Source organism: Ruegeria sp. CDSB117, assembly GCF_059611005.1.
In genome coordinates this window covers 115,344-172,257 of sequence record NZ_JBXWOS010000005.1, presented here as the reverse complement: position 1 = coordinate 172,257, position 56,914 = coordinate 115,344, and the positions used below count along the sequence as shown (strand labels likewise).

Annotated in this window: 53 protein-coding genes and 1 riboswitch (2 of these 54 only partly in view); of the genes, 15 read left to right on the top strand and 38 right to left on the bottom strand. The window is 55.9% G+C overall.

The genetic code is table 11. The annotated features are described in order from the left end of the window. Positions 1-1,119, bottom strand: the 5' portion of a protein-coding gene (locus tag AC2FJC_RS08275) for a feruloyl-CoA synthase (RefSeq protein WP_496739119.1). 726 nt of this gene lie to the left of the window's left edge; the window shows 1,119 of its 1,845 coding nt (coding positions 1-1,119); its start codon is at positions 1,117-1,119; the stop codon falls past the left edge of the window. A 208-nt stretch (positions 1,120-1,327) separates the two neighbouring features. Between AC2FJC_RS08275 and AC2FJC_RS08270 the strand changes: the two genes are divergently transcribed. Further along, positions 1,328-2,089, top strand: coding sequence for an SDR family NAD(P)-dependent oxidoreductase (locus AC2FJC_RS08270; protein WP_496739118.1), 762 nt, complete (start codon positions 1,328-1,330; stop codon positions 2,087-2,089). Positions 2,090-2,098: 9 nt separating this feature from the next. After that, complete coding sequence (locus AC2FJC_RS08265) at positions 2,099-2,869, top strand: crotonase/enoyl-CoA hydratase family protein (RefSeq protein WP_496739117.1); 771 nt, start codon at positions 2,099-2,101, stop codon at positions 2,867-2,869. Positions 2,870-2,945: 76 nt separating this feature from the next. On the opposite strand, the gene AC2FJC_RS08260 is transcribed toward AC2FJC_RS08265, so the two are convergent. Together AC2FJC_RS08260 and fdxA are read right to left on the bottom strand one after the other, a co-directional pair. Beyond that, positions 2,946-3,752, bottom strand: a complete 807-nt coding sequence (locus tag AC2FJC_RS08260; protein ID WP_496739116.1) for a ferredoxin--NADP reductase — start codon at positions 3,750-3,752, stop codon at positions 2,946-2,948. Positions 3,753-3,761: 9 nt separating this feature from the next. Then, the gene (gene fdxA / locus AC2FJC_RS08255) at positions 3,762-4,091 is read right to left on the bottom strand and encodes a ferredoxin FdxA (protein WP_496739115.1); all 330 of its coding nucleotides are present in this window, start codon (positions 4,089-4,091) and stop codon (positions 3,762-3,764) included. 269 nt (positions 4,092-4,360) lie between these two features. On the opposite strand from fdxA, the gene AC2FJC_RS08250 reads away from it, so the two are divergent. Beyond that, complete coding sequence (locus tag AC2FJC_RS08250; protein ID WP_496739114.1) at positions 4,361-5,473, top strand: CaiB/BaiF CoA transferase family protein; 1,113 nt, start codon at positions 4,361-4,363, stop codon at positions 5,471-5,473. Here the strand turns inward: AC2FJC_RS08250 and AC2FJC_RS08245 are convergent. The 11 genes from AC2FJC_RS08245 to AC2FJC_RS08195 all read right to left on the bottom strand — a co-directional run bounded on the left by AC2FJC_RS08245 (position 5,468) and on the right by AC2FJC_RS08195 (position 17,726). Then, on the bottom strand, positions 5,468-5,893 hold the full coding sequence (locus tag AC2FJC_RS08245) for a MarR family winged helix-turn-helix transcriptional regulator (protein ID WP_108859585.1): 426 nt from the start codon (positions 5,891-5,893) through the stop codon (positions 5,468-5,470). The genes AC2FJC_RS08250 and AC2FJC_RS08245 overlap by 6 nt on opposite strands. A gap of 72 nt (positions 5,894-5,965) precedes the next feature. Then, complete coding sequence (locus AC2FJC_RS08240; RefSeq protein ID WP_496739113.1) at positions 5,966-6,667, bottom strand: ABC transporter ATP-binding protein; 702 nt, start codon at positions 6,665-6,667, stop codon at positions 5,966-5,968. Beyond that, complete coding sequence (locus AC2FJC_RS08235; protein WP_496739112.1) at positions 6,660-7,433, bottom strand: ABC transporter ATP-binding protein; 774 nt, start codon at positions 7,431-7,433, stop codon at positions 6,660-6,662. The genes AC2FJC_RS08240 and AC2FJC_RS08235 overlap by 8 nt, the downstream gene beginning before the upstream one ends. Continuing rightward, complete coding sequence (locus AC2FJC_RS08230) at positions 7,430-9,274, bottom strand: ABC transporter permease (RefSeq protein WP_282119305.1); 1,845 nt, start codon at positions 9,272-9,274, stop codon at positions 7,430-7,432. Before AC2FJC_RS08230 ends, AC2FJC_RS08235 begins: the two co-directional genes overlap by 4 nt. Positions 9,275-9,341: 67 nt before the next feature. Further along, on the bottom strand, positions 9,342-10,556 hold the full coding sequence (locus AC2FJC_RS08225) for an ABC transporter substrate-binding protein (protein ID WP_282119306.1): 1,215 nt from the start codon (positions 10,554-10,556) through the stop codon (positions 9,342-9,344). An 88-nt stretch (positions 10,557-10,644) separates the two neighbouring features. Next, the gene (locus AC2FJC_RS08220) at positions 10,645-11,226 is read right to left on the bottom strand and encodes an amino acid synthesis family protein (protein WP_496724844.1); all 582 of its coding nucleotides are present in this window, start codon (positions 11,224-11,226) and stop codon (positions 10,645-10,647) included. Continuing rightward, positions 11,223-11,804: an amino acid synthesis family protein gene (locus AC2FJC_RS08215; protein ID WP_496739111.1), complete on the bottom strand. Its 582-nt coding sequence runs from the start codon at positions 11,802-11,804 to the stop codon at positions 11,223-11,225. Before AC2FJC_RS08215 ends, AC2FJC_RS08220 begins: the two co-directional genes overlap by 4 nt. Further along, the gene (locus tag AC2FJC_RS08210; RefSeq protein ID WP_496739110.1) at positions 11,797-12,660 is read right to left on the bottom strand and encodes a UPF0280 family protein; all 864 of its coding nucleotides are present in this window, start codon (positions 12,658-12,660) and stop codon (positions 11,797-11,799) included. Before AC2FJC_RS08210 ends, AC2FJC_RS08215 begins: the two co-directional genes overlap by 8 nt. 6 nt (positions 12,661-12,666) lie before the next feature. After that, positions 12,667-14,160 carry a 6-hydroxynicotinate reductase gene (locus AC2FJC_RS08205; RefSeq protein WP_496739109.1) on the bottom strand — a complete coding sequence of 498 codons (1,494 nt, stop codon included), beginning with the start codon at positions 14,158-14,160 and terminating at the stop codon, positions 12,667-12,669. Then, a complete protein-coding gene (locus AC2FJC_RS08200) occupies positions 14,150-16,900 on the bottom strand; it encodes a molybdopterin-dependent oxidoreductase (protein WP_496739108.1) in 2,751 nt (916 codons plus the stop codon). Before AC2FJC_RS08200 ends, AC2FJC_RS08205 begins: the two co-directional genes overlap by 11 nt. Further along, positions 16,893-17,726: an FAD binding domain-containing protein gene (locus tag AC2FJC_RS08195; RefSeq protein WP_496739107.1), complete on the bottom strand. Its 834-nt coding sequence runs from the start codon at positions 17,724-17,726 to the stop codon at positions 16,893-16,895. The genes AC2FJC_RS08200 and AC2FJC_RS08195 overlap by 8 nt, the downstream gene beginning before the upstream one ends. A gap of 379 nt (positions 17,727-18,105) precedes the next feature. Here AC2FJC_RS08195 and AC2FJC_RS08190 point away from each other — a divergent pair, with 379 nt between their 5' ends. The 5 genes from AC2FJC_RS08190 to AC2FJC_RS08170 all read left to right on the top strand — a co-directional run bounded on the left by AC2FJC_RS08190 (position 18,106) and on the right by AC2FJC_RS08170 (position 23,133). Further along, positions 18,106-19,350: a branched-chain amino acid ABC transporter substrate-binding protein gene (locus tag AC2FJC_RS08190; RefSeq protein ID WP_496739106.1), complete on the top strand. Its 1,245-nt coding sequence runs from the start codon at positions 18,106-18,108 to the stop codon at positions 19,348-19,350. An 81-nt stretch (positions 19,351-19,431) separates the two neighbouring features. After that, a complete protein-coding gene (locus AC2FJC_RS08185; RefSeq protein WP_496724831.1) occupies positions 19,432-20,388 on the top strand; it encodes a branched-chain amino acid ABC transporter permease in 957 nt (318 codons plus the stop codon). Further along, complete coding sequence (locus AC2FJC_RS08180; RefSeq protein ID WP_496739105.1) at positions 20,385-21,671, top strand: branched-chain amino acid ABC transporter permease; 1,287 nt, start codon at positions 20,385-20,387, stop codon at positions 21,669-21,671. The genes AC2FJC_RS08185 and AC2FJC_RS08180 overlap by 4 nt, the downstream gene beginning before the upstream one ends. Further along, entirely contained in the window at positions 21,668-22,432 is a 765-nt protein-coding gene (locus AC2FJC_RS08175) for an ABC transporter ATP-binding protein (protein WP_496739104.1), read from the top strand. Before AC2FJC_RS08180 ends, AC2FJC_RS08175 begins: the two co-directional genes overlap by 4 nt. Continuing rightward, the gene (locus AC2FJC_RS08170; RefSeq protein ID WP_496724825.1) at positions 22,432-23,133 is read left to right on the top strand and encodes an ABC transporter ATP-binding protein; all 702 of its coding nucleotides are present in this window, start codon (positions 22,432-22,434) and stop codon (positions 23,131-23,133) included. Before AC2FJC_RS08175 ends, AC2FJC_RS08170 begins: the two co-directional genes overlap by 1 nt. Positions 23,134-23,244: 111 nt before the next feature. Here the strand turns inward: AC2FJC_RS08170 and AC2FJC_RS08165 are convergent, their stop codons facing one another. Next, a complete protein-coding gene (locus AC2FJC_RS08165) occupies positions 23,245-24,684 on the bottom strand; it encodes a coniferyl aldehyde dehydrogenase (protein WP_496739103.1) in 1,440 nt (479 codons plus the stop codon). A gap of 186 nt (positions 24,685-24,870) precedes the next feature. Here AC2FJC_RS08165 and AC2FJC_RS08160 point away from each other — a divergent pair, with 186 nt between their 5' ends. Beyond that, the gene (locus AC2FJC_RS08160; protein WP_109311127.1) at positions 24,871-25,368 is read left to right on the top strand and encodes a flavin reductase family protein; all 498 of its coding nucleotides are present in this window, start codon (positions 24,871-24,873) and stop codon (positions 25,366-25,368) included. A 120-nt stretch (positions 25,369-25,488) separates the two neighbouring features. Next, on the top strand, positions 25,489-27,039 hold the full coding sequence (locus AC2FJC_RS08155) for a class I adenylate-forming enzyme family protein (protein WP_496739102.1): 1,551 nt from the start codon (positions 25,489-25,491) through the stop codon (positions 27,037-27,039). Positions 27,040-27,213: 174 nt separating this feature from the next. Here AC2FJC_RS08155 and AC2FJC_RS08150 read toward each other — a convergent pair whose 3' ends face one another. Further along, entirely contained in the window at positions 27,214-28,401 is a 1,188-nt protein-coding gene (locus tag AC2FJC_RS08150) for an aromatic ring-hydroxylating oxygenase subunit alpha (RefSeq protein ID WP_496721474.1), read from the bottom strand. Positions 28,402-28,594: 193 nt separating this feature from the next. On the opposite strand from AC2FJC_RS08150, the gene AC2FJC_RS08145 reads away from it, so the two are divergent. Next, complete coding sequence (locus AC2FJC_RS08145) at positions 28,595-29,173, top strand: TetR/AcrR family transcriptional regulator (protein WP_496739101.1); 579 nt, start codon at positions 28,595-28,597, stop codon at positions 29,171-29,173. A 28-nt stretch (positions 29,174-29,201) separates the two neighbouring features. On the opposite strand, the gene AC2FJC_RS08140 is transcribed toward AC2FJC_RS08145, so the two are convergent. Continuing rightward, complete coding sequence (locus AC2FJC_RS08140) at positions 29,202-30,113, bottom strand: LysR family transcriptional regulator (protein ID WP_496739100.1); 912 nt, start codon at positions 30,111-30,113, stop codon at positions 29,202-29,204. A 108-nt stretch (positions 30,114-30,221) separates the two neighbouring features. Then, a complete protein-coding gene (locus AC2FJC_RS08135; RefSeq protein WP_496739099.1) occupies positions 30,222-31,400 on the bottom strand; it encodes a patatin-like phospholipase family protein in 1,179 nt (392 codons plus the stop codon). Positions 31,401-31,726: 326 nt separating this feature from the next. Between AC2FJC_RS08135 and AC2FJC_RS08130 the strand changes: the two genes are divergently transcribed. The 3 genes from AC2FJC_RS08130 to AC2FJC_RS08120 all read left to right on the top strand — a co-directional run bounded on the left by AC2FJC_RS08130 (position 31,727) and on the right by AC2FJC_RS08120 (position 34,895). Continuing rightward, complete coding sequence (locus tag AC2FJC_RS08130) at positions 31,727-32,878, top strand: aromatic ring-hydroxylating oxygenase subunit alpha (RefSeq protein ID WP_496739098.1); 1,152 nt, start codon at positions 31,727-31,729, stop codon at positions 32,876-32,878. Beyond that, entirely contained in the window at positions 32,875-33,750 is an 876-nt protein-coding gene (locus AC2FJC_RS08125) for an ABC transporter six-transmembrane domain-containing protein (protein WP_496739097.1), read from the top strand. The genes AC2FJC_RS08130 and AC2FJC_RS08125 overlap by 4 nt, the downstream gene beginning before the upstream one ends. An 83-nt stretch (positions 33,751-33,833) precedes the next feature. Then, entirely contained in the window at positions 33,834-34,895 is a 1,062-nt protein-coding gene (locus AC2FJC_RS08120; RefSeq protein ID WP_496739096.1) for a 2Fe-2S iron-sulfur cluster-binding protein, read from the top strand. Positions 34,896-34,921: 26 nt separating this feature from the next. Here the strand turns inward: AC2FJC_RS08120 and AC2FJC_RS08115 are convergent, their stop codons facing one another. The 7 genes from AC2FJC_RS08115 to AC2FJC_RS08085 all read right to left on the bottom strand — a co-directional run bounded on the left by AC2FJC_RS08115 (position 34,922) and on the right by AC2FJC_RS08085 (position 42,621). Next, complete coding sequence (locus tag AC2FJC_RS08115; protein ID WP_496739095.1) at positions 34,922-35,458, bottom strand: TetR/AcrR family transcriptional regulator; 537 nt, start codon at positions 35,456-35,458, stop codon at positions 34,922-34,924. 252 nt (positions 35,459-35,710) lie between these two features. Continuing rightward, entirely contained in the window at positions 35,711-37,093 is a 1,383-nt protein-coding gene (locus tag AC2FJC_RS08110) for a DUF1501 domain-containing protein (RefSeq protein ID WP_496739094.1), read from the bottom strand. Between the two features lie 4 nt (positions 37,094-37,097). Beyond that, a complete protein-coding gene (locus AC2FJC_RS08105; RefSeq protein ID WP_496739093.1) occupies positions 37,098-38,870 on the bottom strand; it encodes a DUF1800 family protein in 1,773 nt (590 codons plus the stop codon). A 166-nt stretch (positions 38,871-39,036) separates the two neighbouring features. After that, positions 39,037-39,468 carry a DUF2141 domain-containing protein gene (locus AC2FJC_RS08100; protein ID WP_282119331.1) on the bottom strand — a complete coding sequence of 144 codons (432 nt, stop codon included), beginning with the start codon at positions 39,466-39,468 and terminating at the stop codon, positions 39,037-39,039. Between the two features lie 18 nt (positions 39,469-39,486). Next, positions 39,487-39,759, bottom strand: a complete 273-nt coding sequence (locus tag AC2FJC_RS08095) for a hypothetical protein (protein WP_496734766.1) — start codon at positions 39,757-39,759, stop codon at positions 39,487-39,489. 170 nt (positions 39,760-39,929) lie between these two features. Then, entirely contained in the window at positions 39,930-41,348 is a 1,419-nt protein-coding gene (locus AC2FJC_RS08090) for an MFS transporter (RefSeq protein WP_496739092.1), read from the bottom strand. A 208-nt stretch (positions 41,349-41,556) separates the two neighbouring features. After that, positions 41,557-42,621, bottom strand: a complete 1,065-nt coding sequence (locus tag AC2FJC_RS08085) for an outer membrane protein transport protein (RefSeq protein WP_496739091.1) — start codon at positions 42,619-42,621, stop codon at positions 41,557-41,559. A gap of 747 nt (positions 42,622-43,368) precedes the next feature. Here AC2FJC_RS08085 and AC2FJC_RS08080 point away from each other — a divergent pair. Then, complete coding sequence (locus AC2FJC_RS08080; RefSeq protein ID WP_496739090.1) at positions 43,369-43,977, top strand: TetR/AcrR family transcriptional regulator; 609 nt, start codon at positions 43,369-43,371, stop codon at positions 43,975-43,977. A gap of 318 nt (positions 43,978-44,295) precedes the next feature. On the opposite strand, the gene AC2FJC_RS08075 is transcribed toward AC2FJC_RS08080, so the two are convergent. The 13 genes from AC2FJC_RS08075 to AC2FJC_RS08015 form a co-directional block, all read right to left on the bottom strand. Further along, a complete protein-coding gene (locus tag AC2FJC_RS08075) occupies positions 44,296-46,683 on the bottom strand; it encodes a fatty acid cis/trans isomerase (RefSeq protein WP_496739089.1) in 2,388 nt (795 codons plus the stop codon). A 193-nt stretch (positions 46,684-46,876) separates the two neighbouring features. Further along, positions 46,877-47,134: a hypothetical protein gene (locus AC2FJC_RS08070; protein WP_108859619.1), complete on the bottom strand. Its 258-nt coding sequence runs from the start codon at positions 47,132-47,134 to the stop codon at positions 46,877-46,879. Between the two features lie 14 nt (positions 47,135-47,148). After that, on the bottom strand, positions 47,149-47,850 hold the full coding sequence (locus AC2FJC_RS08065; protein WP_058272027.1) for a NapC/NirT family cytochrome c: 702 nt from the start codon (positions 47,848-47,850) through the stop codon (positions 47,149-47,151). Positions 47,851-47,879: 29 nt separating this feature from the next. Further along, the gene (locus AC2FJC_RS08060; protein ID WP_058272026.1) at positions 47,880-48,317 is read right to left on the bottom strand and encodes a nitrate reductase cytochrome c-type subunit; all 438 of its coding nucleotides are present in this window, start codon (positions 48,315-48,317) and stop codon (positions 47,880-47,882) included. Positions 48,318-48,329: 12 nt separating this feature from the next. Then, complete coding sequence (gene napH / locus AC2FJC_RS08055) at positions 48,330-49,247, bottom strand: quinol dehydrogenase ferredoxin subunit NapH (RefSeq protein WP_496739088.1); 918 nt, start codon at positions 49,245-49,247, stop codon at positions 48,330-48,332. Then, entirely contained in the window at positions 49,244-50,062 is an 819-nt protein-coding gene (gene napG, locus AC2FJC_RS08050) for a ferredoxin-type protein NapG (protein ID WP_496739087.1), read from the bottom strand. The genes napH and napG overlap by 4 nt, the downstream gene beginning before the upstream one ends. A 27-nt stretch (positions 50,063-50,089) precedes the next feature. Beyond that, positions 50,090-52,582 (bottom strand): nitrate reductase catalytic subunit NapA, encoded by a 2,493-nt coding sequence (gene napA, locus AC2FJC_RS08045; RefSeq protein ID WP_496739086.1) that lies wholly within the window; start codon positions 52,580-52,582, stop codon positions 50,090-50,092. Further along, entirely contained in the window at positions 52,579-52,872 is a 294-nt protein-coding gene (locus AC2FJC_RS08040) for a chaperone NapD (protein WP_108859623.1), read from the bottom strand. The genes napA and AC2FJC_RS08040 overlap by 4 nt, the downstream gene beginning before the upstream one ends. Continuing rightward, a complete protein-coding gene (locus tag AC2FJC_RS08035) occupies positions 52,869-53,384 on the bottom strand; it encodes a ferredoxin-type protein NapF (RefSeq protein ID WP_496739084.1) in 516 nt (171 codons plus the stop codon). Before AC2FJC_RS08035 ends, AC2FJC_RS08040 begins: the two co-directional genes overlap by 4 nt. 149 nt (positions 53,385-53,533) lie before the next feature. Continuing rightward, entirely contained in the window at positions 53,534-54,547 is a 1,014-nt protein-coding gene (locus tag AC2FJC_RS08030; RefSeq protein ID WP_496739083.1) for a FecCD family ABC transporter permease, read from the bottom strand. Between the two features lies 1 nt (position 54,548). After that, positions 54,549-55,499 carry an ABC transporter substrate-binding protein gene (locus AC2FJC_RS08025; protein WP_496739082.1) on the bottom strand — a complete coding sequence of 317 codons (951 nt, stop codon included), beginning with the start codon at positions 55,497-55,499 and terminating at the stop codon, positions 54,549-54,551. 10 nt (positions 55,500-55,509) lie between these two features. Then, complete coding sequence (locus AC2FJC_RS08020; RefSeq protein WP_496739081.1) at positions 55,510-56,295, bottom strand: ABC transporter ATP-binding protein; 786 nt, start codon at positions 56,293-56,295, stop codon at positions 55,510-55,512. After that, positions 56,292-56,648, bottom strand: a complete 357-nt coding sequence (locus AC2FJC_RS08015) for a DUF1636 family protein (protein WP_496739080.1) — start codon at positions 56,646-56,648, stop codon at positions 56,292-56,294. Before AC2FJC_RS08015 ends, AC2FJC_RS08020 begins: the two co-directional genes overlap by 4 nt. Before the next feature lie 101 nt (positions 56,649-56,749). Continuing rightward, a riboswitch (cobalamin riboswitch) is annotated at positions 56,750-56,914 on the bottom strand (it continues 41 nt past the right edge of the window).

Sequence of the window (56,914 nt, the reverse complement as noted above, 5' to 3'; positions counted from 1 at the left end):
CCAAGCGCTTACAAACGGGATTTTCTCACCCCGTTCCTGCACGCCCAATTGTTCCAGACCTTCCCAAAGATGGTCGGGTAGCCCCGCACCAGAGAAAAAGATCAGATCAAGCCGCTTGAAAAAAGCGTTGCGAAAGGCTGCGTCCTCGCGCAGGACCGGCAAAAGCATGTCAAAACCGCGCGGGACGTTGAAGAACAGAGTGGGCGATACGTCGCGCACGTTGCGAATTGTCTTTTCGATTTCACCCGGCACGGGTTTGCCATCATCGACATAGAAGCTGCCGCCGTTGCGCAGCATCATGTTGAAGTTGAAATTGCCGCCGAACGTATGGTTCCAGGGAAGCCAATCAACCACAACAGGTGGTGCGCTTTCCAGAAACGGCCAAATCTGCACCACGGCTTCTTGAGTGGCCAACATCATGCGCTGCGTTACGATGACGCCCTTGGGCAACCCGGTTGAGCCAGAGGTGAACAGAATCTTGGCCAGCGTGTCATGGTCAATCGTGGCCCGCGCTTGGGCAACCGGTACGTCAGCTGTGGCTTCCAGGGCGTGTTCAAAGGTCAGTGCGCCATTGTCCGACAGCTGTTCGATGCCTTCCGAGGCGAGAAACTCAAAAGCATGGGCAAAGCCCTTGGCATCATCGGCGTAGGCCATGCCGGGATTTGTGGTCCGGACGATATGGCGCAGCTTGGCCAGCGACTCGTCGAACAGAGAGTAAGGGACAGAAACCGGCACCACAGGAATGCCCACATGCATAGCAGCCAGCATCAGCAGACCGTGCCGGACCGAATTGCCTGACAGAATCAAAAGCGGGCGATCTCTACCCAGTCCCTTGTTCAGAAGAAACGCAGCCAGTGAGCGGGTTTGCGTCAAAGCCTCGGAATAGGTGACGCTGATCCATTCACAGTCTGGCCCACGTTCGGCCAGAAACAGGCGATCGGGTGCTTCTTCCGCCCAGCGTTCCAGATATTCAGAAACGCACTGTACATCCATATTCAGCAGGTATGGGCTGCGCAAAACAAAGGCGCCATCGCTTAGGTCTTCTCGCAACACCTTTGAAGGCGCGAATTTTTGGATAGGCACTATACCGTCTTCACTTTGCCGGGCTGAAATGCTCATCTTTCCTCTCCCTGTCATCTGGTCGCCATGGATGCGACATGATGCATATTTTGAAAATCAGGCTATCCAAAAAATTGTTAGTATGCAAATGTATTATTGATCGTTCACTAAGTTCTGATTTAACGGGTATGATGCATCAGGAAATCGCGCAAGACCGAAGCCTGATTTCGTTGCGTCATGGCGTACGGGGCACACAGGGAGACATGGAATGAGAATCGAAAACGCATCCGCAATTGTGACTGGCGGTGCTTCGGGGTTGGGGTTTGCGACGGCCGAATATCTTGCATCATACGGGGCGAAAGTGGCCCTGTTCGACTTGCCCGGTGACAAGCTGGACGAGGCCGCAAAGCAGATGGGGGCAATTGCTGCGCCTTGCGACGTCACCAAAGAGGCCCAGGTTGCTGCGGCGCTGGACACGGCAACTGCGGCCAATGGTTTGCCCCGTGTTGTCGTCAATTGCGCCGGCGTAACGCATGGCGAGCGGATCGTAGGGCGCAATGGCCCGGCGGCGCTGGACGGGTTCGCCAGAACGGTTCAGATCAACCTGATCGGCACCTTTAATGTCATGCGCCTGGCGGCTGAGCGGATCATGCAAAATGAACCGCTTGTGGATAACGAGCGGGGGATTATCATCAACACCGCGTCGGCGGCGGCCTTTGAGGGGCAGATCGGGCAGGCGGCTTATTCTGCCTCGAAAGGTGGGGTGGCCAGTCTGACCTTGCCTGCGGCGCGGGAGTTTGCGCGCTCGGGCGTTCGGGTCATGGCGATTGCACCGGGTATCTTCTCGACCCCGATGATGGATTTGCTGCCGCAGGAGATTCAGGACAGTCTGGGTGCCAAGGTTCCCTTTCCGTCGCGCCTTGGGCAGCCGGCTGAATTTGCGCGCTTGGCAGGGCACATGATCGAAAACACCATGCTGAACGGTGAATGCGTGCGTCTGGACGGCGCGATCCGTCTGGAACCCAAGTAAGGCTTTGCAATGGAATATACACATATCACCCCAGAGACAGACGGCCCGGTTGGTATCCTGACGCTGGACCGACCTGCCAAGTTCAATGCGATCAATCACGGGCTGCTGTTAGAGATCGAGCATTATTTTGACACCCTTCCCGATGAGATCGGCGCAGTTGTGATCCGCAGTTCCGGTCAGCATTTCTGTGCCGGGCTAGACCTGTTGGAACATTCGATGCGCGACGCCGCAGGGGCGATGCATGAATGTCGCCTATGGCACCGGATTTTCGACAAAATCGAATACGGACGGGTTCCGGTCGTCGCCGCAATGAACGGTGGTGTTCTGGGCGGTGGGATGGAGCTGGCTATGACCGCCCATATTCGGGTCTCGCAGCAGGATACGTTCTATGAGCTGCCCGAAGGACGCCGCGCGATCTTTGTCGGCGGCGGCGCAACGGTACGTGTTGGCCGGATTATTGGGGCCAGCCGGATGATGGAGATGATGCTGACCGGCCGCCGCTATGGCTCGGACGAAGGGTTGCAACTGGGGCTGGCGCACTATGTTGAGCCGGACGGAACCGTGTTCGACAAAGCGATGGATCTGGCCCGGCGCGTGACCGAGAATGCGCCGCTGTCAAACTACATGATGATGCAGGCGATCACGCGCATCAATGACATGTCGGCCAGTGATGGCTTCTTTACCGAAAGCCTGGCTGCGGCGATTGCCCAATCCTCACCCGAAGCGCGGGCTGGGATGGAGGCGTTTCTGAACAAGACAGGAAAGCGGGACAATCAGTAAGTCCCGAGACACGCGGGATCTGGTGTGAGAGCGTTTCACCAGATCCCGGTGTAGGGCGGGGCAGAGCCCCGGTTGGTCAATCGACAAAGGCGCGTTCGACCACAAAAGTTGCAGGTTTGTTGTTGGCGCCCTCTTCCAGACCGAACCCTTCCAACGCGCCCTTGGTATCCTGCAGCATCGCCATCGAGCCGCAGATCATTCCGCGATCTGTTTCAGGTGAGATTGGCGGCACGTCCAAATCATTGAACACTTTGCCCGATGCCATAAGATCGGTGATCCGACCTTTGAACGGATAGTCCTCACGCGTGAGGGTGCAATAATGCCGCAAATTCTGTGCCATCTCGCCAACCAGCGGATCGGATTTGAGCTCCGCGACCAGATCCTTGCCATAGTCCAGTTCACCCTGTTCCCGGCAGGTATGGGTCAGGATCACTTCGTCGAATTTCTCATAGGTTTCTGGGTCGCGGATCAGCGATGCAAAAGGCGCGATGCCGGTGCCGGTCGAGAACATCCAAAGCCGTTTGCCCGGCAATAGCGCGTCATTGACCAATGTGCCGGTGGGCTTTTTGCGCATCAAAACCGTGTCGCCTTCGCGGATTTTTTGCAGGTGTTCGGTAAGTGGGCCGCCGGGAACCTTGATCGAATAGAACTCGATCTCTTCGTCCCAGCTAGGCGAAGCAATGGAATAGGCGCGGAACACGGGTTTTTCCGCATTCGGCAGACCGATCATCACAAACTCACCCGACCGAAACCGGAAGGACGCTGGACGGGTGATGCGGAATTTGAACAACCGGTCGGTGTAGTGCTTCACCTCGGTCACGGTTTCGGCGAACACGCCCGCCGGAATGGGGAATTCGGTCTTGGTCGTGGAATCCAGCGACATCTTGATCTCCTATTCTGCCGGGGCTTCGGACAGAAGCTCCAGTTTGCCGTCGTTGCCGTTCCAGTCGTCTGCGTCGGGCATCGGGTCTTTCTTTTCGGTGATGACGGGCCACGCCTCAGCGTATTTGCCGTTTAGTTCGACCCACGTCTCCATCCCGTCCTCAGTGTCCGGGCGGATTGCGTCGGCGGGGCATTCCGGTTCACACACACCGCAGTCGATGCATTCGTCGGGATGGATGACCAGTGTATTTTCCCCTTCGTAGAAGCAATCCACTGGGCAAACCTCCACGCAATCGGTGAATTTGCAGTTGATGCAGTTTTCGGTGACGACGTAAGTCATGGAGCGCCTATTCGTTAGTATACGAATGAGTATTGTGAGAATTACGTGCCTGTCAATACGTTTTTGTACGAATGAAAAATTCCTGTACCGGACTCTTGACCCAAATGTGAAAAAAGTTAGTGTACTAACGAAAATACGGCGCTTCGGCAGGGTAGTATGACTGACAAGCGGGTTGTCGAAACATCGGACTCATGCTGTTGGGGGAGATGCAGGATTCTATCCCGGACACAAGTTGGCCGATCGCAGCAGAGTTTTGAAAGGTTCAACCCATGAGCACACCCTTGCACGGATTGAAAGTGATCGAGCTGGCCCGCATTCTGGCCGGACCCTGGATCGGGCAGACATTGGCTGATCTGGGGGCAGATGTGCTCAAGATCGAAAGCCCCGAGGGGGATGATACGCGAAAATGGGGGCCACCGTTTATTGAGCGCGATGGCGATAAGACAGCCGCCTATTTCCACGCGGCCAATCGGGGTAAGGACAGTATCGCATTGGATTTCCGGGATGCGGGTGATCGGGCCAAGTTGTTGGATCTGATCCGCGATGCGGATGTGCTGATCGAAAACTTCAAGGTTGGCGGACTGAAAAAATTCGGCCTGGACTATGATAGCGTCAAACAGATCAACCCTGGACTTGTTTACGCATCCGTCACTGGGTTCGGTCAGGATGGACCCTATGCCCATCGGGCAGGGTACGATTTTCTTATCCAGGGTATGAGCGGGATCATGGACCTGACGGGCGACCCAGAAGGAGAGCCGCAAAAGATCGGCGTTGCCTTTGCAGATATCTTCACGGGTCTCTACGGGGTGATCGGTATTCTGGCTGCACTTGCTGAACGAGAGCGCTCGGGGCAGGGACAGCACGTGGATCTGAGCCTGCTGGATTGCATGACGGGCGTTCTGGCCAATCAGGCGATGAATTATCTGGCCTCGGGTGCATGCCCAACGCGAATGGGTAACGCTCATCCCAATATCGTGCCTTATCAGGTGTTTCCGGTGGCGGATGGACACATCATCATCGCCTGTGGCAACGACCGGCAATATGCAAGCCTTTGCCAAATACTGGGCCTGTCGGGGTTGATCGACGATACACGGTTTTCGTCCAACGCGGACCGTGTGGAAAATCGCGCTGCGTTGACTGAATTGCTGACGAATTCCTGTCTGGAATGGGTCAAGACCGATCTGTTGGCGGCCCTTGAACAACATGGCGTGCCCGGTGGCCCGATCAATTCAGTGCACGAGGCACTCAGCGACCCGCAGATTCAGCATCGCGAGATGCAGATCAACCCGGAAGGCGTGCCCGGTTTGCGCACTCCGATCCGGTTTTCCCGGTCTGAATTGCAGTTGGACAAGGCGTCGGCCAAACGGCCTGTCAAATCATGAGATTTTTCGCAGAATACGGATAAGGTTGCGCTGTTCAGCGGCCGTCAGCGGCTTGAGCGTTTCGTTGGTGATCTGTTGACCAACATCTTTCATCCGCGCGACCATGGCCTCGCCTTCGGGGGATAGCGAAATCAGTGTGCGTCGCTTGTCGTCCGGATCGGGTTCGACAACCGCAAATCCCTTTTGACGCAGGCGATCAACGACCCCTTTGATTGTCGCAACATCCATTGCCGCCAGCCGCCCCAATCGGTTTTGAGAGCACTTGCCCAAATCTGCAATACGGATCAGCGCAGCAAACTGCGTTGGCGTCAGGCCGTCCAATGTGTGTGACTGGAAAATCGACGCGTGGCGCTGATTGGCCAGCCGCAAAAGATAGCCGACCTGCTCGTCAAGCGCATAGCTTTCAATCGATTCCGTCATGACGGCTCCTGCCTGATTCAATTGTTCGTACTATAATAATCAAAGCCATGTCCTTCCCACAAGACCAAGGTATTAGACTGCAAGATAGGTATTTGAAATTTCTGGGTTTTCGTCGAGTTCAGTAAAGCTGCCTTCGAACCGCATTTCGCCCTTTTCGATGATATAAGCCCGGTCCGACACGATGCGCGCAAAGTGCAGGTTCTGTTCACTGATCAGCACCGAAAGCCCCTCTCGTTTCAGTTCCGCAATCACGCGGGCCATCTGTTCAACAATGACCGGCGCTATCCCTTCTGATGGTTCATCCAACAGGACCAGCTTGGGATTGCCCATCAACGTACGGGCAATGGTCAGCATCTGTTGTTCCCCACCCGACAGTTGTTTGCCCAGGTTCTTGCGACGCTCAGCCAGATTTGGGAACAGCTCGAACAAGTGTTCCTGTGTCCATTCGGGTGCATCTGGACGTGGTTCGCGGCGTCCGACTTCGAGGTTTTCTTCGATGGTCAGATCCCCGAAAATCCGACGGTCTTCGGGGACATAACCCATGCCAAGGCGACAGATCGCATGAGGGGTATTCCCCTGAATCTCGCGTTCGGCATAGCGGATGGTGCCATTTATGTGCCGCACCAATCCCATGATGGTCTTCATGGTGGTCGATTTGCCGGCACCATTCCGGCCCATCAGCGCAACCACCTCGTTTTCGCCGACGTTCAGCGAAACACCGTTGAGGATTTGCGCACGGCCGTACCAGGCCCCAAGGTTTTTGACATCAAGCATTGGCGCTCTCCGCTTCAAAGACTGAGCCACCGCCCAGATATACCTCTTGGACCAATGGGTTGGTGCGGATTTCAGGCCCTGTGCCTTCGGCGATCAACTCACCCCGGTTCAGCACCAGAATACGATGAGCATGGGCAAAAACGACGTCCATGTCATGTTCGGTGAACACCACGCTTACGCCGCCTTTAGCCACGATTTCCGCGGTCAACGCCATCAGGGCTAACCGTTCGGACGGTGCCATGCCCGCCGTCGGTTCGTCCATCAGCAGAAGGGCGGGTTCATGCGCCAAGGCAATCGCCAGTTCCAGTCTTTTCAGATCGCCATACGCCAGTTCCGAACATGCCCGCCCGGCTTGATCCTGCATCGAAACAAGTTCCAGCAACGCCATTGCCTTATCCACATACATCCGCGTCGCCCGGGAAAACAGGTCGAACACCCGGCGGTGATGCGAGATCAGCGCCATCTGGACGTTTTCCACAACGGTCATCGACAGGAAGGTCGCCGTAATCTGGAACGTTCGACCAACGCCCATACGCCAAATCTTGCGCGGCGGATGGCCGATCAGGGCCTGACCGCGCAAGGATACCGAGCCTGCGTCCGGTTTCAGGTAGCCATTCAGCATGTTGAAACATGTGGTTTTGCCCGCGCCGTTGGGACCGATCAGGGCAAGGAATTCCCCTTCCTTCAGATCGAAATTCACACCCTTCACGGCCTGCACGCCGCCAAAGGATTTAGACAGGTTGCGGACTTCGAGAACGTTGGTCATGCGCGGCCTCCTTTCAGGCCGCGCAGCAGGCGCTGGACACCGCCCGCAATTCCGTCAGGTGCCACTAGGACAACGATTAGAATGATGGCCCCGAAGATGAAACGCCAATAGTCTAACCGCGTGACCCAATCTTCGATCAGTACAAAGGCACCGGCCCCCAGGATCGGACCCGCCAGTGCGTGAATGCCACCCAGAAGAACCATGATCAGACCGTCGATGCTCAGCGCGATGCCGAGGCTGTCAGGAAAGACGCTGCCCTTGGAGAATGCAAAGACGACCCCGGCCAAACCGGCAAAGCCACCCGCCAGCACAAATCCCATCCATTGATGAAACCGGGTATCGATGCCAATCGATTCAGCCCGGGTTTGGCTGTCGCGTATGCCGCGCAGGATATAGCCGAATGGAGAGAAGGCCACACGACGCAAAGCCCATATTCCGCCGATACATAGGACGAAGGCGATGTAGAAATAAACCTTGTCGGAGCTGGCCCATTTGGCAGGCCATACGCCAAGGATGCCATCATCCCCGCCGGTGAATTCCTGCCATTGGAACGTGACACCCCATAGGATCTGGGCTGCGGCCAAGGTCAACATGGCGAGGTAAACGCCCGACAGCCGGACACAGAACCAGCCGAAGAACAGCGCTGCTATGGCCGCGCAAACCGGGCCGAAAAGCATAGCCGAGATCATGCCGAGGCCAAGGAATTTGACCGCCATCGCCGCGCCATAGGCGCCAACGCCGAAATAAGCGGCGTGCCCAAAGCTGACCATGCCGCCAACACCCATCATAAAATGCAGCGATACGGCAAATAACGTCGCGACCATCACATCGACCATCAGGACCGAAGTGAAATCAGCAGTGAACAAGGGGCTAAGCGCCAGCACCAGCAGCGCGGCCATCAGCACCATTGCTGATTTCTGATCCATCAGCGCCAGTGGTTGGTCCGGTTCTTCCGGCGCGCCCTTTTCGCTGCCGGGTTTGCCGAACAAGCCATGGGGCCGGAAGATCAGGACAATCGCCATAATGACGAAGGGTAAAACGATTGAGATTTGCGGGAAGATCAGGATTGCAAAAGCGTTCAGGACCGAGATCAGAACCGCCGCTACAAACGCGCCGGACACGCTGCCCATACCGCCAATGACAACCACGACGAAAGCCTCACCGATGATGGACAGATCCATCTGCAGCGATACCGCCTCGCGCGGGATTTGCAGTGCGCCACCCAATCCAGCCAAGAACGAGCCCAATACGAATGCTGCCGAAAACAACCAGGCTTGGTTGACGCCTAGCGCCCCGACCATCTCGCGGTCTTGGGTCGCGGCACGCACCAGAACACCCCAGCGGGTTTTGTGGAACAGCAGCCAGATGGCCAGCAATACGACCGGCCCGATAGCGATCAAGGCGAGGTCATATTCGGGAATTGGTTCACCCATGATGCGAACCGCGCTATCCAATCCCGGCGCGCGCGGGCCTAAAAGGTCCTCTGCGCCCCAGATCGCCAGCGTGCCATCCTGAAAGATCAATACGACGCCAAACGTTGCGACTAGTTGGAACAGCTCAGGTGCGTGGTAAATGCGGCGCAGGATAGTGAGTTCGATGATCAGGCCGATCACCCCGACGATCATTGCCGCCAAAATGACGCTGACCCAAAAGCCAAGGATGCTGCCGCTCCAGAGTGTGACCAGTGTGTAAGCGAGATAAGCGCCGACCATGTAGAACGAGCCATGCGCAAAGTTCACGATCCGCGTGACGCCGAAGATGATCGAAAGCCCGGATGCGATCAGGAAAAGCGAGGAAGCGTTCGCCAATCCAGTCAGTAGCTGTGCAAAATAGAACCCCATCGGGCCACCGTCCCTTGTTCGTGTTCTTTTTGTGGGGCGGGGCAGCTATTGCCCCGCCTAATTCGGCTTATTCCGCCGGACGCAAGGCTGCTGCGTCGTCTTCGCTGGGCAAGTAATCAGCCCCGTCGGCATAGGACCAGTCGACCATCGATGGTTTGCCGTCGACTGTCCCAGTCTTGCCGACATAGGCGCCCATCGTGGACTGATGGTCAGCCGCGCGGAAGGTGAAGGGGCCGGTTGGGCTGCTGTCAACGGTCAGGCCCTCCATCGCGGCCAGCAAGGCGTCAGTGTCTGTGGAATCGGCCTTTTCCAACGCTGCGGCGATGGCGAGGATCGAGTTGTATCCAACGATAGAACCGGTTTTGGGCGCTTCGCCGAACTTTTCGATATAAGCTTCAGCAAATGCTTTATGCTCATCCGTAGTGATGTCGGTCGAGGGGTATCCGGTGACGATCCAACCCTCAGGAGCCTCAGCCCCCAGCGGGTCGAGGTATTCCGGTTCTCCGGTCAGCAATGATGCAACGTCGCGATCCTCGAACAGGAACCGCAGCGAACCTTCGCGAACAAATTTGGCCAGATCGCCGCCGAAGGTCACGTTGTAAATCGCATCCGGTTTCGAGGCCTCAAGCGCGCGGACGGTGGAACCCGCGTCGATTTTGAACAGCGGTGGCCATTGTTCTTCGACAAATTCTACATCGGGGCGCAATTTGGTCAGTTCGGATTTGAAGGCCTTCACCGCATCCTGCCCATAGGCGTAGTTCGGCGCGACAGTCGCCCATTTCACGGCGTCGAGCTTGGCGGCCTGTTCGGCCAGCATCGCGGCCTGCATATGGGTCGAGGGGCGAAGACGATAGGTGTATTTGTTGCCTTTGGACCAGACGATCGCGTCGGACAGGGGCTCTGACGCGATGAACAGGACTTCTTTCTGCTTGGCAAAATCGGAAACGGCCAGACCGATATTGGACAGGAAGGTGCCAAAGATCAGAACTGCACCGTCTTTTGAGACCAGTTCCTCGGCGATCCGGATTGCGGTGGCTGGATCACCGGTATCATCCCGGCTGATCACTTCCAGTTGCTTGCCGTCGATCCCGCCTGCGGCGTTGATCTGTTCGACCGCCAGTTGCCAACCTTTCTTGTAGGGCTCAGTAAAGGCGGGCAGACGGGTATAGCTGTTCACCTCACCCAAAACGATTGAGTCCTGGGCCAGACTGACCCCAACCGTCAAACTGGTGAAGGGTAGCGCCGCAAGCGCGCCCAGTACCGTGCGTCTGATCAGATTCATTTCGAATTCCTCCCAATGATCATTGTTCACGGCCAGTTATCCCGGCTTCTTAATGTGTTGTCAGCCCTAAAGAGCGCAGCTGCTACATTCAGCGCAGCCCGTCTTTGCCTTCTGCCTCCTCATTCGTCAGTCCGCCTACACGCGGCAGCGGTCGTCCGCTGTCGGTGACCGCAACTGCCACCATGATCTCATTCGCACGGGGCGCGTCGTTCAACTGCACTTCGATGCCGTCAAAATGGCTGCGCACATAGGCCGCGTCCTTGTGACCAAGCGGTACGTCCAGTACCTGCCCAGGGCTGCCCATCTTCTTCGAAGAAGGAACCAAGGCAGCGCCCTTTTCGACCTCTTTGCGCAGTGGCGCGCCCAGTTTGGGGTGCAGGATGGCGGCGGCATGTTCCAGCTCGCCATTCTCACCGACCATCGCCGATTTTCCATAGCTTTCAGCCTGTTCCGGCGTGATGTTAAGGGCCTCGACGCAACGACGGCCTAGCAAAGCGCCCAACTCAGCCCCGGTTTCCATCAGCGGGGTCAGATCCTCGACATATTGCCCGGCAAAGGGGTTTTCGATCACGGCCACAGCCACCGCCTTGCGCGTGGCGGGCGAGATCGAGCGCCCTGCCTCGATATGGGTTTCTTCAATATTGACGGCGATTTTTCGGATCTTTGTCATCTTAGCCCGTCCTCTCCTTTGATGTCCCAAGCCTCAAGCCCGCCCGAGCGCGAATGCACCCGCGGTCCGGTTGTCATGACCAGGGAAAATGCCAGCTCGCCGGCCCGAGGGGCGTCATTACAGCCGACTTCCATGCTGTCGAAGTGACTACGTACATATGAGGCGTTGATGTGCGTGATTGGCACGTCCAGCCGCGCACCCACGCCGCCCACTTTTTTCGATGAGGGCACAATCGCGTTGGCTGTACCCAGCAACTGCCGCATCGCGTAACCACCGGGGGCGTGCCACAGCGCGCCGTGTTCCAGCTCACCGCCTTCGCCAACCAAGGACCCTTTGCCGTAGCCTTGGACGTTTTCCGGACCACCCAACATGTCGATCAGTGTTTGCGCCATTTCCAAGCCTAAAGGTTTGAGGTCTTCCATAAAGCCCTGAATTTCGGGTTCGTAGCGTCCTGCGAAGGGGTTGGCGATCACGGCCATCGCAGCGACCCGCACCTGCGGCGTGTCGGAAAGTGGTCCGCCTTCGTGATAGATTTCTTCAAGCGAAAACAGCTTTTTTCGCAGTTGAACGTCAGGCATATTGTGGAACCTTCTGAGTGGTTGAGATCACCAATCGGGACGCGCCCGTCTGGCAGGAGTGAGAGCCAAGAGACAGATGGGCGGCAGAGATCAAACCGCGTCCAAGCATGGTCTCGGCAGTATTCAGGCCGTGTGACAGGGCATCTTGAATATCTTGGGCAGAGAGTTGACCGACAGAAACCGGAACCGGCAGGTCGCCCAAATCGCTGTCATCGCGCAGTTGATTGGCCGGAAGGCGCCGGATGGCCGGATGCCCGGGCAGATCAACCGCGTTGGCGATCAGAGTCGCTGCCACATCGGCCATTGCTGCGTTGCTGGCCAGCACTGTAACGCTGTCGGCGATGCCAAGGCTCAGACTACGTCCGCCGCGACCCGACGTGGCAATGCCACCAATTTTGTCGCTTGCACGGATAGCAATGCGGCCCAGGTCGCACCCGTCAAGCCCACTCATGGCGATGCTATAGTCCTGACTCGAGCACAGATGCACGGCGATGTCTCCGCCATTGTTGACCGACGCGCGATCCAGGGGCGTGGCCTGTAGCATGGCCGCCAGTACTTCGTCTGCAACGGCTCCGGCAACTGCGGCCATGCGTGTAACAAACACGTTGGTATGAGGGCGGGCAGCGTCATCCATACGGCGCGCTACCCGTCCTTGAGGGCGGGCGCATTCAGCCGTCATGGGCGTTTTCAACAAAGCCAGTTCATCCACTAAGCCTTGCAGCAAGGATTGGAACCGTAACTGGGCAGCTTCAAATGCGATATCGCGCGCCCCATCTGCCTCGACGATCAGGTCGATCGGGCCGTGTTGCAGATGCAATCTGCGGCCACACGGCAATATGGCAGAGATGGGTTGCATCTGACCTTATGCTCCTTTCGCCCAGCGGTAGTTGTTCGAAGACATAGGGTCGGGCTGGTTTTCGAACTGATCTACCTTGCGGGTTTCGTCCGAGATGACATCTGCAACTGGCTTGATCTCATCCATGTGCCCCCCCAGCGTGCCATAGTCGCTGACACGCATTGTGAACTCGATGGGGGCGACCAGTGCCGGGGTCGGAACATATCCGAACGATCCTGTGGGCATATCCAGAATGTCCACCATCACGGTGATGCCGCCGCCAGGCCAAACGTAAGCTTCGGCCCCGCCGCAGGATACAAAGGTAAGCGAGTCCTTGACCGATTTCGTGAGACGAACCGGGTTTTCCGTGACACCCGCCCGCAGGCTGCCGCCTGCGCCGCCCATGAACAGAACCGAGCAGACCGAAGGTTCGCAGTTTTCGGCAATCAGCTCAGCAGACGCCTTCAGCGCCGGGGGAATCTCGACGGGCTGAGGTTTCAGCTCGGCATCCAGTTCAAAATAGCCATATTGCTCACCAGTGGTGGATACCATCAACAGGCTCATACCTTCACGCGCGAATTTCGGATTGAAATCGCCCAGAATTTTCAGCGGATCCTCGATATCCGTACCGCCCCAGCCGGTGCCGGGCTCTGCGACCTGAAAATAGCGACCCGGAGTAGAACGACGGCCATTGATTTTGATCCCCGTGGGTTCGACGTCCAGCAGTTTGCCTGCCTGATGCTCGGACAGAACGCCGGTAATGTGGTCGTCGACCACCACCACGTCATCCACATGTTCAATCCACTGCTTGGCGAACATCCCGATTGTGGCCGAGCCGCAGCCCACCCGCATCAGTTTTTCCTCGACCCCGTTGATGATGGGCGCTTTGCCGGCCTGAACAACAACCGTGGTCTCATGTCCTTCATCACCGATCACCATCTCGACGGCTTCACGATTGCACAGCCGAAGCAGGGCATCGCAGGTGATCCGGCCCTCTTTTTTGGTGCCGCCAGTCAGGTGCTCTACGCCGCCCAGCGACAACATCTTGGATCCGTATTCTGAGGTCATTACGTGCCCGACCGGCTCTCCATTTACGCGGACAACATCGCGTTCGTGGCCGATATGACGGTCGGTGTCGATCTTCACCTTGACGCCGCAATACGAGAATATCCCCTCGGTCACCACGGTGACCATATCCACGCCCGCCACGTCCTGGCTGACGATGAAGGGCGCGGGTTTGTAGTCGGGATAGGTCGTGCCCGCGCCGACGGCCGTCACAAAGGGCCGTTTTCCCTGCACGATGTCGCCGTCCCAATCTTCGGGGCCCTTACCATCCTTCAGGAACGGGACCAGACGAGTGTCTTCTGCACTTTCGATGATGGTCAGCGCATCCAGTCGGACAAGATCGCCGCCATGGTTGGCATAGCGGTCACAGGCCCCGATTTTGCCATCTGCGATATAGCACATCACCGGGCAGGCGTCGCAGCGGATTTTTTCCGTTATTGTGCGCTCAGTTGGCATCTGTCAATTCCTTGATTGCTGCGCGCATTTTTGCTGGTGTGGCGGGACCGTGAGTCAGCCGAACGCCGCAGGCGCGCTTGATTGCGTTGAATAGGGCCGGGGCCGTCGGGATCAGCACGTGCTCACCCAGGCCTTTGGCACCATAGGGGCCGTGGGCATCCTCTTCCTCGATGATCAGCGTTTCGATCGGAGGGATGTCACCAATGGTCGGGACCAGATAGTCATGCAGGTTCTCGGTGCGGCCGGGCAGGTATTCTTCCATCAGTGCCATGCCCAGACCCTGCGCGATACCGCCCTGTACCTGACCTTCGACCAGCATCGGGTTGATCGCCTTGCCAACGTCATGGGCGGCCACGAATTTGATCGGTTTCACCGTGCCCAGCTTTGTGTCCACCTCGACAACCGCCAGATGCGCAGCATATCCAAACTGCGCATAAGGTATTCCCTGACCGTTTTCGTCCAACGGTTTTGTGGGCGGGTCATAGGTTTCTTCGGCGCGCAGGACGTAGCCTTCTGCGTCAGGCTCCAGCACGGTCAAGTCGATAGAGTGATGTTGCCCGTTGTCGTCCACCACAATCAAACCTGCGCTCAGAGTGATCACGGCGTCAGGCCCGGCGTTCACGCGGGACAGAATCTGCGCCCGCATCGATTCACCCGACAGACGTGAAGCGCTGCCAGAGACATAGGTCTGACGTGAGGCCGAAGTTTTGCCCGCGTCTGGCGTGACATCCGTATCGGCCCCGATGATTTCGATCTGCGCAACCGGGACACCAAGTGCCGTGGCAAAGATCTGCGCGATCACTGTGTTTGCCCCTTGGCCGATATCCATTGCCCCTTGGTGCAAGACCAAACTGCCATCTGACCGGATACCCGATTTGATCGTCGACGGGTTGGGCAACGAAGTGTTGCCGCACCCGTACCAACCTGCCGCCAGTCCAACGCCGCGCTTCAAGGTATTGTTTCTTGCGTTGAATGCCTGAACCGCTGCATTTTCTTCGGTCCACGCGGGACGCAGCGCTTCGAGGCAGGCACGAATGCCGACACCTTGATCGAAAATCTGTCCGCAAACAGTAGGTACTCCGTTTTCCAGCGCATTGTTGATGCGGAAATCAAGCGCGTCGATGCCCAACTTGTCCGCCAACTCATCTAACAGGCATTCCTGCGCGATGGCCGATTGCGGAACGCCAAAGCCCCGGAATGCGCCCGACGGCGGGCAATGTGTATGGATGCCTTTGGCTTCGGCGCGGTAGTCGGCAATTCTGTAGGGACCCGAGGCATGCACGGGCACCCGGTTGGCTACGGTCGGACCCCAGCTGGCATAGGCACCTGTGTTGAACAGCCCATCAAAAGTCATCCCACTGATACGACCGTCTTTGGTTGCCCCTATCTTGACCCGCAAGTCGGAAGGGTGGCGTTTGGTGGTGGACTGCATCGACTCGGTTCGGGAATAGGTCAGTCGCACCGGCTTACCGGTTTTGAGCGCGGCAAGAGCCAAATAAGGCTGCACCGAAATATCCAGTTTTGAGCCGAACCCGCCGCCGACCCCGGTCGGGGCAATACGGATCTGATCGCGCGGCATCCCCAGGATGATCTCCAGCGCGTCCAGGTCCATCACCGGAGCTTGCGTGGAGGCATGGACTTCGACCCGCCCGTTCACGATCTCGGCGAACCCGGCCTCAGGCTCGATATACCCATGTTCGACAAAGCCCGAGCGGAAATGGCCTTCGACCACAACATCTGCGTTGGCCAACGCTGTTTCTGGGGTTCCGCATTTCACGAAACCGGCACACATAACGTTGCCGTCGCGATCTGGGTGCAGCTGCGCGGCTTGGGGCGTCATGGCGTCCAGTGAATCCAGCGCGGCGGGTCTTTTTTCCCACGTTACCGGAAAATCTGCTGGGTCGAAGGTTGCCAGAACCTCGGGCAGGCCAATGATGGCGGCGACAGCTTCGCCACGGAACCGAGCCTCGGTTTCCGCGAAGACAGGTTGGTCGGCAAAGTCGGGAATAACGCCAAAGTTGTTGCGCCCGGGAATGTCGGCCGCAGTCAGGACCGCTTCGATCCCTGGGGTCTTATTGGTCCAAGTGTCCAGATCGCCAAGTGTAAATCGGGCACGGTGGTAAGGAGAACGGATGACATAGATTTCCAACGTACCTGCCGGGGCAACATCATCGCCAAAAAGCTCTGTGCCTGTAACCTTGTTTTGCCCATCCACGCGCCAGATGGCGTCGCCCGCGTGTCCCAGTGTTGCTTCTGGCAAGGCAGGCGCACCAGCGGCGACCACGGCATCGATAATCTTGCGATACCCGGTGCAGCGGCACAAAACACCGCCAAGGGCATCCTGGACCTGTTCATTGTTTGGCTCAGGTGTCCCGCGCAGCAATGCGACGGCAGCGGTCATCATGCCGGGTGTGCAGATTCCGCACTGCGCCGCGCCGTGGTTCTGAAAGCTATCTGCCAAACGTTTGGCAATCTGGTCATCCTGCGTCAGCCCGGACACCGTTTCCACGGACCGCCCAGCAGCCTGTTGGGCCGGAACCAGACAGGCGCAGACCGGATCACCATCGACCAGAACGGTGCAAGCACCGCAGTCGCCAGCATTGCACCCGATCTTGACGTCGCGTGCTGACAGCCGCTCGCGCAGCATTTCCGACAGGCGCTCACCCACGCGCGGCACCGTGCTGACAGGGTGGCCGTTCAAGGTGAATTCGGTCGTGAATTCATCAGCGCGTTTATCCATGGTGTTTTCCCGCCTCTGCGATTGCCCGGACACATTGTTCTGCCACCGCGTCCAGTCGGAATGCGGCGTCCCCACGGACGTCATCAATGGGGCTGAGCGGTGCCAAATGCTCTGATGAAACGCCAGCCGTTTCAGGGGATTCCCCGATCAAATCGGCTTCGAGCTGTTCCAGTCTTTGTGCCACGGCTGATGCGGCCCCCACAGCGACGCGCGCATAGTTGATCCGGCGGTTTTCATCGAGGCCGATGATGACAGAAGTCATCGTGATCGAGATCACAAGGTATCGCCGCGCGCCGAGTTTTTCGAAGTGCCCAACAGTTCCTTTGGGCGGATCGGGCAGGTAGATCGCGGTCACAATCTCATCGGCGGACAGCGCCGTTTTGCGCACGCCAGTGATGAACTCTGACAGCGGAACCTCGCGAAAGCCACGGGCCGAGCCAAGCTCAACGCTGGCCTCCAGCGTCAGCAGTGGCGGCACGCCGTCAGCAGCCGGCGAGGCGTTGCACAGATTCCCTGCAATCGTGCCGCTGTTCTGGATTTGCAGGCTACCGACTTCCCGCGCTGCCATTTGCAGGCCCTTAAATGCTACGGGCAGATTGGCCCGGGCAATGTCTGTCCAGCTTGTTGTGGCTCCGATTCTCCAACGGTCATCCACAAGTTGGATGCCCGAAAGACCATTGATGCGTGTGAGGTCCAATATGTCGGTGTGCAGCTCATGACGCTGCCGAGATGGGAAAAAGTCAGTGCCGCCAGCGACAACCGTCAGATCATTTCTGGTCAGCAAGTCAAATGCATCATCGAGGGTGTTGGGAGAGAGATACCGCAAAGTGTCTATCCTGATGAGAAATTTCTCGTTAGTACACAAATGATATTACACGAACAAAAAAAATGTCAACGATTTGTTTGAGCCAGTTTTGTTTATCATGAGCGCGGGCAGAAGATTGGATGACGGATATTCAGTCCATTGATCATTCCCCTTATTTTCAGAGCCAATTTGAGGAGCAGTCACTCTAGTCGCGATAAAATTGGGCGATGTGACGGCGCATTGCCGATTTTGTTTCACGGACGTCCAGAAGTTCCAAATTCCGTCAGTAATTCATTGACACACTAACAAACAGTCATGAATATAGTGATCGATCACTCACCTTCGTGTGGATCTTACAACGGGCTGAAACCTACCGCCTGGTGTCAATAGGGAGGAAGAAATGAACAAGTTCAATTTGATGATGGCGACCGCACTTGCTGCTGGTCTTGTTGCAGGGGCTGCTGCGGCACAGGAAAAAGTACGAATCGCTTTCATTGATCCGCTATCCGGGCCATTTGCGACGACGGGCACACAAGGCTTGGCGATCTATCGCCACAGCGTCAAAGAGCTGGTGAACGAACCTGGCGGGCTGTTGGATGGGAATGCCGAATTCGAGATGGTGCCTTTCGACAATAAGATCAGCGCAAAGGAATCGCTCATCCAGTTGCAGGTTGCCATGGATCAGGGCATTCGCATCATCGCTCAGGGCGCATCATCCGGTGTGGCGAACGCGCTGACCGAAGCGGTTGCCAAGCACAATCGTCGCAACCCTGATGATCCGGTTATCTTCCTCAACCACTCGGCCGTTGACCCGGCGTTGACCAATGACAAGTGCCAGTTCTGGCATTTCCGCTTTGACGCCAATGCTGACATCAAAATGGACGCGTTGACCGATGACATTGCAGCCAACCCGGATATCAAAAAAGTCTATGTGATCGGTCAAGACTATTCGTTCGGTAAGGCTGTTGCTGCGGCCGCACAGCGGTTCCTTCAGGAAAAGCGCCCCGATATTGAGATTGTCGGGAACGAGTTGCACCCGATCGGCAAAGTCAAAGACTTCACGCCCTACGCGCGCAAGATTGTTGGTTCGGGCGCAGATGCCGTGATCACCGGTAACTGGGGTGGCGATATGGTCGGTCTGGGCAAGGCGGTCATGGGTGCCGGTTTCGACAAGCCGATCTACACCTACTATGGCGCGACCTCGGGCATCACCGCGGCCTTTGGTGAAGAAGGCGACGGTATCGTCAAGCTGGTCGGAGCAGGTCAGGTCAATCCGGCCCCAACTCCTGAAGCGCAGGAGTTCATCGAAGCCTTCTATGTAAGCTTCCCGGATCTGGACTTCGGTCAGCCTCAGATGGCGAATGTCGCACCGATGCTGGCAGCCGCGATCAACGAAGTTGGCAACGCCACGGACATCAAGGCGATCGCCTACGCGCTGGAAGGTATGGAATACGACAGTATTGTCACTGGCAAGACCGTGATGCGTGAAAGCGATCACCAGACGATCCAGACTGTGACCGTGCAAGGGCAGACACCTGAGGCTGCGTTCGACTATGACAATTCTGGCCGTGGTATGGTTGCAGAAACGGTTGTCGAACTGGCGTCCAATGACTCGCCCACCACGTGCGAGATGAAACGCCCATAACCCTCTAACCACTCTGGTGGTCCGTCCGAAATCCGGGCGGGCCGCCAGGCTACCACTCAATAAAATGCAGGGAGACACGTAATGGCGCTGTTCCTCGTGAACGTGTTGGATGGATTTGTGACTGGTTTGTTGCTGTTCATGCTATGCAGCGGTCTGACACTGATCTTTTCCATGATGGGCGTTCTGAACTTTGCTCATGCCAGTTTTTACATGCTGGGTGCCTATTTCGCCTATCAGATCAGCCTCGTCACCGGGTTCTGGGTCGGCTTGCTTGTCGCGCCATTGATTGTCGGATTGATCGGAGCTCTGATCGAGCGATACGGATTAAGACGCGTTCACAAGTACGGGCATGTGCCGGAGCTTATCTTTACCTTTGGTCTTGCGCTGCTGATTGAAGAAACGATTCAATTCTTCTGGGGCAAGAGCCAGCTTCCCTTCTCGGAACCTGCCGCGCTGGATTTTGCAGCTTTCGCCATCGCTGGAAATGCCTTTCCTGCCTACAAGGTTTTCATGATCGCCGTTGCGATGGGGATATTCCTGACGCTGCTATACATTCTGACCAAGACCCGTATAGGCATGACCATTCAGGCCGCGCTCAGCTATCCCGAAACCGTCCAGAACCTGGGTCATAACGTACCGTTGGTCTTTATGTGCGTGTTTGGCGTAGGAACCGCGATGGCCGGGCTGGCCGGCGTCATCGCTGGTCCGGTTTTGGGCGTATTCCCTGGCATGGCGGTACAGCTTGGTTCAATCGTTTTCGTGACCATTGTGATCGGCGGTTTGGGCTCGCTTTGGGGCGCCTTGGTTGCATCCCTGATTATCGGCTGGCTTCAGACCTTTGCCACTGCCTATGACGTCACGGCCGAGCAGGTGCTGACCGCGATCGGCTTTACCAAGCCGGAGATGATCTGGGATCATCCACTGCAGGATCTGTGGACACTGACGCTGCCTCAGCTTGGTCCGATCTTACCGTACTTGTTGATGATCATCGTTCTTGTTCTGCGCCCGCAAGGTCTTATGGGGAACCGTGAATCATGAGTATCGCTAGTAAGACGCCTTTAACTGCGGGCACTACGCGGCTGATATCGCTATCGAACGTGATGCCCTGGGCTTTTGCCGCTTTGTTCCTGTTGTGCCTGCCGTTTGTGTTCCAGTCCAGTTCGGCGCTGACGATCATGAACCAGATGGCAATCACCATCGTCTTCGCGCTGAGCTACAACATGTTGCTGGGGCAGGGCGGCATGCTGTCCTTTGGTCATGCGGTCTATATGGGTCTTGGCGGGTTCTTCGCCATGCACGTGATGAACATGGTCGAGGACGGGCTGTGGTTGCCATTGCCGTTTCTGCCGATTGTCGGGGGTTTGTTCGGCATGGTCTTCGCCTTCCTGATCGGTAGTTTTTCGACCCGCCGGGCAGGCACTGTATTCGCCATGATCTCGCTTGGTGTCGGAGAGCTGATCGCCGCCTGTTCCGTCATCATCGTCGTGTTCTTTGGCGGCGAAGAAGGCATCTCGGGCGACCGGACCATGGGTCCGCCAGTGTTCGGTTATGAATTCCTTACACAGCAAGACGTTTATTACCTTACGGTCGTGTGGCTTTTGGTGGCAGCGCTGCTGATGTATCTGTTCTCGCGCACGCCGATCGGGCGGATCGCCAACGCAGTGCGCGACAACGAAGAACGCGCCGAGTTTTTGGGGTATTCTCAGCGCAACGTTCGCTGGATTTCCTTCTGTGCTTCGGGTTTTTTTGCCGGTGTTGCCGGGTCGTTGTTCGCGATCAACTTTGAGATTTTGACCGAGGAAAACCTGAACCTTGCAACGTCAGGCTCAATCCTGCTGATCACCTTCATTGGTGGTGCAGGCTTCTTTGTCGGGCCGATCATCGGGGCGGTCGTGTTCACCCTGCTTCAAACGGTTCTTGGCCTGCATACCGAATTGTGGGCGCTGTATCTGGGCATATTATTCGTGGCCTGTGTGATGTTCTTCCCGTCGGGATTTGCCGGGTTGATCGCGATGCATCGACGCCCACTTGCCCTGGGTAAACTGAATTTGCTGATCAAGCCGTATCTCAAGGTGGCAATCCCTGCGATCACGAGTGTCTTGTCCCTGGCCGCCATTTTGGAAATCCTTTTCCACAAGCGCCACGGATACGGTGGCGATCACGAGATGCACCTCTATGGCATTGCCTTTGACAGTGGTGGCTATCAGGCCGTAGCGTTCGCAGTAATCATCGCCGCGATCTCGCTATTCCTTGTGTCCCGCGTTTTGCCAGAAATCCGTGAAGCCTGGGACAATGCCAACCATGCGGAGGATCGGGCATGAGCGCTCCTGCTATTGAGCTGAAAAACCTCGAAAAAAGCTTTGGTCTGGCCAAGATCATTCAGGGTGTGAACCTGCAGATCGCCAGGGGTGAACGCCACGCGGTTATTGGGCCAAACGGGGCCGGGAAATCGACCCTGTTCAACCTGATCACCGGGCGGTTCGCGCCGACCTCGGGTGGGGTGTTTCTGCACGGCGAAGATGTCACCGGATTGAAGCCCTTCGAGATCAACCGCCGTGGCCTCAGCCGATCTTTCCAGATCACCAACATTTTCCCCAACATGACCGTGTTCGAAAACATTCGTTGCGGGTTGTTGTGGACAATGGGGTATCGCTATTCGATTTGGCACCTGATTGGTCGGCAGCAGGATGTGACTGAAAAGGCTGAGGGAATTCTGGCACAGATCAATCTGACCTCGCGCCGGAATGAACTGGCAGGCACGCTGGCTTATGCCGAGCAGCGCGCGCTTGAGATTGGGATCACGATCGCTGGTGGGGCCGATATCATTCTGCTGGACGAACCCTGCGCCGGGATGAGCCATTCAGAAACTGACCTGATCGTCGATCTGATACGCAACGTGACCGAGGATAAGACGCTATTGATCGTCGAGCACGACATGGGCGTGATCTTCGATTTGGCCGACAAGATCTCGGTCCTTGTTTATGGCGAAGTGATCGAATCCGACACGCCGGACGTCGTGCGCGCATCGGTGAAAGTGAAAGAAGCCTATCTGGGCGCAAGTTTGGAAGAGGAGGCGGTGTAATGCTTCAGGTCACCGACTTGCACGCATATTACGGAAAAAGTCACATTCTTCAGGGGGTGAACCTTGAAGTGGGCGAGGGCGAAATCGTCTCGCTGCTGGGGCGCAACGGGGTTGGGCGGTCAACTACCTGCAAGGCGATCATGGGCGAGGTCGCGCCGCATGGGTCGATCAAGTTCCGTGGCCAGGAGATCGCTGGCCGCAAGAGCTTTGAGATTGCCAAGGCCGGGATTGGCTACGTGCCCGAAAACCGGGATATCTTTCCCGGTCTCACAACGCGCCAAAATCTGATACTGGGGCTGAAGCCGGGCCAAAAGGACGGCGATGGCCGCTGGTGTATCGAGGACATGTTTGAGATGTTTCCCAACTTGCGCAACCGTGCGGATGTGGATGCCTCGGTCATGTCGGGCGGCGAAAAGCAAATGCTGACCATCTGTCGCGCTTTGATGGGCAATCCAGATTTCATCATGATCGACGAACCGACAGAAGGTCTGGCCCCGAAGATTGTTGAGCAAGTGGGGGATCTGCTGCTGCAGATTGCCGAGCGTGGCGTCTCGATCCTGTTGGTCGAGCAAAAGCTGACCATCGCTTTGCGTGTGACCAATCGGGTTTACGTCATGGGTCACGGGCATATGGTTTACGAAGGCACCCCGCAGGCATTGCGCGAAAATGACGAAATCCGGAAGGAATGGCTGGAGGTCTGAGGCTGTGCCGCAGGCACCTTGCCCATAGTAAGTCGCGCTGTCAGCAATACCGCAAAAAGATTGAAGGGAACTTCGTAAATACGGAGTTCCCTTCTTTTTTGGTGCACCAGATTATTTTTTCAGGAACGGTGCCATTGTCTTAAAGAACTTCTCGCCATAGGGCGGGCGAAGAGCCTTGAAGACACCATCCATGTTGATCTGCTTGAAGATAGCCTTTGCGTGGCTGAACCGTTTGAAACCATGCAGGCCGTGATAAGCGCCCATGCCACTGTTTCCGACACCGCCAAAGGGCAGGGTGTTCTGCGTCGAATGCATGATGGTCTCGTTGATGCACGCTCCGCCGGAAATGGTGCTTTCCATCACCTGCTCCTGCTCGGCCGCGTCCTTGGCAAATACGTAAGCCGCCAGAGGGCGCGGACGGGTGTTGGCAAAGCCTATGGCCTGATCCAGCGAGTCGTAAGGCAGGATTGGCAGGATCGGCCCAAAGATTTCATCCTGCATGACGTCCAGCGCCGGATCGGCGTCGACGATCAGTGTCGGGGGCAGAATTTTCTCATTTGTGGTTGAGAGATCTTCGTTGGCCGGATTGACCTGAACGACCCTCGCCCCTGCCGAGCGTGCCTGCTCCACAAGGCCCTTGAGTCGGTCGAATTGGCGATCGGTCACGATATGTGTGACATCCGGGTTGCCGGACAGGGTCGGAAAGGCCTCGGCAAGTTTTGCCGCAAGCTGGGTAGCGAATTCTTCCATCTTTGCGCGTGGGACCAAGACATAGTCCGGTGCCAGGCAAACCTGACCCGCATTGAATCCTTTGCCCGCCGCAATCCGGGCGACCGCAAGGTTCATATCCGCGCTGGGGGCGATGATGGCGGGGTTCTTGCCACCAAGTTCCAGTGTTGTCGGCACCATATGTTCAGCTGCTGCACGAAGGACGTGCGGGCCAATGGTGCTGGCGCCGGTAAACAGCAGGTGGTCAAAAGGCAGGGCAGTGAACGCCTGTGCGACGTCGACGCCACCGGTCACAACCACGGCTTCGTGCGGGGCGAAGTTTGCTTCTATCAGCGACTTCAAAAGGTCGGATGTGCGGGGTGTGAACTCTGACGGCTTCAGCATGACCGAGTTGCCTGCCGCAAAGGCTTCGGCCATTGGGCCGATGGCCAGATAGATCGGAAAGTTCCAGGGGCTGACAATACCAATGACACCCAGGGGTTGAAAATGGATGCGACCGCGCGCGCCCAGCAAGCCCAACGGAAACTCGACTTTTGCCTTCTCAGGGCGCATCCAGCGATCAAGGTTGTCCCGCGCGAATTTTAACTGTTTTACCGTGCCAACGATGTCGGCCGCGATCGTTTCATGTTGTGACCGATTGCCAAAATCGGTCGAGATCGCGTCAATCATGGCATCGCGATTATCCAGTACCAGGTCGATTAACCGCGTGATGCGATCCGTACGTTCAGCCGCGTTTGGCGCGCCATGTTCGGCCTGGTGGGCTTTTTGTGTCTCCAAAAGCGTCGCGAGGCTCTCGGCGGGGTTGGGGCTATGCTGGTTCAATACGCGTCTCCTGCGGTTGGTTTTGCGGTGCGCAGCCGCCTTCCTGTTGGTCTGTGTGCCCGTTCTGTCCCCTTGGTCACAAGGGTCGGGTTTCGTTTCTTTGCCGCCGGGCTGCGAAGTCTGCGTTGACATTTATCCGGCGATGTGGAAGGTAAGTGATCGTTCACTAATTAGCAAGAGCGCAGTATGACCCTGACCACAGAAGACAGGTTCAAGACCGGCATGCAGTTGCTGGCGGCCTCAACGACCATCATCACTTCAGAATTCGAAGATTCGCGCGCCGGGATGGCGGCGACGGCGGTATGTTCGCTAACGGCCGATCCGCCAGCTTTGTTGGTTTGCATCAACCGAACAGCGCGAACATATGGCGTCGTGATGGACAGCCGAAAGTTTGCCGTAAACCTCATACCTGATGACATGACCGAGGTTGTCGGTGCCTTTTCGTCAAAAATGGACAAGGAACAACAGTTCCAGGCAGCCGGGACATGGATCAAAGGAGATCTAGGTCTGCCTGTTTTGAAAGAGTCCGTCGTGTCCTTTGAATGCGTGGTCGACAACTGGGCAAATACGAAGACACATGCGGTGTTCTTCGGTATGGTGAAAGAAGTTCACCTGAACCCGGAAAAGTCGGCGCTTATTTATGGGCGCAAGGGATTTCACAAACTCACACCGCTGGAAGGCTGATGTAGGGTCAAAGTGAATTTTCACCTGACTCCGCACGCCTTACACCACCAAAAACCGCCACTAAAAACGACCATCACGTAACTAATAATTTGCCGTGATGATGCCCGGGAGGAGACACCAATGCCGACGCTTGGACAGCTGATCGACCGAAACGCAGACCGCTTTGGGGATCAAGATGCTTATGTGGAACTGGACCGCCGTCGCAGTTGGCGCGAGTTAGGCCAGCGAACAGATGCGTTGGCGCATGCGTTGCGGTTGCTGGATGTCCGCAAGGGTGACAGGGTCGGCGTGATCCTACCCGACTGCATCGAGGTCGCAGAAACCATCGGCGCTTGTGCCAAGGCCGGTGCGATTCGAGTGGGTTTGAACTATCGCCTCGCCCCGCGCGAAATCGGCGCGCTGATTGACGACGCGGGCTTGGATGTTCTGATCGTGCAGGACACGAAAGTTGCAATTGCCCAAGAGGCGTTGTCCTTCAGCAAGCGCCAGCCCGTGCTGGTGGGTGTCGGTGCCCAGCATGCGCTGGAGCGGGATTATGAAACCCTGATCGCATCAGCATCTGATCGCGGGGCCTTCACCCAAACCCCACATGAGCAATTGATGATCTGCTACACCACTGGTTCAACCGGTTTGCCGAAAGGTGCGATCTATCCTCACGCGTTGATGATCGAGTCAATGGGTGTAATCGCGCTGACTGAAGGTGCGGGTCCGGACGATGTCTGGCTGCACGCGATGCCGGCATCGGGTGTTCCGATCATTCACCTACTGCGTAACATGTTCCACGGTACCAAATGCGCGATTGTTGGCGAATGGGATGCTGAAACGGCGCTTAAGCTTATTGACGGTGAGCAGGCGACGATCTGCGTTCTGGTGCCGACAATGCTGAACGACCTGCTGTCTTCCGGCCTGATTACGCAATACAATTGCTCGTCGATCCGGCAATTGGGGTATGGGTCTGCGCCAATTCCACCCGCGACAGTGCGCGATGCTCTCAAGGCTTTCGGGTGCAAGTTCTTGCAGATGTTTGGCACGACCGAGCTGATGGGCATGGGCATGATGCTGACCGCAACCGATCACGAACGCGCTTTGAAAGACGGGCACAACTGTCTGGAAAGCGCGGGTCGACCACTTTACTACGTGGACGTCCGTGTTGTGGATGAGCAGGGCGATGACCTTCCCAGCGGTGAGGCGGGTGAGCTGCTGATACACTCGCCCTATGTGATACCGGGCTATTGGAACCAAGCGGTGGAGTATTCGGAAACCGTCCGCGATGGTTGGCTGTATACCGGGGATATTGCTGTGATCGATGGCGAAGGTTACGTGCATCTCAAGGACCGGGCGAAATTCCGCATCAAGTCCGGCGGATATAACGTGTTCCCGGTTGAGGTCGAAAACTGTCTGGCTGAACATGATGCCGTCGACGAAGTCAGTGTGTTCGGCCTGCCCGATCCGAAATGGGGGGATCGGATTCATGCCGTTGTCACCCTGAACTCGGATACCGCTGTTAGTGGCGCGGAACTGCGTGAGTACTGCCGGGGTAAGATTGCCAACTTCAAGATCCCTAAAGATATCGAGATTTGGGACGCATTGCCCAAAGGACCGACCGGCAAGATTCAAAAGCGCGAAATCATCGAGATTTGCAGCCGCGACGATCAAAGCGGCGCCGCCTGAGCGTCCTTCCTGACCGAATGCTCTTGGTCAGGGAATGATAGTTCGAAAAACAGTGTGAGGCTTGATCGTTGAAATGCGGTCAAGCCTCGTCGTTTCAATGGCCCACCTCAAATGAAGCAGGCGATCTGGTTGGGCAAGCGACCTAGTGAAATCTCTGTCGCTTGCCTTGTGTATCTACGCTTCCATGTGGCGCAGAACCGATCTCTGAAAGTAGGTCAGCGGAGATTCAGCCCCCGGACCAGCGGCCATTTTGCCAACCACGTATTTGGGGGACATCATCGCACGCTGCATTTTTTCGACGACATACACATCTTCAGTCTGGAAGTCTTGTGTTTCCAGCGGATGCACCTTCCAGTGCGAACTTTTGATCATGCCGGATACTTTGTCATAGCCGGGGATATCCTTGACGGATCCGCGGCTCGACATCCATGATTTTGCGGCCCAGACATAAGCATGCAACCGTGTCACACCGGCGCTTACAGGCTCCATCACGGATATCGAGAAGGACCACGGGCTTGCCACGATCAGTGTTGTCGGGAACAACATGTAGACGCCGCCATAGCCTTCTTTCTCAGCATGTGGGATTTTCTTCGCGTTCCATTTGTCCATGCGCGTTGACACGAAATTCGGAACACGCGAACGCACGGTTTCGTTTTCAGTCGAGTACCAAACCTGATTGTCGCCATAAGGGTCCCAGATGTTCTTGTCCTGAGTTGGGCCGCCCAGTGTGTTCTTGTGCAGATAGGCCAGGTGGTATCCGTCGATCGCGTTCTCGAAGAACACTTTCCAGTTGCACTGCATTTCATAGGTTACAGGTTCACCGTAAGATATCAGTTCAGGGCTGGTGATGTCGTGCGGCCAGACGACATCTTCCAATCCGCTGAGCCATTCTGACAAGTCCTGATCGGGTTCGGGATTGACAAACACAATGCCCTTGAACACCGCGACCGAAGCCCTGTGCAGGCCGTTTTCTTTTTTGTTGATGTCCGGGAAACAGGCTTGCTGGTCAGGGATACCACGCAGCGCGCCATCCAGGCCAAAAGTCCACGAGTGATAGGGGCACACGATCGTCTTGCCCGCATTTCCGCAGCCATGGTCCAGCAGTTCGGTTCCGCGATGGCGGCAAATGTTGTGGAACGCACGCAGTTCGCCATCGTTTCCACGGATTACGACCAGGGTAAAGTGCCCTGCCTTGGCCGTCATGTAATCGCCCGCATTGGCAACCTTTGACTCGACGCCAGCAAACACCCAGCTGCGCGAAAACAGCTTTTTGTTTTCCTGTGCCAGCCATTCATCTGATGTATAGGCTTCGGGTGGCAATTCCTGGGTGGCGACCTCTGGCATTTGGTTTGGCTGTTGCATGAATGATCTCACAAATGGCTGCTAGGTTTTCATTATTGTCATCGTTGACAGGTAACCAGAAATGTGCCATATGTCAATAAAAAGTGATCGTTCACTAAAATCGACGAATTGGAAGAAATTGGCCGCAAAAACAGCGGCTAATCAAGATTTCTTGGGCTCTTGTCCGGAGCCCGATGAAGGGACTGGAAACGCCATGCCGCGCCCGAGCTTAAAAACGCAACGGTCAGAAGAAATCCTTGATGCCTATATGACCTGCGTGGCCCGGTACGGGCTTGATGGCGCCACCCAAGAGCGTGTCGCGACCGAGGCTGGCGTGAAGCGACCATTGTTGCGGCACTACCTTGGCAATCGTGACCAGATGATTGCAGCGCTAAATCAGCATGTCGCAGACGCGTTCAACGAGCTTACATTGGAGTTGGACTGTCATCTTACGCAGATCGAAACAGGCGATCAGCTCTTGGAAATCCTATTTGCCGAAGATGAAGAGATCGACCCACGGCTTGCTGCTGCGTGGCAGGGGTTATCCGCATCAGTCGGGGATCATCCCGAACTTGCCGAGCCGTTGCTGGAAGTCTTGGCACGTTTTGTGGCGGTTCTTGAGAAGTTCCTTGGTCGCGTGTCGCCCGACGCTACACCAGAACGGGTCAGGGCCGTGGCGCAGGGCATTTCAACGATCTTCCTGTCCCTCGATTCACTGGCCGCACTTGATGCGCCGTCAAATTGGCGTACTGAATTGAAGCGGGCGGCTTCATTGCTGACGGAAACTTTGTAATTGCCAAGTCGGGTCGCATTCGACACCGTCAGCGCGGCAGACCCTCTTCAGTTTGGGCCTGCGTTGACAGCCAGTGACGAAAGCTGCGCAGCGACGGATCGTCCGACTTGGTTTTTGGCCAAACAAGATAGTAGGCGCCCATCATCTCGACTGCGTCCGGAAAGGCTGCGATCAGTTTGCCTGTCGCGAGGTCCTGTTCGATCAAATAATTTGGCAGTAACGCAACGCCGAGACCGTGAACCGCCGCCTGATTGATCGTTGTGTATTGATCGTAAATCGTTCCGGGCAACGCGTCGGGATGGCTTGTCCCCATATGGCTGAACCATTCTTGCCAGGCATGGGGCCGGGTCTGGATGTGCAGCAATGGGAGTTTCAGCAGATCTCGCGGTGATGACGGCGCGCCTTTGGGCAGCAAGGATGGCGCGCAAACCGGCAATACACTTTCCACGCGCAGCAACAGCCGATCCGTGCCGGGCCAATCGGGTTCACCAAAATGCAGCGCTGCGTCGAAGGGTTCAGAGGTAAAGCTAAACGGACGCAGGCGTGTCGACATGTTGATGGTTATTTCCGGATGCATGCGGGCAAATTCCGGCAATCTGGGCACCAGCCACCGCATTCCGAACGTCGGCAAGATCGCAAGGTTCAAGGTGCCACCAATAGGAGCCACGTGCAGCTTTAACGAGGCCTGAGCGATCTGGTTCAAACCTTGCCGGACCTCGGCTACATATTCCTGTGCAACCGGGGTCAGCAGCAGGCGTTTGCGGTCCCGGCGGATCAGATCGACACCTAGCTGTGCTTCCAATGTTTGCAATTGCCGGCTGACGGCGCTTTGGGTCAGGGCAAGCTCATCAGCGACCGCAGAAGCCGAGCCTAAGCGATCCAGCGCTTCAAGGGCGCGGAGTGATGAGATTGAGGGGAAAAGGCGGCGTGGCGTTACCATCTATGCGGTCTGCTCATGAATTGCCCCGTTATCTTGCAGTTATTTGCGATTTGTTCAAACATCTTGTTGAATGTCTGCTTCAGTAAGTGTTCGGGCCTCAAATCCTCGTCACTGCCACTCCTGCGCATCATAGATCCACCCTTCCTTATGTTGTCCGGCCCAATAACCGATCGCAAACAGGTCGGTCATGTATTCGGGGTCGAAGGGTTCCTGCGGTTTTCTTTGAAATTCCTTGGGGATATAGGTGATGTTGGCTTGAAACCCGTCCCGGTTCGCGAGGGTCAGGATGCTTTCGATATTGCCAAGGCTTTGCGAACGGATCAGCATTTCGAACGCGCGGTTAGCCACAGCGGTTGCATTTCCGGGCAACGGATCGAAACTCGGTTCCAGCGTTTTATTGTGGATCAGCCAAATGCGGTTTTTTTGATTGCTCAGCCCTGCGTCCCGCAACAGCTGACGCATCTGCAAGTCATATGGGTAGGCAAAAATCTCGCGGGTTAGGCCGCCATCCACATGCAGTTCTTCGCGTTGTACTTCGCCATTGGTCACCTTGATTGTAACGGGTTGAAACACGACAGGTATCGAGGCCGAGGCCAGAATTACGTCCCGGATGAGATCCCGCGCGCCCGGCGTGTCGGTTTGGGCGATCGCCCCGATGTTCCACAGCACCGGACGTTCCGCATCGATGTTGGTGGTGCCGATCAAAAGCTGGCGGCCCAATCTGTGCTGCTCCGCGATCTCGCGGATCAGATCGTCGGTCAGTTCTAGCTTGATTGCCGCTTTCAGTGGCGTTGCTTTGGTCAGAAAACCGCGCCCAAAGACGGCACCCGAAACGTCCAATCGCACGACATCCCGGGTCGCGGTTTCGGTATAGAACCGCTTCAGGCGGCTGTCATAATCCGGACCGAGGAACGCAAAAGGCGCGATCAGCGCGCCAGTGGAGATTCCAGTGACCACATCAAAGGACGGGCGGGTGCCCTTGTCGGTCCAACCATTTATAACGCCGGCCCCAAAAGCGCCGTGCTGGCCGCCGCCCGATAGCGCAAGAATGTTCAGGCCTTGCCCCCTTGGAACCTGTGCTAGCGTCTTGTGCATTTCCGCATTGAGAGTTGCCAGACGGTCGCGGCTATCATCTTCGAAATACCGGCTGTCCGGGGTTGTGCCAACCGGCAGAAAGGTCTCGTAATTTTCGGACGTCGGTGTAAGTGCTGAACGATCATAGCTGCCGGCACAGGCGGTTAGCATCAGCAAGAGAACGAAATTGACGTAAATCTTGAGTGAGGGCATCGGTGAATTGTCCGTCTTGAAAGTGGTGCCGCTCTGTATAGTGCCAAACATATTTTGTTGAGTGCCAAATCTCCGCAGGTGCCTAAATCTGGTTGTATCGTTAGGTCTTGTGCGAGATGACACCGATCGAAACGGCAGACATTGCAATAATGCGCTTACTCGATTCGGCCGATCTCATTCTTTAAATTGTCACCATTGACAGTTGATTGCTGTTTGCCTATTTCGTTTCAAAGCACCGTAAGATCGGGCCTGTGTTAAACACTGTTGCTGAGGTCAAAACGTTTAGCTTGCCAACCGTGAAGACGACGGCCCTAGGAGGGGACAGCATGCCACAAATGTACCATGAGTTACCCGCAGAAGCTTATACATCGCAGGAGTGGTTCGACCGTGAAAAGCGAGAGATATTCTCAAAAACATGGCGTTTTGCTGGCTTTATGGAAGATTTGCCCGAGCCAGGCCATTATCTTTCGGTTCAGGCGGGATTGAACAACTTGTTCATCGTCATGGGGAGGGATCGCAGGCTGCGGGCCTTCCACAATATCTGCAGACATCGGGGCACCCAATTGATCCGCGCTGTGGGAAAGACCCAAAAAGCGCTGACCTGCCCCTATCACGACTGGACCTATGATCTTGAGGGCAACCTGATCTCAGTCCCGGATGAGCATCGCGAATATAAGTCCGTCGACAAATCCTGCCTTGGCCTGAAACCTGCTTCGGTCGATATCTGGAAAGGTATGTTGTTTGTGCATCCCGACCCGAACGCAGGGTCGATCATGAAATGGTTCGGTGACGTGGACGATAAGGTCGGACCACACGTGCCTGAAGAGCTGGTGGAACACGAGGACACCTCGAACACCTATGAAATCAAGGCCAATTGGAAGATCGTTGTCGAGAACTACATCGACGTCTACCATCTGAGCCACCTGCATTCGAACACCCTACAAATGTATGACCACGCCAATGCGCAATATGGTTGGTACGGGCCGCACTACATCTTTTGGGAGCCGCCGGTCGAAGAGTTCGCCAAAGATCAGAACAAAAAGCTTCAGATGCCGCGGGTCGTTCCCGAAGATCAGAATGGTGCATGGGTGCCGATGCTGTTTCCAGGGGTCGGAATTGGCGCGTCCGAGGACGTGTGGAACGTCTTTATCATTACCCCGCTTGCTCCGGACAGGACGCGGATTCTGAACCGGACGCGTGTTTCCAATGCCTCGGGCTGGGAGTTTTCGAAACAGGCCACCCGGTCGGCGTCCTTCTGGAACAATTTTGGCATCAAAGGCAAATATGAAGGTGATGATGCGTATGATGAAAACGATCCGATGGCCTCGGGCGATTTCACGCAAGAGGACATCTATGCCTGTGAACAGCAACAGAAATCCCTGACCTCGCCTTATTTCGAAGTTGGTCCAGCCGCCGTTGGGGAAAGCCCCGTGGTTCAACACCAAAGGGTCGTTCGCGATTGGTTGCAAGAAGAATGATCAACCCCGACGACCGGTTGTCGATTGCGACCTTGCTGCGGGTCTTCCGCACAAAAATCGTAACGACCTGGGGTCTGACCCTGGTTGAAACGGGGTTGTTTATCTTCCTTCCCCTGTTGATCGGCTATTCGATCGACGGCCTGTCGAATGGGGACTACACGTCGTTCATCCATTTCGGTGTTGCGATGGCAGTGCTGCTGGTTGTGTCGACGTTGCGGCGTGTTTACGACACGCGGGCATATGGCACGATCCGCGTCGAATTGGGTAAGGCGCAGGCCAAACGGGATGCGGGGCGCGAGGTCTCGGTGCTAAATGCGCGGGTACTGATGGCCCGCGAGTTGGTTGATTTTCTGGAGAATGAGGCCCCTGAATCGATGGGTGCAGTCGTGCAGGTTCTGGTCTCGGTTGGTATTCTGATGTCCTTTCACGGGGCACTTGCCACCGCCGCAGGGGCCGCTGCTGTGATTATCCTGATCATCTTTACCCTGTTTTCGCGTCGCTTCTTCCGCCTGAATGGGCTGTTGAACCACCAGTCAGAAAGACAGGTGACTGCGTTGCAAAGCATGGATCTGAAAAAGATCGGCCAGCACTTGTTCCGATTGCGCACGCATGAGGTTCGGTTGTCGGATTCCGAGGCACTTGTCTATGCTGCGATTTTTGCTGTCTTGCTCAGCATGCTGGCCTTCAACCTGTGGTTTGCGGCGACGCAAAGCGGGGCGACGGCAGGGCAGATCTTCTCGGTTGTCACCTATTCGTTCGAGTTTGTGCAATCGGTCGTGATTTTACCGATGGTCCTGCAAAGCCTCGCGCGCTTGTCCGAGATCACCGAGCGGATCAACGCACCGGCATCGAAACAGGGCGCCAATGCCTAAACCGTTCAATTCAAACACCCGTCCCATATCGGGTATCATCACACATCCTGCCCTTTCGCACGGCACGAATTTCGGAGGCTCAAATGACCAGAGTTTTTCACCCGCTTGAGGTGCTTGAAACGCGTAGTGAGATCGGCGGGCAGGCCAAATCCGTCATGTTTGACGTGCCGCCACGTCTGGCCAAAGACTTTGCCTGGCGTGCCGGTCAGCACCTGACCCTTCGCTTTTGGATCAAGGGTGAAGACGTGCGCAGAAGCTATTCGATCTCGTCTTCGCCTGTTTCAGGCGATCCGCTGCGTATCACCGTCAAACGGGTGAAAAAGGGGCTCGTCAGCAACCATATCAACGATACGGTTCAAAAGGGTGATGTGATCGACGTCATGCCGCCATTTGGTAGTTTTTGTCTGGATACAGACCCGGAGGAACGGCGCACACACTACTTCTTTGGGGCGGGCAGCGGTATCACCCCATTGTATTCCATGCTTAAGTCTGTGCTATTGGCCGAACCGTGGTCGGTTGCACATCTGGCCTATGGCAATGCGAATGCGGACAGTATCCTGTTCAAAGACAAGTTTGCCGAATACCAGCAGACGTCTCCGGAACGCCTGACGGTGCATAACCTTCTGTCCAAGCCTTCAATGTGGTCTAGTTTCGTCTATTGGCGCAGGGGTGTCATCGACAAAGATGCGATTGAGGCGCTGATTACAGAAAATCCGCCTTATGCCCAGAATGCCCAGTACTACATCTGTGGTCCCGGCGGGATGAACAAAGCGGTCAAAGACGCGCTTATGTCTTTGGATGTGCCCGCCAATCGGATTCACATGGAAAGCTACGGCGGCGCGCAAGAGACCGATGACAGTATCAAGGGCGTTGATGCTGTTGTGGACATAACGCTGAACGGTCAGCGACAATCGGTTCAGATGGCATCTGGTCAGACGATCTTACAAGCTGCTCAACAGGCGGGGTTGGAGCCGCCATATTCCTGCCAGTCTGGGGTCTGTGGGGCGTGCCGGTGTAAGGTGAAAAAGGGTTCGGTTCATATGCGGGCACGAACCGCTTTGGATGATAATGAGATCTCGAAAGGTGCCGTGCTGTCCTGCCAGGCGGTTGCCACGACATACAAGCTTGCGGTTAGTTACGATTAACCCGGCCGTTGGCCAGGCAGTCGCTGTCAGGTTTTTTCTTCCAATGTTTCAGCCAATTTCAGCGCAGCGAAATAGGACGAATAACCCCATGTTTTCGGAGGTTTAAGCGGAATGAAAGCATCCGTGGTGATAAAAAGGTTTATGATTCCGTGCGCGACGATCTCGCAGGCTTGTTTGTCGGCTTTTGGGTGTGAGCCAAGAACGATATCTATCGCGACCTTGTAAAAGGCCTCCATCGATTCCAGCAACGGTTTGCGAAGTTCTGGATAAATCTCAATCGAGTTGACGAGCGCCTGATAACAAATGTTGATCCGGGGATCCATCTCACCGTCAGAGTTGAACAGGGCCTCGATCAGATTGCGGACATCGGGATTCTCGGCCAGCGCAACGCGCAATGTTTCGGTCTGTTTGCTGAACGTTTCGACGACATGCTCACCTAGCGCCAAAACCATTGCTTTGCGGTTGCCAAGATGATGGCGGATCAGCGGGCGCTTAAGCCCGGCTTGTGCCGCGATATGTTCAAGTGTGGCCCCTTCGACGCCGTAGCGAACGACGCACGACATAAATGCATCGAGGACTTCTTTTTTTCGTTGATCTTGTACAGAGGGGCGACCCATGCGATGACCCTTACGTAGGAACGGAATTTTAGAGATATCTTAGTCGAGATTGGCTGTCAAGACTGACAGTCAATTTAATTCCGAAATGTCTACCGCTCTTCAACGTTTTCTGAGCAATCGTCCGTCGTTCCAGCAGGCAATCTAACGCAAGCGATGTTCAAGCGTCCCAGTAGGGCGTAGTGTTTTGGGGCGGTGGGTCTAGGTGAAAAGCCCAAGCCTTTCTCCGCCCGCCACATCCGCAAATCTGTTAAGATTTGGGAACAGAGTGTTCAATGCCGACGGTTGCACACCAAACCAAAGAGACAGGTCAGCATAAAGTTGATCGGTTGAGGTCGTTGGGATCAAAACGCCGTCGCCCACATCAAGCGCGTTGTCGCTGGCCAGGCCAAGTTCGGGGTAATCCCCCAGAATCTGCCCGCCTTTGACAGCATTGCCTATAACCAGGGTATTGCCCCCCCAACCATGATCCGTGCCGTTGCCATTCGACGTCAGCGTCCGGCCAAAATCTGATCCCGTGAACGTCACAACACGATCCGCCAAGCCCATATCGTCAAGCGTTGCCTGAAACGCTCCCAACGCTTCGGACAATACGCGCAGCATACGGGCATGGTTCGCCAACAGCTCATCATGATGGTCCCAGCCAATATAGCGCACAAAAAACGTTTGCTGCTCGTGACCCAGCCGGTTCGAGGCGGCAATCGTTTTGGCGACCATGCGCAATTGTTGTGCAAGGTCCGAGGATGGGAAGGACCGGGGTATCTTGATCCCACGGGTCGCGGATTTGAACGTCTCGTGTTTGGACTGCGCGTCGCGGGTCAGGTTCAGATATGTCTCGCGGAAGGGATCGCCGTTTTGATCGGCATTCATCATTCGGTTGAAACTGTCCAAAAGCAGATCGTTGAGCGGGCTTTTCTCTTCTTTTACGTATAGACCGACGCTGCCCTTGTCTGTGATTGAATATGGCAAGTCGATCGTGCCGTTCTGCGCAATGTTGTTTCCGGCCAAAGAGATGTTCATTCCGATCTCGTGCGCCGATTTTGAGGGCTGTAGGTCATCAGCAAAGAACCCGAACCATCCGTCGTTCACACGCAGATCCGGGCGCGAGGTTTGCCAGTGTTTGAACTGGTCCGCGTGGCTCAGCAGTCCCAGGGGGAGTGCGGCCGAGCCGTCATAGAACTGCTCTTTCCGGACCTGTTCGACCAAAGGCCCAACATTGGCGACAAAAGAGAGGCGCCTTTGATCGAACAACTCGGCCACTTCGGGCATCGACGGGTGCAGGCCAAAGCTGCGGCCCAACCGATCTTTGGGCGCATCCAAGTCCAGCAACTCACCTCGCGAAAGGGCAAGATTGGCCCGCGTTTCCGAGTATTGGCCGTGCGCGATTTTGTCATTTGGTACCAGCATGTTGAAGCTGTCATTGCCGCCATCCAACATAACAAAAACAAGCGCCCTGCGGGCGGGCTTGATCATTCCAGACCCAGCCTGGGCCAAACCGGGCAGGGCGGCACCCATCATTGCGCCAGTTGCGGCAACACCGGTCGAGGCCAAAAACTGCCGTCGCGTAAAGGATTTGGTCAGCATGGGCTCAGGCCTCCTGCACGGTGAATTCTGGGGAAACGGCAATCATGAACGCGATGGTCTGTACCACCCATTCGGGATTGTCCGCATACTGCACATAAGCCTGCTTGATCCGTTTGCGCACTTCGGCATCAGTCCGACCGGTCAATAGGACCGAAATCCGATCTATCAGCTCATCATGACGGCCTCGGTTCTTTACGATTTCGATCTCTTCGCTCAATTCGAAACGCAGCGCGTTCTTGGAATTGGCCCATAGTGTATCAGGGTCAAACTCCATCACCATCATCTGCTCGGGACCCGCGCCGATTTGCGTCGAAACCAGCGGCAAGTAGCCGCCAAAGAACCAGTAGTAGATGCTGTTGACATAAGCGACCGAGGTCGCGGCCGTGTGCAGCTCAAACTCGGGAGCGCGAAGGCCCATCTTCTGCAATGCGCCATGAGGGGTGAAATCGGGTTTGTAGAAATTGAACACAGTGGGCGCGGACAGTGGATGCATCTGCAGCGCCTCTTGAATGTCATCACCCAGCAGCCACAGCTTGCCGGTCTGGTTATGCGCTCCAAACGCAAGCAGAACCTGCGTGACGCGATGCAGGGGCGATTTTAGCTTTTGGGACTGAACTACTTTTGTCGGGGATTTGTATGCCGAAGGAAGACGTTTAGCGGCAACCTCATTGGTCAATGGGTAGGTCAGGATTGTGCGAACCGCGCTTTTCAGATCTCCGTTTGAGCCAAATGCCTGCGACACCGCTTCGACATAGGCGGGCGAGGGATTGGATGTGACCAGCCGGTTGATCAGATGGGTTGCGATGAACGGCGCGGTCGTAGGGTGGGCAACCAGTTGGTCGATGGTCGAACGAATTTCTTTCGGGCCGGACTGATCGCCGGGCAAGGTCAGACGACCGTTCAGCAGGGATTTTGCGCCGCGGTCGTGAAAGGCTTCTTCCACGATCATCGGTTTGGTCGCGTCAATGAAGGGCACTGTCTTATAGGCCTTTTCGACCCCATCATCGAACTGAACTGGATAACCATTATAGCTGTCTTCCCAGAACGACGTGTTCCACTCGTATTCATAGGCTGCGGGCAGCAAGCCGGTGAAGACCCGAGCCAGTTCCTTGATGTCGCGATTGTCATAGGTCGGGATCGGATCCCCACTGGCATCCAGTTTTTCCGTGCCATCGGGGTTCAGCTCGAACAAGCCAATCGAAAACAGCTGCATGATCTCACGCGCATAGTTTTCATCCGGATGGGTGTTCTTGGCCTCGTTCGCCTTTTGATTGGTCATATGCGACAGGTAGATACCCATCATCGGGTGCATCGACACATCGTACAGAAGGTCTGAATAACTGCCGAACGCGTGCTTATAAAGCAGGTCATAGTAATTCGCCATCCCGATGGCATCCAGCTCCAACGATGACGCGTCCGAGATGACCAGGATCTCGGACAGTGCCTGCGCAACACGCTGACGCAGCAGGTCGTCGCGTTGCGTCAGGGTGTGGTTCCACCAGGCCATGTGGAAATACCATTTATAGGGCAGGGCGGGGTTGTTGCCGTCGCCGTTGATCGCCCATTCGCCATGCGCGCGTTTTAGGCGCTTTCGGAAGCTCTTCCAAATCTTGCGAGTGGACTTTTCGAACGGCCCTTTGTTACCGATCGAGGCGTTCAGCTGATCATCCAACCAGCGTTCCGGGCCGGTCTTGCTAACCTGATGCAGTAACTTCTGATCGGCCCCAAGCGTGGCCTGCATCAAGAATCGACTGGTGTCTTCCAAGGATGACTTCATGGTGGATGGCGGTCCTTTAGATCTGACGACAGTAACTGGGATTGGCATAAACTGTCATATGAGACAAAATAAAACTTAGCCCCGCCGTTTCAACCCGAAGAATTCGATATCCGCAAAAAAAATGCCCCGTTTCCGGGGCAGTTGGGGTCAAATTTGTAAGGTAGCTTTAGTTTGCGTAATTCATTTTCAAACCAAGCGATGAGGTATTGCCATCGTATTCAATCGCCGCGTCTTCGAACGCCGGCAAAGATCTGACGCCCGCGCCCTTGGAATATGCCCAACCTTCTTGCGGGATCGGCCCTTTCATCTCGAACTGGCCGTTGTCGTTCTGGTCGTGGTGTATCATGATCGCAAGCTGTCCGGGTTTCTGGTTCTCGAGCGTGCCGGAAACTGTGCTACCTGAGGCGGGGATCTTCGCGTAGCCTACGATTTTCGCCATCTGGCTTTGGTCGAACGCGGTCTTATCGTCAAAGGCCAGGATATGAATGACGCCTCCGCGTCCAGCATCGACACCAGAGATATCGATCTGTATATCCCCGGCCGCCGCCTGAGATGCTGCAAGTGCCATAAGGCCAGCGATGAATGCAGTTTTGGTCATTGAGTTTCTCCTGAACAGTTAACCGATGTAAATTCCAAACAGACGCCATGCGAGATCCTGCACGACGTAAAGCAGCCCGAAGGCGAACCACATGATCGTAATGGCATAGAAAAGCGGCGGGTTTTCCTGGCTGTCGATTGTCTCAATCAAAAAGGCTTGGCCTGTCATGAAGGATGAGGCGGCCCACCACATGAACAGCAGCCCCCAGATTGCGTAGATCTGAAACCATGTTGCCAACAGCAAGCATAAGAAGATGATCCAGGAAAAAGGGTGGGATTTGAGGTATTGCATTGAACTTCTCTATCTATTTTCTGGGTTTGTGCCCGCATCAAAGTGGGCACGACGAAGGGATACCTATGCCTCACAAAACTGCGTGGCTTTGAAGAGGGTGTGTAACATTCTGGCTTGCCGCCATTGCAGATCAGTTGAAGTTCTGTCCACGCGGGCGACGTGCCAACTCTTTAGTCATGGATTGCCTGAAGCTGGTCGAACTGCGCCTTGTCCAACCGGTAGAACATCAGGGCAACAATCGAGGCCATGTATATGAAGAGGCTAAGGCAGGCATAGTTCCATCCCAGTGCACGTGTGACCTCGGGGGTCAGGTTCGATTGGTCTGGCGCCTCCGGAAAGCCAACATATGCCAGAAACATTCCGGAGATCGCTAACCCGCCAGCCGTGCCCGCCTTAAGCACGAATGTGATGACCGATGTGATGATCCCTTCGTTTTGGAAACCGTTCTGGCTGATACCCAATTCAACGACGTCCGCGGTCATCGACGTCAGCAGAGATGTGGTCCAGACAATCAGGATGATTTGCAGAATGCCGTGAACAAACAGCAACCAGATCAGAAGCTCGGTGCCATTTGCAGGGAAGAACCCGATTTCACGCAGCACGTAAGGGGCGACACCGACAATTGCCGAGAGGATCGACAAGTATATGGCGCTCGATTTCTTGTCGCCGGATCGTGCAATAGGTTTCAGGGTTACGCCCGCTATCAAAGCGCCGATCAGGTTGGCCATCAGGATCAGAGCTATTTGGTCATTGTTCAGCTCCCAAAAGAACGAGGTCAGGTAGGTCCACAAAGCTGCTCCGATCCCAGCGCCCACCGCGAAAACCGCCGAGCTGACAAAGATGGCAAGTAATGCAGGCAGCTTGAACGCCGCGAAAAACTGTCTGAAAAATCCAGAGATGCTGTAGGTCGCCACATGCGAAATATCCAGCATTCTATTCTGCCATTTGCGCGTGCCCAAGGCGGTGACAGTGATAGCCAGCGCTATGAGGATTGCACCGACAAGGCCTGCTTCCTGATAGCCGGCCTGGTTGAGGATGCCGTAAGGCATCGTGTCGGTCGGAACCAACCAGATCACATACATCGCGATGACCATGACCTGACCGGCAATCCAGGTGACCGAGACCTTGAGGCCAGACAACATGGTTCTTCCGCCATAGTCCTTGGTCAACTCTGGCACCATCGCGTTGTGTGGAACGTCAAACAACGTCATCGCCGTCCGCAGAAGGATCGTTGTGATCAGCAGGAACCAGAACAGCTGGGTCTCTGAGGTCAGTGCTGCAGGTGGGTTCCAAATTAACCAGAAAAGGAGCGCGACAGGTATAATCGCCGCGTAGATGAACGGGTGGCGCTTGCCGACCCGAGAACGTGTGTTATCCGACAAGTAACCGACAACAGGATCGGACACAGCGTCGAACATCAGAGCAATGAAAAGGGCAAACCCCACCGTCTCGGCCGGAAGACCGATGACCAGATTGTAGTAGATAAGCAGGAAAAAGCTCAGCCCGTTCGACAAGATGCCGTTGGCTATGCCGCCTACCCCGTAAAATAGCTGCATGCCGACCGGCGGGCTTTCAGTACTGGTATTCATTTTTCCTCCGGATCTTCTTGCAGCAAGACGGTGAGTGATCGATCACTCAAAGCAGATCACAAGGATCGTTTTTTGTCAAAGGTGTTAGACAAAGGTGCCTAACGACCGTGGTTGAGAAGCAAATGACCGCCGAAGCAACAGGCAACTAGCAGCGGCCATTCGCGTAGTGGAGTGTCAATCCCGACCGCGGACGCGGTCGGGTGCTTGATCAGAAGTTATGCGATAGGCTCACACGTACAGCGGTTCCGGAAACATCCCGGATCTGTAGGCCCGCGTCAGGTTCGTTCACATCGCCAAGCGTGCCATATGTGACATCAACCAGAATTCGGGTCTGACCAATCGAGTGGACGGCACCAAGCGTGATACCTTTGCCGCCGCCTTCATAGTCAAAGCCAACAAAACCGCCTTCAGGTTGCGACCGGGATAGAATGCCGTAGAAATACCACTTCGGGTTCAGCAAATATCCGACGCCAATTTGGTAATCGATCGAGTTTTCCGCGAATTCCGCAAGCGGACCGCCGAGGGCCGGAGACTCCACGCTGACGTCATCCCAGTTTCTCCAACGGACCGACCCAAAGGCGCCCCAAGGGCCGCTGATTGCACTTTGTACGTTCAGGGCGACTGTCTGAGGAGTGGTAAGTTGCGTGGTCACGTCAGCTGGAGCAAGAGGTTGCAACTGTTCGACGCCGTCCAGATCGTGTTTGATCTCCGAGTAGTATGTCAGGTCAGCGCGAAACGCGAGCGACGGGATCTCATACGCAGCACCCACGAGGAAGCCAGGATTGAAATCCCCTTCGGAGTCCAGCGAGTAGCTAAGTGAAGGATTGATCAACGCGCCGCTGAAGTCGTTTAACTTTTCAAAGCGCACCCCAGCAAAGGCACTAAAATTTTCATTGAACTTGTACCGCGCCATAAGCGCGACTTCAGTGCCGCGATACCGGACGTTGGTGCCAGCAGACGGAGCACCCGTACCGGTTGGGTACAGTAGCTTATAGTTGACGGAGTTGAAGCCGTGGATTGCGACTGCCCATTTGTCGCCTACGTCCTGTTTGTAAGCCAGGGACAGGCCGCTGATGCTGGGTGTGACGTCACCGGTCGGTTGGCCGAATTCAGTGCCTTCGGTTTTTGAATCGGCCCATCCTCCGGTGATCTCGACATATCGGCCCTGCTCAAAAAGGAACCGGTTTGCCGACGGAAACCCCTCGATTCCGCCAGCAAATGCTGGGCCTGAAATCAAGCCCGCGCCCAATGCCAATGTTGCGATTTTCTTCATTCTTCCCTCCCTTTCCTCGGCTTTGTTTCTTTAATTGTGCCGAGGGGATCTGATATGACCGTGGCGCAAGGGCGCTTCGGCCTGTTGAAAGCGCCGTGGTTTGCGCATGGTCGTGCATCCATCGAATGATGTGTCTTCAAATGGTTGCATTTCTGGCCTGTGGAACTGTTTGCGGTGCAGTAGGGAGGCGCGCAGCGTGTGGCCGTCGCAATTGCATGCGATGCGGGAATGTGGTCTTCCGTCTGAATGCAACGCCGCGCCTCTGAAGCGGGCCGTTTTGCAGCAGGCAATACCAATTGGTTCGGCTAACAAGCCGATTGCGCGTTTTTTCATAGTCCCTGTCGTTTTTTGCAGCCCAGTCTTAGGCCGGGTTTTTGGTCTAATTATTGCGTTGCGAGTAGCCCCGGGGTGACACCTCCTCGTTGCTTAGATGTTTTGATTGGCGCGTTCCTCTTGGGTCTGCGCAGGGTTGCGGAACAACTGTTCTGCGCGAACCCTACCAACTACCAGAATGTATCGTGGATTGGTCATGGAACTGCCCCTGTTGCTTGCCTGCTGGCTATTTGTTTGTCGAGTCTGACAGTTATTTGTTGCACATAGCTGACATCTTTTCAATACGTTTGTATTGTACGTTTGAATTGGAATATTATTTCGTGGCAAACGTTGTATTTTCAGGGCTTTGATCCAATTCTCACAAACACTAGTGTTCCGCTCACACTTTTGCGGGATTTGCGCTAGGAAAGGCGGATGACGCAAAATTTGACAGAGAATCGGGCCAAACAGCGCGACAGAAACCGAGAACAGAAGCGACGTGAACTTGCCGAGAACGCGATTGCGACAATTGCGCGGGCTGGATACGCCAACACCACCTTGCGGGACATTGCGGCCTCGACCGGCGTATCACTAGGCAAAATACAGTATTATTTTCCCGAAAAAGAGGGGTTGCTGTTGTATTGCGTAGATCTGTCGGTCGACAAGTTCACGTCACAGCTGAACGAGATTCTGGATGCAGAACTCAACCCTCGCGAGGCACGCAGCGCATATATCGAGCTGTTTGCCTATTCGATCGTTAACTATGCGCACCTGCACAGGCTTTGGTATGACATCCGCAATCAGGCTATGTTCGATGGCCAGCTCAGGCCGCGAGTTGCTGACGTCGAGGCCCGGTTTGTCGCAATTTGTGATGAGCTCGGAAAAAAATTTGCTGTCGATGATGTGCGAGGTGTGGAAATTTATGTGATGCTGGACGGCGCCTATCGGTATTACATCCAGCAAAGCATAGCCGGGATGCCAATCACCGCTGAGGACATCGCGCGGCGCCTAAAACGCATTATAGGTTACCTGACGGGTGAATAGTAAGGTGCAGACCAATACTCCGCCATCTTGCTATTCGCTTGCCCGGGCGTATTTTCACTCTGATTTCGTTGGGGTTGCAGACAAGGTTTCCCGCCGATTATCTGGGGCAGATCGAGCTCTTGCATACAATATATTGTCATGACAGAAAATAAAGCAAATGAGGCCGCATTGGCTTTTAAAACTGCCGCAGCAACCGCGTTTGCTGTGCTTACCGCTACTTCAGTTTGGCCCGATAACTTGGCACAGGTATTAGGCTTTCTTTCTGCGTCGCGTTGAGAGAGTGCGAATGATATGGTGACCCTGTTTCAATGGGCAGACTTAGTTGTTTTCAGGATTGCTATCGGATCGAGGGTCCTTATACCGGTTCAGGTCCAGCACGCCTGCCTGAATGGGGTCGCTTGCCAGAAACATGGTCATCACCTGATCGCTGGTTTCCCAGAAACCCGGGCTTGTCCTGCGCAGGCCATAAGTGGCTACGAAATCGAGCCAATCGGCCTGCGACCGCACTGATTTGAGGTCGGTTACAAAGGACGCCAGCTGGGCTTCCTGAAGTCGAAAGTAGAAATTTGGATAACTTCCGATCACCCCTGGCAGGATGGTCAGCACGTCGGCTTGCGGATTCCTGCGATCTTTTTCTTCAAACAGGAACGCCACATTATAATGGGCCTTGTCGTGGAGCAGCGAATAGAGAGACGTGGAACCATTTTCGTTGTCCACCAAAAGCAGGGAAACATCTGACAGATACCTGACCCAATCGCCGGTTTGATCCGCGAGCGCCCGCAAGTCGTCCACAACTTCTGAATTGCCATTCGAACAGTCGGCACCTTTGCATCTGTTGATCGTGTCCTCGAGGGCCCAAAGACCGTTGCCGCGATTTAGAAGTTCCAGAAGGAATTCCTGCTTTGGCTTGTCCGTTCCAAAATCTATGCCAGTCGGAAAACTGTCATCGGCACGACGCCGGTGCCAATAGGTGTGCAGCTCGGCCATAGCTCCTTGGTACCAGGTTTTATGCATCCTTTGCCTGTCGCCGCGCGGCATGAAGTTCAGGAAAGTGTCCTCACTCTCCATCCGTAACTCATCCATGTATAACCGGGTTGAAAGCTGGTGCTCGAGGCGACCGAAGACATCAAAACCTGCGACCAAGTCGTAATAGATACGTTCGAACACCGGATAATCGATAACCCATGCGGTTTCGGGGATGCCGCCGTGGAACCCGGTCATGGCAGAGGCATTGTCGAAATGCCGGAACACGGTAATCAGCGCCTGGGGATTGGTGCCCTCGCCATCCCAGATTGCGTCATATCCAAACCCGTTTTTGTGCGCCGCGCTGTTGCGATATCGGGCATCCCGGAACTCAAGATACTTAATCTGGTTTTCATGGGACATTCCCTGAATGTCCCCCAAGAACCCTATATCTGCAGTACTCACCGGCAATTCCAGAAAGGCCGCCCCGTCCGCCAAAAAGCTGGGTTCTGTGACGGACAGATCGGCATCCGGATCAAGGAAACTGACCCAGAACCGGTCTTCAATCACGTCGACAGCGGTTTCGCCGTGACAGACCGGTCCGCGGATGAAGCTGCGCACATAGAACAATGCGTCGTCCAAGAGAAACTGATAACGGCTGCGGGCCGGTATGTTGGCAAAGGTGCTGAACGGGTTGCCGCCTTCGTCTTCTCCGTACGCAGGCAACTCGGTGACGGACCAGGCCGGATCAAGGAATAGCTGCTGGTATCGCGCCAGACGATCCGGACCAAAACTATAGACCAGATGATCTTTGTGCACGATTGTTTCGTCGAATGCCTGCAGGCGATAATAGAACGGCCCTGCGCCGGGACTATCGAAGGGACGGCGTGTCGCGATGATCTCAATCTTTGATCCTGGCGGGCTGGCGGACCGCACCAGCTGAAAAAACAGTCTTGGATTGTCGGATGGAAAATGGAGACGCGCCAGAAACAGATGTTCGTATACATATCTGCTCATCAATTGATGGCGCAGGTCGGGCGCGTTCAGAAAGGCCTCCCAATTTGTGATCTGATCCTGAATGTCCTGAGGGATTTGTGGTGTGGCCGATGGCAAGGGCGCACCATTTTTAAGCCATGACATGAGGGTCTGGTATTCTTGTTCACTCAGTGGGGCCGTGGCGTAGGGCATTCCCGCCCTTGGGTTTGCCGTGCTGAAGGCGTCGAATTCCTGCGTTGTAGGGCAGGTCAAGGGGCGATCAATCGACAAACCAAGTTGGGTTGGGACAGGTGCGTTAGCCGTCAAACGGGCTTGCCTGCCGAGGTTAAGAGAGCGCTCTAACACCGATCCACCCGCGCCGGTCACCTCGGATGACGGAAGAACGGAAAAGAACCCAAGATCCCGCCACCCAGGAATTGTGTGCGCGTCGATTCCAAGCCGCGTTGGTTGCGCATCTTTTAGTCGTTCGGAGTGGTAAACCGCCTCTTTACTGGCACCGCGCAAAAGGCCGGCAGGGGATGTCAGCTTGAGTTGGCAGGGCGCGTCGTAGCAACTGTGACAGACCACGCAGCGGTGGTTCAGGATATCCTGCACGTTGGCCCAGTCCGCATTTTCCAGCTTGTCGTCAATGGTCGCGCCGGGCGCTGCTGCATCTGACTGGGCCAAACCCTGATCAGCAACCAAAAATGCAATCGAAGCCGCTAAAACACGGGTGATAAAACACCAATCTTGTAATGTTCGCAGCATAGATGCCCCCGTCTGAATGGTTTGATTTTATTGACCATCACGCAAAGCCCATAGGCCCTAACAGGTTTATACTACTGAATTGATATCGTTTGTCGCGTTTCCTGAACTTTTACGTTGAGGCAACGCTGGGTTGTTTGCCGCAGTTTCACATGCGGCAAAGTAGATTTATTGGGAGCTTAGTTCGCCAATAATGTCAGACCGTTGCGCCCTTGATGCGTATGGCCGATCCCACGCTACCGGCGCAAAGGCCAATGCCAATAGCAATCAACAGCTCGAATGTATCGACCGCGGCAAATGAACCATGGGCGAAAACGAAGGTCGCCAACACCCCGACAATGCCCCCCATCAATGCACCCAGCCAAACGCGGCGAGTCATCATTCCAAGGGCCAGCCCAAGGATACCCGGCAGACTGATGACGTTGGCCCCGATTGTTCCCAGAATTTCCAGCATGTCGCGTCCCTTTTTCAGTCTGCCCGAGTACTCAGGAATGATTTGATGTCATCGCCGTCAGCTGCGGCCTGTTGTTGCAACGAACCCTGCGCTTTGCTGGCCAGAGTTTCGGTCACTTCCTGATACCGCTCCTGATAGCCGGGCGGCAGGCTATGGGCGATGCCCTGGTGGCAATCGATACAGGTCATGTTTTCATCAATGGCGCGTTGGTGCTCAGAGGCAGCGCGCGTTTCCTGCAACGTGAAATCCATATAGTCGAAGTTGTGGCAATTCCGGCATTCGCGACTGTCTGAGGCCTTCATCTTCTTCCAGACGGCGGTCGCCATGCTCAGACGATGCTCTTCGTATTTCTCGGGCGTACTGATCGTGCCTGCCAGTTCGTGATAGACGTCCTTGACCGCCATGATCTTGGCTTTGATCTTGTGGTTCCATTCATGCGGCACATGGCAATCAGAACAGATGGCCCGCACACCGGAGTGGTTGTTGTAGTGGATCGTCTCACGATACTCGCCCAGATTGGTCTCCATCGTATGGCACGAAGTACAGAACTCCTCGGTATTCGTCAGCTCAAGCGTCCAGTGGAAGCCGCCCCAGAACAGGATACCAGCCAGAAAGCCTGCAAGGATCAGAAAACCCGAGCTAAAGGCAACCGCCGGGGTCCAGATCCAGTTCCAGATGCGGCCAATCCACCCGCGTTTTTCAGGAGAGTCTGCCATGTTGGTGCTCCTTTCTTTCTTGCGTTGGATTAATTGCCCGAGGACGGTTGAAAGACGTTGTCAACCAATGGCGGTGCGTCTGCTTGTGGCACGTGGCATTGGTTGCAGAAATAACGGGTGCCTGCGATGTGATCCAACTCGTTGCCATCGCGATCCAGATAGTGAGTCATCGACAATGTCGGGGCGTTGCGTTCGCCGGCTTTGGTCCAGTCGTGGCAGGACAGGCACTGATTTGTGCGCGTGTCGATCTGATATTGCTCGACTGAGTGCGGGATCAGCGGCGGTTGTTGGCGATAGTTGCGCTGCATGCGCCCTTCGACGTTCTTGTGGATCTGTTCCAAGGGGATCAGTTCATCCACATCGGCACCCCGCAGGGTTTCTACCTGAGCTGATTGCGCAAGGGCGAATCCGCCCAAAAGCAAAACGGGGATAAGGGCTGTAAGGCCTGTTCGGGTTGGCTTGTTCATCTTGGCACTCCCTCAGATAGGTCTGGCTGCGCGCGGATCGGGCGCGGGAACTGGATCGGTAGGTGCGGCGATCTTGTCGTCGAACCGGTGAGTAAATTTGAAGACGTCGACGGCGCACACGTCGATGCAACGACCGCAGGTGGTGCAGTCAGGGGAAAGGATCAGTGGTGTGGAACCCGACTTACCCTTCAGCGCAGGAGATATGACCTGATTTTCTGGGCAAACGGCATAGCAATCCATGCAATCATCGCAGGCTGCGCGATTTGAGGCGCTGACCCGCAGCAAACCTTTGGCACCAATCAGGCCGTAAAATGCGCCAACCGGACAGATGTGACCGCACCAGCCGTGGCGCGAAACGAACAGGTCGAACACGAAGATGGCAATGATCATGGCCCACGCGAACCCCGCGCCGAAAATCAGCCCGCGATGCAGCATGGTGATCGGGTTGACCAGCTCCCATGCGATCATGCCTGTAGCGCCCGAGACGATTAGGACGGTGGCCAATATCCAAAGGCGGGTGCTGCGCTTGGGCTGCCAGCCTTTCGGCAGGTCCAAACGTCTGTGCAACCAGTTGGCTGCGTCGGTGACTGGGTTGATCGGACAAACCCATGAACAATAGACGCGCCCACCAATCAGAGCGTAAGCGGTGAGAACGATCACTCCGCCGATCAGGGCCGTCAATTCCGGCCAATGCCCAGCGATCACGCTTTGCAGCAGGATAAGCGGGTCGGTCAGCGGCAGCACGCCCAGTGTCAAAGATCCCGCAAGCGTGCCTTGAACGATCCAGATGCCGAACCACGGTCCTAGAAGAAACACCGCCAGAAAGAGCAACTGGCTTGCGCGGCGCAGCAGCAGGTATTTGTGGGCGCGCACCCAACCTTTTTCTTCGATGGCCTCCATTCCGGCCGGCATATGTGTGCGTGCACTCATTGTCCGACCCCCGGCAAATCGTATGCTGGTGCGAACCCGCCCGGTGCGGCAAGGTTGTCGGTGCCCGGTCCGGGCAGTCGGTCCGGCAGATCGATGAGGCCTTCAACAAGGGGACCGCCTTTGGCCTCTTTCTCTTCCCAGCCTTTGCGGTAGTGATCGGCACTGCTGCCGCGCGCCAGACGCACAGGCAGGACCTTGATCGCGGCCTCGGGCAGAACACAGCTTTTCTCGCACATGCCGCAGCCTGTGCAGTGGTCCGCATGAACGGTTGGGATGAACATTGCGTGGTGGCCTGAACGTTCGTTATGGGCCGTTTCCAGCGTGATTGCCTCATCAATCACGGGGCAGACGCGATAGCAGACATCGCAGCGCAGGCCGAGGAAGTTCAGGCAGTTCTCCTGATCGACAAGGACGGCAACGCCCATCTTGGCATCATCAATATTGTCGAGGGCCGGATTCAATGCACCGGTGGGGCAGGCGGCCACGCAAGGGATGTCGTCACACATTTCACAAGGCACATCCCGTGCTGTGAAATAGGGCGTCCCTGTAGCAACCGCATCCACGCCCAATTCCGCCAGTTTCAATGTGTCATAAGGGCAATCCCGCACGCAAAGCCCGCAGCGAATGCAAGCGGACAGAAACGCCTCTTCCGGTAGCGCGCCGGGGGGGCGCAACGCTTCGGCCGGCAACGCGCGGGCATCGCGGGCAAGCCATGCCAACAATGACCCGGCGACCACACAACCGCCCGACGCACGCGCCGCATCCTGCAGGAAGCGACGCCGTTGCGGCGAAAGAGGTTTACCTTCAAAGGGCATGGGGACGGCCTTTGCCTCGCTTGTCCGTTACGCGCGCTCGACCTTACAGGCGCATTTTTTGTAGTCGGTCTCTTTCGACAGCGGGCAAGTTGCGTCCAGCGTCAGCTTGTTGGTCAGCTGATGCTCGTCGAACCATGGCATAAAGACCAATCCGCGTGGCACCTTATTGCGGCCGCGCGTTTCAACCCGGCTGGTCACCTCGCCCCTGCGGGTGGAGAGTACGATCTCTTGCCCACGGCGCAGACCGCGATCCTTGGCGTCCTCCGGGTGCATGTAGACAACGGCTGACGGAAATGCGCGATGCAGTTCGGGCACGCGGCGGGTCATCGAACCTGAATGCCAGTGTTCCAGCACACGACCGGTGGACAGCCACAGATCAAATTCCTCATCCGGTACCTCGGCGGCGGGCTCAAAGGGGGCAAAGATGATCTTGGCCTTGCCGTCCTCGTAGCCGTAGAACTTAACGTCTGCGCCTTCCGGCACATACGGGTCATACCCTTCGCGGAAGCGATAGAGCGTTTCCTTGCCGTCAACGACAGGCCAGCGCATACCGCGGGCCTCGTGATACATCTCGAACGGAGCAAGGTCGTGCGCGTGGCCGCGTCCGAAATCGGCATATTCTTCGAACAGACCTTTCTGAACGTAGAATCCGAAATGCTCCGCGTCGTCGTTGTGGAACCCTTCCGCCGTTTCCGACAGCGGGAACTGGTCGACCTTACCGTTGGCATAAAGCACGTCATACATGGTCTTGCCGCGATGCTCGGGCATCTTGGCCAGCAGCTCTTCGCCCCAGACCTCTTCGATGGTAAAGCGTTTCGCGAATTCCATCAGCTGCCACAGGTCCGACTTGGCCTCACCCGGTGCCTGCACTTGCTGGCGCCAGAATTGCGTACGGCGTTCGGCGTTGCCATAGGCGCCTTCTTTCTCAACCCACATGGCCGTGGGAAGGATCAAGTCGGCCGAAACTGCGGTGACAGTAGGGTAAGGATCCGAGACTGTGATGAAGTTTTCCGGGTTACGGTAACCAGGATAGCCTTCTTCGTTGATGTTGGGCGCGGCTTGCATGTTGTTGTTGCACTGGACCCAATAGGCATTCAGTTCGCCGTCCTTCAGTTTGCGGTGCTGCAACACGGCGTGGAAGCCGGGCTTGGGCGGGATAGTGCCCTCGGGGATGTTCCATGCGGTTTCACAGATTTCACGGTGCTTATCATTCGTAACAACCATGTCCGCCGGCAGACGGTGGGCAAAGGTCCCCACTTCACGCGCCGTGCCACAGGCCGACGGTTGACCCGTCAGCGAGAAGGGAGAGTTGCCGGGTTCGGAAATCTTGCCCACCAGCAAGTGCACGTTATACATCAGCGAATTCACCCAGGACCCGCGAGTGTGCTGGTTGAAGCCCATGGTCCACAAGCTCATCACTTTACGATTCGGGTCGGCATATTGCTGGGCCAATTTCTCCAGCTTGTCTGCGGGAACACCCGAAAGTTCAGAAGTGTATTCCAACGTGTAGGGTGCGACGGCTTCGGCGTATTCTTCGAAGCTGATCGGTTCCATTTTGCCCGAGTTCGGATTTTCGGCTTCTTGCTGCAGCGCGTTGCTGTCGCGCAAGCCATAGCCGATATCGGTGGCGGTTTTGGTGATGTTAACGTGTTTCTTCACGAAGTCTTCGTTTACCGCGCCATTTTGAATGATGTAGTTGGCGATGTAGTTCAGGATCGCCAAATCGGTTTGCGGTTCAAAAACAATGCCGTTGTCCGCCAGTTCGAACGAGCGGTGTTCGAAAGTGGACAGCACATGCACCTCACATCCCGGCTTGGTCAGGCGCGTGTCTGTCAGGCGCGACCACAGGATTGGGTGCATCTCAGCCATGTTCGAGCCCCACAGCACGAAGGTGTCCGCGTGCTCAAAGTCGTCATAACACCCCATCGGCTCATCAATGCCGAAGGTTCGCATAAAACCTACGACGGCCGAGGCCATGCAGTGCCGGGCGTTGGGGTCGATGTTGTTGGACCGGAACCCGGCTTTCATCAGTTTGGAGGCCGCATAGCCTTCCCAAACCGTCCATTGCCCGGAACCAAACATACCGACACTGGTCGGGCCTTTCTTGGCCAGCGCCTCTTTCCATTTTGCGGCCATGACATCGAACGCTTCGTCCCAGCTGACTGGTTCGAACTCGCCGTTTTTGTCGTATTCGCCGTTGGTCTTGCGCAGCAAAGGCGTGGTCAGTCGATCCTTGCCGTACATAATCTTGGACAGGAAATAGCCTTTGATACAGTTCAATCCTCGGTTCACGGGCGCGTCTGGGTCACCTTGCGTCGCAACGACGCGACCTTCTTTGGTGCCAACCAGAACAGAGCAGCCTGTTCCACAGAACCGGCAAGCCGCCTTGTCCCAGCGGATGTCTGGCGTTCCTGCCTGGGCATTGGCTTGACCGGCTGCCAGCGGAATACCAGCAGCAGACGCCGTTGCTGCGGCGGCAGAGGCCTTGAGAAAAGTCCGACGGGATTCAGAATGTGTCATTGCGTGGGCCTCCGGCTGGGGGTTGGGCTTGGGGCATCGGGCTGCGGATGGGCGTCCGCGGGATCCTCGAAATGGTGATAGGTCAGTGTCAGTGAGATGACGCCCGGGATCTGGTGCAGATCCATGATGATCTCGGACGCAAGGCGTGATGGCGTGTCTTCGACGACGACAACAAATCGCCCATCTTCTGTTTCGGCGTGAATTTCGACACCCGGTGTGTCCTTCATCACCCGCGCTGCTGCGCTTGTGTGATCAGGTGCGACATGGGCAAGACAACCGCAGATGTTCATTGAGTAGCTTCCATTTGTGGTTGAGATTGGCGTTCAAGCGCAATGGCATCGGCGGGACATAAACTAGGGCAAATCCCGCATCCATTGCATGTATCAAAGTCAAGCACGGGCTCTGCGCGGCCAGCGGTCATCAGTTTGAAACGGATGGCGCCCTGATCGCAGTTGTCCTGGCAGATGCGGCAACTGACGCCGTTCATGGATAGGCAGGTGTCCGCCGTAAGCGCGGCGCGCCACGGCCAATCTGGCAAACAGTCAATCATTAACGCTTCGGTTGGACAAACCCGGGTGCAGTCGCCGCAGAAGGTGCAGGGATTGTCAGTTGGCTTGAACAGGGGGTATCCGTCTGTCCCGATGACGATCGCATCTTCGGGGCAAGTATCTGCGCAATCACCACATTTGCTGCATGTTTCAACAAAGCACAGCTCAACCGAGCCCGGAGGTCTGGCGATATTGCCGTCCTCTGGTCTAATCTTGGCGCTTAGAAACGCGCGTCGGCTGGTCAATTGTTGCATTGCATGCGACCTGGCTACACTCGATTCCTGTAATCGAGTGTATCGCATACCGTGATCTGTGGGGGTCTTTTTTGATTTAGGTCATTTTGCCCGATTATTATTAGTCATTTGGGAAACTTTAACTTTTGCACCTATGCGACCTTTGACGATCAGCGCCGAGGTCGAGCGGTTCGGATCAACAGAAGAAAGACAAAAACCGATCCCAGCGATGTCGTGACAATACCAACAGGCAGCTCTTGCGGGGCAAGCAACAGACGGCTCAGTATATCCGAACCTGTAAGCAACGCTGCCCCAACAATGGCGGCGGTAGGCACAAGCTGGCTGTGCAATGGCCCTGCGATACCGCGCGCGATGTGGGGAACCATCAAGCCGACAAAACCGATCACACCCGCAACGGACACAAACACAGCAGTCGCAAGAGCGGCCACGAAGAACATCCGGAACCGCAAGCCTTGAACGGGCACACCTAGGGTGGCGGCCGTCAAATCACCAGTCAGCAGCGCATCAAGCCAGCGGCTACGGTAAATTGCATAGGCGAGGATCAATGCTAAACCTGCGCAGACCAGAGGGAATGTCTCCCACCGGGCAAGACCCAAACCCCCAAGCATCCAAAAGATAACAGAATGAGCCGCACGGCTGTCGCCCGCGAAAATCAGATAATTGGTAATAGCTGAAAACAAAAACGAAACTGCAAGCCCCGCGAGGATCAGTTTTTCGGGCGCGCTTGTGCGCAGCCCATGAACCAAAGCCAGCACAATGCCTGACGCGACAAGCCCTCCGAAAAACGCGGCCAGTGGCAGGGTCCAAAAGCCCAGCACATCTCCGGTTACTGTAATGACAAAGACAGCTCCCGCCGCAGCTCCAGAGGACAGTCCGAACAGAAACGGGTCCGCCAGATCGTTGCGTGTGGTGGTTTGCAGGACAACGCCGACGATGCCCAATCCGGCACCGATCACGGCGGCAAACAGCGCGCGTGGTAAGCGCAGGTCAAACACGATGCGGTGGAGCGGAGACATCTCTCCGTCCATCATCCCCGTGCCCAACAAGACACCCGCCAGTGCGTCAGAGGCCGGAATGGATGTGGTTCCGTAGATAGTCGAGGTCAGCAAAAGGGCGGCCAGTACAGCCGCCCCCAGCAAGAGTGTCAGGCCAAGTCGGCCCATATCAGTTCAGACCCGGATGCATAGCCTTGGCCATTTTCGAGATTGCCTCGATATTTGCAGGTCCGGGTGTCAGTTCTTCGTAGCGCAGACCAATCCAGCGTTCGTTCTTGACTGCGTCCGTCTGAGACATCACAGGATGGTCCTGTAGGAACTTGAAGGTATCCGCCGCGCCATTTCCAGTTTGATAATCAAGTAAAACCAGGAATTCCGGGTTCGACGCGACGACAGCCTCCCACGAGGAACGTCCCCAACTGGTGTCCATATCATGGGTGACGTTCTCGCCGCCAGCGGCAGCAATCATTGCGTCGGGAATGGCAAACTTGCCAGCCGTAAACGGTGCATCGGCGGGGCCGTCCAGCAGGAAAACGCGGGGTTTCGGCAGGTAGGCTGTCTGCGTTTCAATCGCGGACAGTTCTTCTTTCCAGCCGGAAACCAGCTCTTCCGCCTTGTCTTCAACTTGCATTACTTTGCCCAAGCGAAGGACGTCGGTGAACAGTAAGTCCATGCTGGCTTCGGGGCGATCCTTATCCAGATGTACGCAGCTTTCCGTCAGGATCATCGTTTTGATGCCAAACGGCGCAAGAGTGTCCGGGGTCACGTCACCGCCCGGCTTCATGCCATAGTACCAGCCCGCAAAGAAAAGGTCGGGTTCGACAGCGACCAGATTTTCTACTGTCGGATACTTGGGTGCAAGTTCCGGGATGTCGCCGCGCAGGGTGTCAAACTCGGGGCTGGTTTTGTACCAGCCGGTGATGCCCGTCAGGCCCACGATCTTGTCCTGCAAACCCAGCGCAAAGGCCATGTCGGTCATGTTCATGTCGTGTACGACCAGCCGCTCGGGCTGAGTTTCAAACACCAGCGGCTCGCCGCAATTGTCGACGGTGATCTCGCGCGCTGTTGCGGCACTTGCAATGCCGCTGATCAGTGCAGCGCACCAGAGAGTTTTGTTCATTTTACTTTTCCTAGTTTGAGGTAGTGGTTCTTCGGATATCCAGTGCCGGGATCATGCGGCCTTCATGCTGAAAGCTAAGAAAATCGACACCAAACGTTTCACGGACCCTTTTGGGTGTCAGCACTTCGTGCACTGGGCCGAAACCGGTCAGGCGCGTGGATTTCATCAACGCGACATGGGTCGCGAATTCCGGGATCATGACCAGATCATGAACGATCATGACCACCGTAATGCCCAGCTCGGCGACCAGCGACAGCATGCGTCCCTTGGCATCCGGATCCAGATGGTTCGTCGGCTCATCCAAAAACAGCAACGACGGGTTCTGCGCCAGCGCCCTTGCAATATGAGCACGCTGGCGTTCCCCGCCGGATAACATGGCCATTCGCTTGTCGGCGAGGGCGAAGAGTCCGGTCAGTTTAAGGATTCGGTCCAATTCCAAGGCGTGCTCAGCGGCAGACCGATCAGCGCGGATGGGGATTTGCCCAAGGGCCACGTAGTCACGCAGAAACAAACGCCCGTCCGGCGATTCCTGCTGACTGACCACGGCGATCATTCGGGCGCGGTCCATTGCCGAAAGCTGCCGAAGGCTGCGCCCCTTTACCAAAACGTCCCCCAGCACAATCTCTTCACCGCCGCACAAAAGATTCAGCAGCGTTGTCTTACCCGCACCGTTTGGGCCGGCAATTGCCAGAGTGGCCCCTTCATTCAGTTCGAAATTGATGTTTTGCAGCAGTACGTCGCCGTTCAGGGCATAATACTCCAGCCCGCGCGCCTCAAGGAAAGCTCCGCAGGTCATGCGCTTGTCTCCACTTTTAGCCGCGGCAGGCGCGCCAGAGTCTTTTCAAGAAGGGCAGGCGGGCGCTGCGTTGCATTGGTCCACCCATCCGCGATGCGATGGTATTGATGTGCAAATTCGGCCAAAGCATCCACGTCCTCAGTCGATTGGATGTCACCGAAAAGGTACTGCGCTTTGTCGAATGCCTGAACCCCGACGGTTGTGGGACGACCGCAACCGGCCATGCAGGAAACGCTTTGGATGTCAAAACTGGATGGAAGCTTGCTTGCAAGCGCAGCGCGCAATGAATCCGCCCGGTCAGAACCCTCGCAGGTCTCGCAAATCAGAAGGAAATGATCAGGACTGATCGACATAGCCCACTCCGCCTGTTGCCAAGCGCGGGCAGAAGGTGCCAATCATGTCATCACGTCTTAGACGTGTCATAAAGCCTCCTTCCAGGACGCCCCGCCCCGGGTTGGTTGAACATCGGATGGTAGGTCTCCTGACTTGCGGGTCGTGGCTTGGCCATCCTTCCCGACCCATTTGGGGTCAGTGGGTATTTGGCGTCGCTCACCGCTTACAGTTGCGGGGGCAGTCACGGACTTGGCGCTTGTTGGCAACCTCACCGTATTCCCTTTTC

Coding starts and splice junctions, on each gene's coding strand:
- AC2FJC_RS08270 (WP_496739118.1), top strand. CDS start 1,328: ATGAGAATCGAAAACGCATCCGCAATTGTGACTGGCGGTGCTTCGGGG.
- AC2FJC_RS08265 (WP_496739117.1), top strand. CDS start 2,099: ATGGAATATACACATATCACCCCAGAGACAGACGGCCCGGTTGGTATC.
- AC2FJC_RS08260 (WP_496739116.1), bottom strand. CDS start 3,752: ATGTCGCTGGATTCCACGACCAAGACCGAATTCCCCATTCCGGCGGGC.
- fdxA (WP_496739115.1), bottom strand. CDS start 4,091: ATGACTTACGTCGTCACCGAAAACTGCATCAACTGCAAATTCACCGAT.
- AC2FJC_RS08250 (WP_496739114.1), top strand. CDS start 4,361: ATGAGCACACCCTTGCACGGATTGAAAGTGATCGAGCTGGCCCGCATT.
- AC2FJC_RS08245 (WP_108859585.1), bottom strand. CDS start 5,893: ATGACGGAATCGATTGAAAGCTATGCGCTTGACGAGCAGGTCGGCTAT.
- AC2FJC_RS08240 (WP_496739113.1), bottom strand. CDS start 6,667: ATGCTTGATGTCAAAAACCTTGGGGCCTGGTACGGCCGTGCGCAAATC.
- AC2FJC_RS08235 (WP_496739112.1), bottom strand. CDS start 7,433: ATGACCAACGTTCTCGAAGTCCGCAACCTGTCTAAATCCTTTGGCGGC.
- AC2FJC_RS08230 (WP_282119305.1), bottom strand. CDS start 9,274: ATGGGGTTCTATTTTGCACAGCTACTGACTGGATTGGCGAACGCTTCC.
- AC2FJC_RS08225 (WP_282119306.1), bottom strand. CDS start 10,556: ATGAATCTGATCAGACGCACGGTACTGGGCGCGCTTGCGGCGCTACCC.
- AC2FJC_RS08220 (WP_496724844.1), bottom strand. CDS start 11,226: ATGACAAAGATCCGAAAAATCGCCGTCAATATTGAAGAAACCCATATC.
- AC2FJC_RS08215 (WP_496739111.1), bottom strand. CDS start 11,804: ATGCCTGACGTTCAACTGCGAAAAAAGCTGTTTTCGCTTGAAGAAATC.
- AC2FJC_RS08210 (WP_496739110.1), bottom strand. CDS start 12,660: ATGCAACCCATCTCTGCCATATTGCCGTGTGGCCGCAGATTGCATCTG.
- AC2FJC_RS08205 (WP_496739109.1), bottom strand. CDS start 14,160: ATGCCAACTGAGCGCACAATAACGGAAAAAATCCGCTGCGACGCCTGC.
- AC2FJC_RS08200 (WP_496739108.1), bottom strand. CDS start 16,900: ATGGATAAACGCGCTGATGAATTCACGACCGAATTCACCTTGAACGGC.
- AC2FJC_RS08190 (WP_496739106.1), top strand. CDS start 18,106: ATGAACAAGTTCAATTTGATGATGGCGACCGCACTTGCTGCTGGTCTT.
- AC2FJC_RS08185 (WP_496724831.1), top strand. CDS start 19,432: ATGGCGCTGTTCCTCGTGAACGTGTTGGATGGATTTGTGACTGGTTTG.
- AC2FJC_RS08180 (WP_496739105.1), top strand. CDS start 20,385: ATGAGTATCGCTAGTAAGACGCCTTTAACTGCGGGCACTACGCGGCTG.
- AC2FJC_RS08175 (WP_496739104.1), top strand. CDS start 21,668: ATGAGCGCTCCTGCTATTGAGCTGAAAAACCTCGAAAAAAGCTTTGGT.
- AC2FJC_RS08170 (WP_496724825.1), top strand. CDS start 22,432: ATGCTTCAGGTCACCGACTTGCACGCATATTACGGAAAAAGTCACATT.
- AC2FJC_RS08160 (WP_109311127.1), top strand. CDS start 24,871: ATGACCCTGACCACAGAAGACAGGTTCAAGACCGGCATGCAGTTGCTG.
- AC2FJC_RS08155 (WP_496739102.1), top strand. CDS start 25,489: ATGCCGACGCTTGGACAGCTGATCGACCGAAACGCAGACCGCTTTGGG.
- AC2FJC_RS08150 (WP_496721474.1), bottom strand. CDS start 28,401: ATGCAACAGCCAAACCAAATGCCAGAGGTCGCCACCCAGGAATTGCCA.
- AC2FJC_RS08145 (WP_496739101.1), top strand. CDS start 28,595: ATGCCGCGCCCGAGCTTAAAAACGCAACGGTCAGAAGAAATCCTTGAT.
- AC2FJC_RS08140 (WP_496739100.1), bottom strand. CDS start 30,113: ATGGTAACGCCACGCCGCCTTTTCCCCTCAATCTCATCACTCCGCGCC.
- AC2FJC_RS08135 (WP_496739099.1), bottom strand. CDS start 31,400: ATGCCCTCACTCAAGATTTACGTCAATTTCGTTCTCTTGCTGATGCTA.
- AC2FJC_RS08130 (WP_496739098.1), top strand. CDS start 31,727: ATGCCACAAATGTACCATGAGTTACCCGCAGAAGCTTATACATCGCAG.
- AC2FJC_RS08125 (WP_496739097.1), top strand. CDS start 32,875: ATGATCAACCCCGACGACCGGTTGTCGATTGCGACCTTGCTGCGGGTC.
- AC2FJC_RS08120 (WP_496739096.1), top strand. CDS start 33,834: ATGACCAGAGTTTTTCACCCGCTTGAGGTGCTTGAAACGCGTAGTGAG.
- AC2FJC_RS08115 (WP_496739095.1), bottom strand. CDS start 35,458: ATGTCGTGCGTCGTTCGCTACGGCGTCGAAGGGGCCACACTTGAACAT.
- AC2FJC_RS08110 (WP_496739094.1), bottom strand. CDS start 37,093: ATGCTGACCAAATCCTTTACGCGACGGCAGTTTTTGGCCTCGACCGGT.
- AC2FJC_RS08105 (WP_496739093.1), bottom strand. CDS start 38,870: ATGAAGTCATCCTTGGAAGACACCAGTCGATTCTTGATGCAGGCCACG.
- AC2FJC_RS08100 (WP_282119331.1), bottom strand. CDS start 39,468: ATGACCAAAACTGCATTCATCGCTGGCCTTATGGCACTTGCAGCATCT.
- AC2FJC_RS08095 (WP_496734766.1), bottom strand. CDS start 39,759: ATGCAATACCTCAAATCCCACCCTTTTTCCTGGATCATCTTCTTATGC.
- AC2FJC_RS08090 (WP_496739092.1), bottom strand. CDS start 41,348: ATGAATACCAGTACTGAAAGCCCGCCGGTCGGCATGCAGCTATTTTAC.
- AC2FJC_RS08085 (WP_496739091.1), bottom strand. CDS start 42,621: ATGAAGAAAATCGCAACATTGGCATTGGGCGCGGGCTTGATTTCAGGC.
- AC2FJC_RS08080 (WP_496739090.1), top strand. CDS start 43,369: ATGACGCAAAATTTGACAGAGAATCGGGCCAAACAGCGCGACAGAAAC.
- AC2FJC_RS08075 (WP_496739089.1), bottom strand. CDS start 46,683: ATGCTGCGAACATTACAAGATTGGTGTTTTATCACCCGTGTTTTAGCG.
- AC2FJC_RS08070 (WP_108859619.1), bottom strand. CDS start 47,134: ATGCTGGAAATTCTGGGAACAATCGGGGCCAACGTCATCAGTCTGCCG.
- AC2FJC_RS08065 (WP_058272027.1), bottom strand. CDS start 47,850: ATGGCAGACTCTCCTGAAAAACGCGGGTGGATTGGCCGCATCTGGAAC.
- AC2FJC_RS08060 (WP_058272026.1), bottom strand. CDS start 48,317: ATGAACAAGCCAACCCGAACAGGCCTTACAGCCCTTATCCCCGTTTTG.
- napH (WP_496739088.1), bottom strand. CDS start 49,247: ATGAGTGCACGCACACATATGCCGGCCGGAATGGAGGCCATCGAAGAA.
- napG (WP_496739087.1), bottom strand. CDS start 50,062: ATGCCCTTTGAAGGTAAACCTCTTTCGCCGCAACGGCGTCGCTTCCTG.
- napA (WP_496739086.1), bottom strand. CDS start 52,582: ATGACACATTCTGAATCCCGTCGGACTTTTCTCAAGGCCTCTGCCGCC.
- AC2FJC_RS08040 (WP_108859623.1), bottom strand. CDS start 52,872: ATGAACATCTGCGGTTGTCTTGCCCATGTCGCACCTGATCACACAAGC.
- AC2FJC_RS08035 (WP_496739084.1), bottom strand. CDS start 53,384: ATGCAACAATTGACCAGCCGACGCGCGTTTCTAAGCGCCAAGATTAGA.
- AC2FJC_RS08030 (WP_496739083.1), bottom strand. CDS start 54,547: ATGGGCCGACTTGGCCTGACACTCTTGCTGGGGGCGGCTGTACTGGCC.
- AC2FJC_RS08025 (WP_496739082.1), bottom strand. CDS start 55,499: ATGAACAAAACTCTCTGGTGCGCTGCACTGATCAGCGGCATTGCAAGT.
- AC2FJC_RS08020 (WP_496739081.1), bottom strand. CDS start 56,295: ATGACCTGCGGAGCTTTCCTTGAGGCGCGCGGGCTGGAGTATTATGCC.
- AC2FJC_RS08015 (WP_496739080.1), bottom strand. CDS start 56,648: ATGTCGATCAGTCCTGATCATTTCCTTCTGATTTGCGAGACCTGCGAG.